Source organism: Candidatus Profftia tarda, from assembly GCF_904848675.1.
In the GTDB taxonomy this organism is placed as follows: Bacteria; Pseudomonadota; Gammaproteobacteria; order Enterobacterales; family Enterobacteriaceae; genus Profftia; species Profftia tarda.
Genome location: NZ_LR890047.1, coordinates 346029 through 403699 on the forward strand (window position 1 = coordinate 346029; position 57671 = coordinate 403699).

Sequence of the window (57671 nt, forward strand, 5' to 3'; positions counted from 1 at the left end):
GCGTATGGACCAGACGTGTGGATTATTTGCTGCCGAGTTGCTGATGAAATCAGAAGAAGAGATTAGTTGGGTACTAAAGACCTTCGGTGAAGAACGATTTGCTAAACGCATTGCTCGCGCTATTATTCAGCAAAACAGACTTGCGCCAATAACACGCACAAATCAACTTGCAACTCTGGTCGCTAATGCTATTCCGTTTCGCGAAAAGCATAAACACCCTGCAACACGTACTTTTCAGGCTATACGCATCTACATTAACAAAGAGTTAGAGGAGCTTCAAAAGGCATTGAATAGCTCATTGGAAATTCTTGCCCCTAAAGGTCGTCTATCTGTTATAAGCTTTCATTCTCTAGAAGATCGCATTGTTAAGAAATTCATTCATAATCATAGCTGTGGTTTTCAACTACCCGCTGGTATTCCTTTAACCGAATTGCAGCTTCGTAGCTATTTTCATCAGAAATTGAAAAGAGTATGCAAAATAAAAGCTAGTAGTGCTGAAGTAGTCAGGAACCCACGAGCACGGAGTGCAATTCTTCGAACTGCTGAAAGAATAGTTTAATGAATACTAATAAGCGCTATACGCTGGTTACCTTAATAAGAAGAGATATCCTCAGTCACTGCAAAATGCCTCTATTTCTTTTTATTATTCTATTAATTTCAGCTATTTGTGTCGTTATGATAACTTATAAAACTCGTGTGCTAACTGCTCAGCGTGAGAAGTTAGCACACGAGCATGATGCTCTGGATACTGAATGGCGCAACTTGATTCTAGAAGATAATGCGTTAGCAGATCATAAACGTCTAGAGCAGATTGCAAAACAGAAGTTAAACATGGATTATGTAGATCCAACCAAAGAGAAGATCTTGGTTCAACAATAGATGATTTAATTGGATTATGTTGTTAAAAGACAATTTTGGACGTTATTAAAGATATAATTAATGAAAGCAGTTACCATCTGCAAGTTCAAACCTCATAAAGCTCAGGCCAGTTTTATTAGCTGGCGTTTTGCATTAATCTCCGTTTGCATATTTCTTGGATTAATAGGTTTATTAGGACGTGTTACTTATCTACAGATTATTAACCCAAAGCTTTTAGTGCGCGAAGGTGATGCACGTTCATTACGAACCCAGCGTATCCTCGCTTCTCGCGGTATGATTAGTGATCGTATGGGGCGCCCACTTGCAGTAAGTGTACCAGTAAACGCCATTTGGGCGGATCCTAAGGTAGTACATGAATGCGGTGGAGTTAATTTAGATACCCGATGGAAAGCTTTAGCCGATGCTCTAGAAATGTCGTTAGATAAAATAGCAGCGCGCATTAATGCTAATCCAAAAGGGCGTTTTGTTTATTTAGCCCGTCAAGTTAACCCTTTAATAGCCGCTTATATACATAAGCTAAAAATATCTGGAATTTTTCAACAGCGAGAATCTCGCCGTTATTACCCTGCAGGTCAGGTTACTGCTCATGTTATCGGAATTACCAATATTGATAGCCAAGGAATTGAAGGAGTAGAAAAAAGTTTTGATAATTGGCTAGCTGGCCACGCGGGTCAACGTACTTTTCGTAAAGATCGTTTCGGACGCGTTATTGAAGATGTTTCATCTACAGAAAGCGAGGCTGCACATAACCTTATACTCAGCATTGACGAGCGATTACAATTATTGGTTTATTGTAAACTAAAACATGCCGTTGCTCTTAATAAAGCCGACTCAGGTAGTGCAGTTTTAGTTGACGTGAATACTGGTGAAGTCTTGGCGATGGCTAATATTCCTTCGTATAATCCAAATAATTTATCAAATACTCCAAAACGTGCCATGCGTAACCGAGCTATTACTGACATGTTTGAGCCGGGATCAACGGTGAAGCCTATGGTGATAATGACTGCTCTACAGCGTAATTTGGTAAAAGAAAATAGTATAATCAATACTCAACCTTATTTTATTAACGGGCATCAGATTAAAGATGTTTCTCGTTACAAAGAACTTTCTATAACGGGTATTTTGCAGAAATCTAGTAACGTTGGTGTATCAAAGCTGGCATTAGCTATGCCTTCTTCTGCGCTAGTGGAGACTTACTCACACTTTGGATTAGGAAAAGCAACCAACTTGGGTCTGGTCGGAGAAAACAGCGGCATTTACCCTACAAAACAGCGTTGGTCTGACATAGAGAGAGCTACTTTTTCTTTTGGGTATGGTCTTATGGTAACACCATTACAGTTAGCACGTGTCTATGCAACTATTGGTAGTTTAGGCATATATCGTCCGTTGTCGATAACTACCGTTAATGAGCCGGTTTTAGGTAAACGTGTATTTCCAGAATCAATAGCGCGTATAGTTGTACATATGATGGAAAGCGTTGCATTGCCTGGCGGTGGAGGTAGCAAAGCTGCAATAAAAAGTTATCGTATTGCTATCAAGACTGGTACAGCTAAGACAGTAGGATCTGATGGTCATTACATTGATAAATATATTGCTTACACTGCTGGCATAGCGCCTGCTAGTAATCCTCGCTTTTCTTTAGTAGTAATAATCAATAATCCGCGGGCGGGTCAGTATTATGGTGGTGCTGTATCTGCTCCGATCTTTGGAGCGATCATGGACGGCGCTTTACGTACTATGAACATTAAACCAGATGCTTTGATATCAGTTAATACAAGGTCATTAATCAATAATAAAAGGGGATAGTTAGGTGCTAAATCGTAATTTACGTGCTCTTTTAGCTCCTTGGGGTGTAGATGTACCGGATCTATTTTTGCGAGAAATGACATCGGATAGTAGACTTGTTTCCGCAGGTGATCTGTTTATGGCAGTTGTTGGACATACGATAGATGCCCGTTTTTATATTCCGCAAGCTATACATCAAGGAGTAGCCGCAGTGATTGCGGAATCATATGAAAAATTAGGCGTTCAGACTATTATTCAAAGGGATGGAATCCCTATAGTTTATCTCCATGAAATAAAGAAGCATCTTTCTAGGATAGCGGGGATATTTTATAATCATCCGGCCGCTCATTTGTATTTAATCGCTGTAACTGGTACTAATGGCAAAACCACCGTCACTCAATTAATAGCGCAGTGGGGGGTATTATTAGGTGAGACTAGTGCAGTTATGGGAACGATAGGAAATGGTGTTTTAGGAAAAGTAATCCCAAGCGCAAACACTACATGTTCAGCTGTTGATGTGCAATTTCTTTTGAATAGCTTTTTGTCTAAAGGTGCAACTCTGACGGCTATGGAAGTTTCCTCACATGCTCTAGCACAAAATCGCGTCGCCGCACTGCCATTTGCTGCGTCTGTATTTACTAATCTTAGTCGTGATCACCTAGATTATCATGGCAATATGCATCAATACGCACAGATCAAATGGTTACTATTCTCAACTCATGACAGTGGTGAAATGATTATTAATGCTGATGATAAACTCGGCTATGATTGGTTGTCTAAATTACCTAATGCGATCGCCGTTACTATGAAAAAACATCTTCAGAAAAACTTCTCTCGGCGTTTGGTTTCATTAACTGCAGTAGAGCATCAAGAAGGATTTGCAAATATATTCTTTAACTCCTCGTGGGGCAAAGGAGTACTCAAAAGCCGCTTGATAGGATCATTTAACGTTAGCAATTTACTCTTGGCTGTAGCAACTATGCTAGCTCTAGGATATCCATTAAATGAGCTATGCAAAACATCAATTCAACTACGGCCAATATTTGGCCGTATGGAGTCTTTTAATGCGCCAGGTAAACCAACCGTTTTTGTAGATTATGCTCATACCCCTGATGCGCTTCATGAAGCACTCCAAGCTGCTCGTTTGCAGTGCAAAGGGCAGCTTTGGTGCATATTTGGTTGTGGGGGCAATCGTGATCAAGGAAAGCGTTCAATCATGGGTAGTGTTGCTGAGCAATATGCAGATCGAGTCGTGATAACTGATGATAATCCTCGCAAAGAAAATCCAAAAGGTATAATGGATGATATCCTAAATGGTATTGTTGATACTAAGCATGTCCAAAAAATTTCAGATCGCAGTGAAGCTGTGACCTATGCAATTAAGCAAGCTAAGCAGGCTGATGTTATTTTAATTGCAGGTAAAGGTCATGAAAATTATCAATTAATTGGTAATTCTGAGCTGTATTGTTCTGATCGCGATACCGTTTCGCTATTGTTAAGGGGAGCAGAATGTTCCCTATTTCCTTAGAAATTATAGCGCAAGTTGTACATGGAAAATTGATTGGAACGGATATTCAGGTTAGAGATGTCGTAATAGATACACGAAAAATTACAAGTAATTGTATGTTTATTGCCTTAAAAGGAAAAAGATTTGATGCTCACGATTTTGCTGTTGATGCTATACAAAAAGGTGCGAATACTTTATTGGTAAGTAAATATTTACCCATTTCTGTGCCGCAAATTCTAGTGGCCGATACTAGAATTGCTTTATGTTTACTTGCGTCATGGTCACGTCAGCAAGTTTCAGCACGTATTATTGCTCTGACAGGATCTTCAGGTAAAACTTTGGTTAAAGAAATTACCGCTTCAATCCTACAATATTGCGGTAATGTGCTGCATACTACAGGTAATTTTAATAATAATATCGGAGTATCTTTAACGCTATTACTGCTTAAGCCAGAACATAAATTTGCTGTGCTGGAACTTGGTGCTAACCATATAGGAGAAATTTCTTATACAAGCAATCTAGTGAAACCTGAAAGTGTGCTGATAAATAATATAGCAGCTGCTCATCTGGAGGGTTTTGGTTCTTTGGCAGGAGTTGCTAAGGCTAAAGGAGAAATATTTGATGGCTTGGCATTAAACGGAACAGCCATTATAAACGCTGATAGTAATGACTGGTCAAACTGGAAAGAAAAAATTGCCGCTCAGCGCGTATGGCGTTTCTCATTAAATGAAGGTAAAGAGGTTGATTTCTTTGCAACTGGAGTTCGAGTAACGCAGGAAGTTACCGAATTTAAACTACATACTCCATTCGGAACAATTTCAGTAGCCCTACTATTACCAGGCTATCATAATATAGCAAACGTTTTAGCTGCTAGTGCTCTAGCTATATCTGTTGGTGCAACTCTAGAAAATATACAGAAGGGACTTAATGAGTTAAAAGCTATTCCCGGTCGTTTGTTCCCGATTAGTTTAAATAAACAACAATTAATACTAGATGATACCTACAATGCTAACGTAGGATCTATGATTGCTGCTGCTCACGTTTTGAGCTCTAAGCCAGGTTATCGAGTTATGGTAGTTGGATATATGGAGGAATTAGGGACTGAGGAAGCAGAATATCACCGTCAGGTGGGCATTGCTTTCCGAGAAGTTGGAGTTAATAAAGTTCTGAGTGTTGGTGGATTAAGCTATATTATTAGTGAGGCTAGTGGTTGTGGTGAACATTTTACAGATAAAAAATCTTTGGTTCAAAGACTAAAAAACATATTATCTGAACATTCAACAATCACTGTGCTAGTGAAGGGTTCAAGAGGTTCTGCTATGGAGCAGGTAGTGCATGCTTTATCTGTGTAGGATATTCAGGAGAATCAATGATGTTATTCTGTCTGTCTAAATACTTAGTCAAGTATTATTCCGTATTTAACATCTTTTCTTTTCTGATGTTTCGTGCAATTTCTTGCTTACTCACTGCTCTATGCTTGGCGTTGTGGATAGGTCCTAGAATTATTGCTCTACTTCAAAACATGTCTTTTAAACAAATTATTCGTCAGGACGGTCCTAGGTCTCATTTTAGGAAACAAGGAACTCCGACAATGGGTGGTATCATTATCCTCATATCTATTATCATTTCAGTATTGATGTGGTCATCTCCATGTAACCCATATATCTGGTGTGCTCTCTTTGTCATGCTTAGTTATGGTATTGTAGGTTTTTTTGATGATTATCGTAAAGTGCTACAAAAAAATTCTCAGGGCCTAATTGCTCGATGGAAATATTTCTGGCAGTCAATAATTGCTCTAGTAATTTCATTGACCATGTATACGATAGGTAAAGATACCCCAGCGACTGTTCTAGTTGTACTATTTTTTAAAGACTTGATGCCTCAGCTGGGCATTTTATATATTCCGTTAAGCTATTTAGTTATTGTCGGTACTAGTAATGCTGTTAATCTAACAGATGGCTTAGATGGATTGGCTGTGATGCCTGCGGTACTTGTAGCGGCTGGCATGGGATTCTTGGCTTGGTCATCTAGTAATCCACATCTTGCTGCATACTTTCATATTCCTTATTTGCTGTATGCAGGTGAGTTAGTTATTTTTTGTTCTGCCATTGTGGGAGCAGGGCTTGGATTCTTGTGGTTTAATACTTATCCCGCTCAAGTATTCATGGGGGATGTTGGCTCTCTAGCTATAGGTGGTGCTTTGGGGACTATTGCAGTCTTATTGCGTCAGGAATGTCTGCTAGTAATTATGGGCGGTATATTCGTTATAGAAGCATTATCAGTTATTTTGCAAGTGAGCAGTTTTAAGCTGCGTAGGAGGAGGATTTTCCTTATGGCGCCAATCCATCATCACTATGAATTGAAGGGTTGGCCAGAACCTCGTATTATCGTGCGCTTTTGGATTATAGCATTTACGCTAGTTCTAATCAGCTTGGCAATATTAAGGTACGGTTAATATGATCGACTATAAGGGCAAGAAAATCGTTATCATTGGTCTAGGACTTACTGGTTTATCATGTATAGATTTCTTTAGGTCTTTAGGAGTGACTCCGCGTATAATTGATACACGTGTCTCTTGGTCAGGATTATGCAAACTGCCAAAAAATATTGAGTGCCATCTGGGAAGTATGAATCAAGATTGGTTGCTAAATGCTGACCTGATAGTTGTTAGCCCTAGCATTGCAGTATCGTCTCCCGAATTGATTGAAGCTGCTAAAAAAGGCGTGGAAATTATTGGTGATATTGAACTGTTTTGTCGTGAATCGCAGACACCAATCGTTGCTATTACTGGGTCATCTGGAAAAAGCACCGTTACAACTATGGTTAGCCGAATGGCGGAATATGCAGGTTGGAACGTTGGTACAGGAGGCAATATCGGAACCCCTGCTTTAACATTGCTGCAGCAAGAGCATGATATTTATGTACTTGAACTTTCTAGCTTTCAACTTGAAACCACAAATAGCCTGCATGCTACAGCAGCTACAATCCTGAACGTCAGCGCAGATCACATGGATAGATATCCGCTAGGATTAGGCCAGTATCGTGCTGCCAAACTGCGCATATATGAAAATGCTAAAGTATGTATCGTAAATTCTGATGATGAATTAACTCGCCCTATATCGAATAACAATTATAGGAACATAAGTTTTGGTAGCAAAGCAGGTGACTATCATTTAAATGTTCAGCGAGATGGAATATGGCTGCATGTGCGCGGTAAAAATATCTTAAATACTAATGACACGGCAATTATTGGAAAACATAATTTCACCAACGCTTTAGCTGCATTAGCTTTATCTGAGACTGTAGGCATTCCTCTTTCTGCAAGTGTACAAGCGTTAATCAATTTTACCAGTCTATCGCATCGATTAGAGCTTGTTTTTGATAATCATGGAGTTCGTTGGATTAACGACTCGAAGGCGACAAATTTAGGTGGCACTATAGCTGCATTAAATAGTTTTCATGTTAATGGTGTGTTGCATCTTCTGCTTGGCGGTGATAGTAAATCTGCTGATTTTAGTTCTTTAACACATTATCTTCAAGGAAAGAACATACATTTATACTGTTTTGGTCGAGATGGTAAACAACTTGCTGCCCTACGCCCAGAAATTTCTGAATATACTATAACTATGGAAAAGGGAATGATAATGATTGCCAGTAGAGTAAAAATGGGCGATATGGTTCTTCTTTCTCCAGGATGTTCTAGTCTTGACCAGTTTAAAAACTTTGAGCATCGCGGTAATGAATTTATCCGATTAGCGAAGGAGCTTGGTTAATGCGATCGATACTATCTAATTTACCTCGTATAAACTTATTATTCCAGTATTTAGATATTCTAAGATATTTACGTGCACCTCTAACGGGTATCTCTGGAAAACATAAGGAGATCATTGTTTTATATGATAGGACATTACTTTGGTTAACTCTTGGATTAGCCGCTATAGGTTTTGTCATGGTAACATCATCCTCAATGCCTATTGGTCAACGCTTGGCCGGGGATCCGTTGCTTTTTGCAAAACGAGATGCAGTATACCTGGTCTTAGCTCTTTCTTTAGCCATGGTTACTTTGCGTATACCCATGAAAATTTGGCAGCGCTATGCTAATTCATTTTTATTGATATCGATCGCCATGCTATTGATAATATTAGTAGCAGGAAGCTCAGTAAATGGTGCATTGCGTTGGATTTCTTTTGGTCCAATAAGTATTCAACCTTCTGAGATATCTAAGTTAGCGTTATTTTGCTATTTATCTAGCTATATCGTGCGTAAAGTTGAGGAAGTACGTTCTAATTTCTGGGGTTTCTGTAAACCAATGGGCGTCATGGTTGTTTTAGCAGTAATGTTATTAGCACAGCCTGACTTAGGTACAGTTGTAATACTGTTCATAACTACACTAGGGTTGCTTTTTGTAGCTGGTGCGAAAATATGGCAGTTCATGGCTATTATTGGTTCTGGTTTTTTTTCCGTAGTCCTTTTGATCATTGCTGAGCCTTATCGCATACGGCGTGTGATATCTTTCTGGAACCCGTGGTCAGATCCATTCGGTAGTGGCTATCAGCTTACCCAATCTCTTATGGCTTTTGGTCGCGGTGAATTCTGGGGACAAGGATTAGGAAACTCAGTCCAAAAATTAGAATATTTGCCTGAAGCTCATACTGATTTTATTTTTTCTATTTTAGGTGAGGAACTTGGGTATTTTGGGGTTGTAATAGTTTTGTTAATGGTATTCTCGGTATCCTTTCGTGCTATGTCTATTGGGCGTCGTGCCCTAGAAGTTGATCAGCGTTTTTCTGGTTTTTTAGCTTGTGCTATCGGTATTTGGTTTAGTATTCAGGCAATGGTAAATATCGGAGTTGCTATAGGCATATTTCCAACAAAGGGTCTAACATTGCCGTTAATTAGTTATGGTGGATCTAGTTTGCTGATTGTATCTACCTCTCTGGTATTACTGTTGCGTATTGATTACGAAACTCGTATGGAAAGAGCTCAGGCAGTTGTCAGAGGTTCCCGGTGAGCAGTAAAATTGATTGCAAAAAAAATAAACGTCTTATGGTTATGGCTGGCGGAACTGGTGGACATGTTTTCCCCGGCCTGGCTGTAGCGCATTGTTTACAGGCTAAAGGATGGCAAGTGCGATGGTTGGGTACTGCTGATCGTATGGAGGCACATTTAGTGCCAAAAAATGGGATAGAAATTGATTTTATCCAAGTATCAGGATTTCGGGGTAAAGGTTTTAAAGCTCATCTAAAGATCCCTATTAAAACCTTAAGGGCGGTGAAACAAGCTAAGTTAATTATACAATCCTATCAGCCAGATGTTGTCTTAGGGATGGGTGGATATGTTTCCGGGCCCGGCGGCATCGCCGCCTGGCTATCTGGAATTCCAATAGTACTTCATGAACAAAATATGGTTCCTGGTTTTACTAATCTTTTGTTAGCAAATCTTGCTAAGCGCGTGTTGCAGGGTTTCCCAAGCACATTTTCTAGTGCTTCTTGTGTTGGTAATCCTCTACGTGACAATTTATTTTATATACGTACCCCGCAGCAACGTTTAGCAGGGCGTGCAGGGCCAATGCGCATTCTGATTTTAGGCGGTAGTCAGGGGGCGGATATTCTAAATCAGATAATGCCGAAAGTAGCTGAAAAGTTAGGTAATAAAATTACATTATGGCATCAGGTAGGATGTGGCGCTTTACCAAAAGTCTTATCATATTATGATAAATCAGGTCAGAGATATCATAAATTAAGCGAGTTTATTGATGATATATCTGCTGCTTATGAATGGGCTGACTTAGTAGTATGTCGATCAGGAGCTCTCACTGTAAGTGAAATTGCCGCTGTTGGTCTACCAGCTCTCTTTGTACCGTTTATGCATCAAGATCGCCAGCAGTATTGGAATGCTTTGCCACTAGAGCGAGTAGGGGCTGCAAAAATCATAGAACAGTCAAAGTTTAACGTAGATTCAGTTATATCCACTCTATCAGGGTGGAATCGTCAAACACTATTAGAAATGGCAGAGAAAGCTCGATCTTTAGCAATTGAAGGTTCTACTGAACGAGTAGCTGCTGTGATTTGCGAAGTTGCTAATACAAGTACTGCTTCGCGGCAGCATATTTAATATTACCTCTAATAAAATAATAGAGTTAAATATAGTGAATAAGAACGTACACATTGAACAAGCATCAAAAATGCGAATCACGCTGCCTAAGATGAATTGTGTCCGGCATATTTACTTTGTTGGCATCGGCGGTGCTGGGATGGGAGGCATTGCAGAAGTTTTATTCAAAGAAGGTTATAAAATTAGCGGTTCTGATTTAGAGCCAAATTCAGTAACTAATCGTCTAACTGCTCTGGGAGTAAAAATTTATTTCCAGCATAATCCAGAAAACGCCAAAGATGCTAGCGTAGTAGTAGTGTCAAGTGCTATTTCTGCAGATAACCCAGAAATTATTGCAGCTCGTGAATTGCGCATTCCTGTTATTTGCCGTGCCAAAATACTTGCCGAACTGATGCGTTTTCGACATGGTATAGCTATTGCAGGGACTCACGGTAAAACTACAACTACAGCTATGATTGCTAGCATTTATTCTGCAGCAGGTTTAGATCCAACTGTTGTTAACGGAGGGATCTTAAAATCAGCTGGTACTAATGCACGTTTAGGTTTTGGTCGTTACCTAATTGTCGAAGCAGATGAAAGTGATGCATCTTTCCTGCATTTGCAACCAATAGTAGCTGTTGTCACGAATATTGAATCTGATCACATAGGTACGTATTATGGTGATTTTAATAATCTGCAGCATAATTTTATTAAGTTCCTACATAACCTACCATTTTATGGTCGTGCAGTGATGTGTATTGATGATCCTGTTGTGCGCAAGTTACTATCGCGCATTGGTCGCAAGATTACTACATACGGTTTTAGTAAAGATGCGGATGTGCGTATTGAATCGTATCAACAAAATGGTACCCAAGGAATTTTATCAATTTGTAGTCACGGTAAGCGTAGTTTGCCAATAACTTTACAAGTACCTGGTCGCCATAATGCTCTCAATGCAGCTGCAGCAGTTTCTGTTGCGATAGAAGAAAACATTGCTGATGAATTTCTAATAAGTGCGTTAGAGAATTTTCAAGGTGTCGTGCGCCGATTTGATCTTCTTGGGGAATACTTTCTGCGTAATGTAAACGGTAATGAAGGGAAAGTTATTCTAATTGATGACTATGGTCATCATCCAACCGAAGTGGATTCCTCTATAAAAACAGTGCGTGCTGGGTGGCCAGATAGTCGCCTTGTCATGGTGTTTCAACCACATCGATTTACACGCACTCACGACCTATATGAAGATTTCATAAATGTCTTGTCTCAGGTAGATCTTTTGTTAATCCTGGATGTTTACTCCGCTGGTGAAAAACCAATTCATGGAGCAGATAGTCGTTCTTTATGTCGTGCTATTCGTCGTCACAGTAATTTGCATACAATATTGGTCTCTAATGCTGCAGTCTTGCCTGAAATTTTATCTCAATTTCTAAAAAATAATGACCTAATTTTGATTCAGGGAGCAGGAAATATTGGGGATATGGCGCGCACTTTAGCAAGGCAGAAATTGCAACCTCTTAATATTACTAAAGAAGAAAAAGTATAGATGAAAAACATTATGGCTGAAAAAGTTGCTGTGTTAATGGGTGGTACCTCATCAGAACGTGATGTATCCTTGGAATCAGGACTTGCCGTGTTAAATGGTTTAATAGAAGCTTCTATTAATGCTCATCCTATTGATATTAAATACTTCCCTGTAATACAGTTAAAAGATGCAGGTTACGAGAAAGTTTTTATAGCACTTCATGGGCGAGGCGGTGAAGATGGTACTCCGCAAAGAGTGCTTGAGCACTTACGATTACCTTATACTGGTAGTGGTGTAGTTGCTTCTGCCTTAGCTATGGATAAATTACGCACCAAACTTCTTTGGCAAGTATTAGGTCTGCCGGTTTATCCTTTTATTGCTATAAGACGATCGCAGTTTAACGGCTCCCTGCAGAAAGAAATATTGCTAGACCTGAATAACCTAGGGTTACCGCTAGTTGTCAAGCCAAGACATGAAGGTTCTAGTTTTGGTATGAGCAAAGTTACCGATTTCAGTAAGTTGAATAATGCGCTAGTTAAAGCTTTTATGTATGACGATGATGTCCTTATTGAAAAGTGGTTAAGCGGATCTGAATACACTGTTGTATTCTTAGGGGATAAAATTTTACCGTCAATTCGTATACAAACTCCGGGATTATTATATGATTACCAGGCTAAGTACTTATCTAATAAGACTAAATACTTTTGCCCAAGCGGTTTGCCTAAAAAACGTGAATATGAGCTTTCTAGTCTAGCTCGTCATGCTTATCAATCACTAGATTGTAGAGGCTGTGGACGAGTTGACGTTATGACGAATGGAGATGGTGAGTTCTACCTTCTAGAAGTTAATACTATTCCGGGTATGACCACCAAGAGTTTGGTACCAATGGCAGCTCTTCAATATGGACTAAACTTCTCCCAATTAGTGACCCATATTTTAAGATTGGCTAATTAATATGCATCAGGCAGCTATTAATAATCGCGAACTTGATTCGAAAAGTGCAGATTTTCATGGTAGCAATAATCTTAGTTTTTTTGGTATATTTTTTTTGCTAACTGTATTGGGTTTAATAGCATTCAGCACTTGGATGCTAATCATTCAAATTCAAGAATCTAGCTGTATGTTACTCTCCACTATAGTGATCACTGGTGAACGTCATTTTACTAATGATGACGATATTAGAGAGAAAATTTTATTATCTGGGCCCTTAAGTAGTTTTATGAAGCAGAATGTCGCTGTCATTCAGCAACAGATTAAGAATTTACCATGGATTAAGAAGGTGAGTGTCCGTAAACAATGGCCTAACATACTTAAAATACACTTAGCTGAGTACACTCCAATTGCTCGCTGGAATGATTTGTGTTTGATTGATTCTGCAGGAAAGATATTTAATTTACCGCTAGAGCGCACAGTATTTCAGAAAATACCTCTACTGTATGGTCCTGAAGGTACTGAGAATCACGTATTGGAAGGATACCATTTTATGAGTCAAGAATTGATAAAAAACAAAATTAAGGTAAAAATGGTATCAATGAATACTCGTCAATCATGGAAGTTATGTCTAGAAGATGATATGTATCTTGAGCTTGGACGCGATGACCTATTTGAGCGCTTAATACGATTTGAGAAGATTTACCCTGTGCTACAAAAGAAGGCACACGAAACAGATCAGCGCATTAGCTATATTGATCTGCGCTATGATAACGGAGGCGCCGTAGGGATGGCGTCTAGTGTTAATTAGCTATCATAGATAGCAAAATTCTAATCGGGAAAATAATGTAGTTACAGGTTAAACAAATCATGATCAAGTCAACGGATAGAAAGCTAGTAGTTGGACTGGAGATCGGCACGGCAAAAGTTGCCGCGATGGTAGGTGAGGTTCTGCCCGATGGGGTAGTTAATATAATAGGTGTTGGCAGCTGTCCATCTCGTGGCATGGATAAGGGCGGTGTTAATGATCTGGAATCCGTTGTAAAATGCGTACAACGTGCTATCGATCAAGCTGAATTAATGGCAGATTGTCAAATCTCTTCAGTCTATTTGGCACTTTCCGGCAAACATATTAGTTGTCAGAACGAAATAGGGATAGTCCCTATTTCTGAAGAAGAGGTAACTCTGGAAGATGTAGAAAATGTGGTGCACACTGCAAAGTCCGTGCGCGTGCGTGATGAGCACCGTGTGTTACACGTGATTCCACAGGAATATGCTATTGACTATCAAGAAGGAATTAAAAATCCAGTGGGATTATCCGGCGTGCGCATGCAGGCCAAAGTTCATTTAATAACCTGCCATAATGATATGGCTAAGAATATTGTTAAAGTGGTTGAGCGCTGTAGTCTTAAAGTAGATCAATTAATTTTTACTGGTTTAGCAGCTAGTTATGCTGTATTGACTGATGACGAGCGTGAACTAGGAGTTTGCGTAGTAGACATAGGTGGTGGCACCATGGATATGGCAGTTTATACCGGAGGAGCACTTCGTCATACAAAAGTTATCCCTTATGCGGGTAACGTTGTTACTAGTGATATCGCTTACGCATTCGGTACTCCCCCAACGGATGCCGAAACAATTAAAGTTCGCTACGGATGTGCTATGGGAACTTTAGTAAATAAGGATGATAGCGTTGAAGTACCAAGCGTGGGTGGTAGACCACCTCGTAGTCTTCAGAGACAAACTTTGGCTGAGGTAATCGAGCCTCGATATACTGAGCTCCTTAATCTGGTCAATGATGAAATTATGAAATTACAGAAACAGCTTGGTCAGCAGGGTGTAAAACATCATTTAGCAGCAGGTATTGTTTTGACTGGGGGGGCTGCACAAATAGACGGATTGGCGCCTTGTGCAGAGCAGGTATTTCAGACTCAGGTCCGTATCGGACATCCCATCAATATTACTGGCCTGACAGATTATGCTCAGGAACCGTATTACTCAACTGCGGTTGGGTTGCTACATTATGGAAAAGAGTCGCACCTTAGTGGTGAAGATGAAGTAGAAAAACGATCTTCACTAGGTAATTTGTTTAAAAAGATCAATATTTGGCTGAGAAGAGAGTTTTAATGTGACAAAAGTATTATCATATTGATAAGTCAATGATCTCCAGGTGATAGGCATAAACGGAGAAAAACTATGTTTGAACCAATAGAATCAACTAATGACGCTGTAATTAAAGTTGTCGGCGTCGGCGGGGGTGGGGGCAATGCTGTGGAGCACATGGTGCGCGAGCGCATTGAAGGTGTAGAATTCTTTGTGGTTAATACTGATGCTCAAGCTTTATCTAAAACTTCAGTTAGTCAAACCATTCAGATTGGTAGTGGAATCACTAAAGGTCTTGGGGCAGGAGCAAACCCAGAAGTTGGCCGTAATTCTGCAGAAGAAGACCGTGAAGTCTTATGTTATACACTTGAAGGTGCCGACATGGTATTTATCGCTGCTGGTATGGGCGGTGGAACTGGTACTGGTGCGGCTCCAGTTGTTGCGGAAATTGCAAAAGATTTAGGCATTCTCACTGTTTCTGTTGTTACTAAGCCTTTCGTTTTTGAAGGTAAGAAACGCATGTCTTTTGCGGATCAAGGTATTGCTCAGTTATCAAAACATGTGGATTCTCTTATCACTATTCCAAATGATAAACTATTAAAAGTTCTGGGTCGTGGAATTTCCTTATTAGATGCATTCGGTGCGGCTAATGACGTACTTAAAGGAGCAGTACAAGGAATTGCAGAGCTTATTACACGACCCGGTCTAATGAATGTCGACTTTGCAGATGTACGTACAGTTATGTCTGAAATGGGTTATGCTATGATGGGAACAGGAATTGCTCGTGGCGAAGATCGTGCGGAAGAAGCAGCTGAAATAGCCATATCATCTCCACTTCTAGAGGATATCGATTTATCTGGTACGCGTGGTGTTCTGGTCAATATCACTGCTGGTTTTGACCTGCGCTTAGATGAATTTGAGACTGTTGGCAATACCATTCGTGCATTTGCTTCTGATGATGCAACTGTAGTGATAGGTACTTCTCTGGATCCAGAGATGCAAGACGAACTGCGTGTTACCGTCGTTGCTACTGGTATTGGTATGGATAAACGTCCCGATATTACTCTCATTACTAGTAAACAAGCAACGCAAACTGTTATAGAACAGCGTTATAAGCAGCACGGTTTATCTCCCTTACCACAAGATATAATCAAACCTGCTGTTGTTAAGGTTATGCACGAACAGTCAGCGCAAGGGAGCAACAAAGAGCCTGATTATTTAGATATTCCTGCCTTCTTGCGCAAGCAAGCTGATTAATTTGTTTATACATTTAGTATCTCTGATCTTTATGCTAGACTGTTCAGCGCCTCTAGCATAGCATAATTATGCTAGAGGTCGTTGGATAAATGAACTCTCCGAGATAAAAAGATGATCAAACAACGGACATTAAAGCGTATTATTCAGGCTACTGGAGTCGGTCTTCATAACGGCAAAAAGGTTACTCTGACTATGCGTCCGGCTGCCGCTAATACCGGTGTAATATATCGCCGTACTGATTTAAATTCTCCTCCAGTTGATTTTTTAACTAATGCAAAATCCGTGCTTGATGCTGTGCTTTGTACGTGCCTAGTAAATGAGGATAATATGCGCATTTCTACAGTTGAGCACTTAAATGCAGCATTAGCTGGTTTAGGCATAGATAACTTAATCATTGAAGTGAACGGTGCAGAGATACCTATTATGGACGGCAGCGCAGGTCCTTTTGTATATCTGCTATTAGAAGCTGGGATTGAAGAGCTTAGCTGTGCTAAAAAATTCTTGCGCCTTAAGAAGGTTGTACGTTTTGAAGATGGTGATAAATGGGCGCAACTATCTCCGCACAACGGGTTTAGCCTAGATTTTACGATTGACTTTAATCATCCAGCTATTGATTCTAGCTCACAGCGCTACCAGATGGATTTTTCTGCTGAATCTTTTGTGCGTCAAATTAGTCGTGCACGTACTTTTGGTTTTATGCGTGATATAGAATATTTGCAGTCTCGTGGTTTATGTTTGGGAGGCAGTCTTGACTGTGCTATAGTAGTAGATGATTACAGAGTTTTGAATGAAGACGGTCTCCGCTTTGAAGATGAATTTGTTCGTCATAAAATGTTAGATGCTATTGGTGATTTGTTTATTTGCGGACATAATATCATTGGTGCTTTTACTGCATATAAATCGGGGCATGCATTAAACAATAAGCTGTTGCAGGCAGTCTTAGCTAAGAAGGACGCTTGGGAATATGTGACGTTTGCAGATAATGCCGAAATGCCAATTGTATTTTGCGCACCAGCAGTATCCGGCTTAACGACCACCGTTGCGGAGCAAGAATGGTAGAATCAATGATCTTTAGATCATTAGAACTATTAAGATTTCATTTAATTGCTTATTTCCTCTCTTTTCCCTGTATTATGCTCATCTATTTATTTTCTAAGCAAAAATATTATTTTATAATATTAAGTATTTTGTAATATATTTGATGTATGAATCGTGATCTTGATTTATCGATAATCAAGCAAAAAATATTAAGTCTATTTTTTAGAAAAACAGTAATATAATACTATAATTAACCTCAATAATATTGTGATAATCTAGTGAATAATATTTAGCTATTACTGTGTAGTTAGTATAATTGTTTTTGCATTTCATATGATTTGACTGGTTAGTTATTTGCATCCAGCACAAAACAAAGATTACTAAATCTACCCGCCATGTAGCTATCATTTGATACAGTATGTTACATGACTCGAGAGTTTTTAACTAATATTGAATATTGTTAAGTGCACTCTATACATAGTTGGTATTAATTATCAGTACTTTAAGATATTACTATGACCGTAAATCTAAAAAATTATCTATCTATCTCTGTTTTAATAATTTTTAATTTGAATACTGTTCTTGTTCGAATTTCGCAATAATTTATCTAGATGGGAACCAGGATATTCATTACTATCACTATCTATAGTTGTACAGATCTTATTTATTTTAATGAATTACCATATCATCACTATAAATTTGGAGTGATGAGCACTGAATACTCCCCAAGAGATACTAGGATTTGTGTTAATGAACTTATTGACTAAACTTTTTGGTAGCCGTAACGAGCGCAAGCTTATTAGGATGCGCAAATCTGTAGCGTTGATTAATCAAATGGAACCATATATTGCAAAACTCTCCGATTCTGCTCTTAAAGCAAAAACTGATGAATTCCGTGAGCTACTGGCCAGAGGGTCAACTTTAGACAGCCTCTTGCCAGAGGCGTTTGCAACTATACGTGAAGCTAGTAAGCGTGTTTTTGGTATGCGTCATTTTGATGTACAGCTGCTGGGCGGTATCGTTCTAAACGATCGTTGTATTGCAGAGATGCGTACGGGTGAAGGAAAGACGCTGACAGCCACTTTGCCAGCTTATCTAAATGCTCTAACTGGGGAAGGAGTGCATATTGTTACTGTGAATGACTACTTAGCACAGCGTGATGCTAATAATAACCGGCCACTTTTTGAATTTCTTGGTCTTTCTGTGGTAATAAACTTACCTGGTATGACTACTATAGAGAAACGTGCTGCATACGCTGCTGATATCACTTATGGTACTAATAACGAATACGGCTTTGATTATCTACGGGACAATATGGCATTTAGCCCTGAAGAAAGAGTGCAGCGGAAACTACACTATGCTTTAATTGATGAAGTAGACTCTATTCTAATAGACGAAGCTCGTACACCGCTAATCATTTCTGGTCCTGCTGAAGATAGCTCAGAGATGTACATGCGTATTAATAATCTTATCCCCCAATTAATTCGTCAGGAAAAAGAAGACTCCGAGAGTTTTCAAGGTCACGGGCACTTCTCTGTTGATGAAAAAACCCGTCAGGTTAACCTAACCGAGCGTGGTTTGATCTTGATCGAGGAAATGTTAGTTGAAGTTGGGATTATACAAGAGGGGGAATCACTGTATTCCCCTGCTAATATTATTCTTATGCATCATGTTACAGCCGGGTTGCGTGCGCATGTGCTATTTATTAGAGATGTTGATTATATTATTAAAGACGGTGAAATTATCATCGTGGATGAGCATACAGGTCGTACTATGTATGGACGTCGCTGGTCCGATGGTTTGCATCAAGCAATAGAAGCGAAAGAAGGTGTTGAGATTAAAAATGAAAATCAGACTCTCGCATCAATTACTTTCCAAAACTATTTCCGTCTTTATCAAAAATTAGCTGGTATGACCGGTACTGCAGATACCGAAGCTTTTGAGTTTAGCTCTATCTATAAGTTAGATACTATAGTTGTTCCAACTAACCGTCCAATGATCCGTAAAGACATGCCTGATCTAGTCTACATGACTGAAATTGAAAAAATGGACGCAATTATTAAGGATATCCATGAATATAATAAACGCGGGCAGCCAGTACTTGTTGGGACTATCTCTATTGAAAAATCGGAAGTTCTTTCAGCAGCATTAACTAAATCAGGTATCAAACACAACGTTTTAAACGCTAAGTTTCATGAAAAAGAAGCTTATATTATTGCAAATGCTGGCCTCCCAGGTGCAGTAACTATCGCAACTAATATGGCTGGTCGTGGCACTGATATTGTATTGGGAGGTAGCTGGCAGACTGCAGTGTCTGATTCAGTAACAAGAAGAGATAAGCATATTCAAAATATTAGACCGGCATGGAAAATCCGTCATAATACAGTAGTTGCTACAGGTGGTTTGCATATTATTGGTACTGAGCGTCATGAATCGCGTCGTATTGATAATCAGCTGCGTGGACGTGCTGGTCGTCAAGGTGATCCTGGATCTTCTCGTTTCTACCTATCTATGGAAGATGCTTTAATGCGTATATTTACTTCTGATCGTGTTATGAGTATGATGAAAAAATTTGGTATGAAACCGGGTGAGGCTATTGAGCATCCTTGGGTGACTAAAGCTGTGGCTAATGCGCAACGTAAAGTGGAAAGCCGTAACTTCGATATTCGTAAACAGCTGTTGGAATATGATGATGTGGCAAATGATCAGCGTCTTGTAATTTACAACCAACGTAACGAATTGCTAGATATACAAGATGTGAAAGAAACTATTATCAGCATTCGTAAGGATGTTTTTCAAAATATTATAAATACTTATATTCCGCCACAATCACTTGAGGAAATGTGGGATATTGCAGGTCTGCAAGAAAAATTAAAGAACGATTTTAATCTAACTATTTCAATTAGAGATTGGCTCTTAAAAGATATTGAGCTACACCAAGACACTGTGTATGAACTTATTCTTCATCAGGCGGTTGAATCTTATCAAATACAAGAAGAATTTTTCGGTTTAAAAGCAATGCGAAATATTGAGAAAGGCGTGATGCTGCAAACTCTTGATTCATTATGGAAAGAGCATTTGTCCGCTATGGACTACCTACGTCAGGGTATTCACCTCCGTGGGTATGCACAGAAAGATCCTAAGCAAGAATATAAACGTGAATCTTTTATAATGTTTAGTGCCATGCTTGAATCACTAAAATATGAAGTGGTCAGCGTCTTGAGCAAAGTACAGTTTAGTACTTCAGCAGAACACTTAAAAGTATTAAGTAATCAATTCTTGAGACAAGAAGAGTCGTTAGATCAAAAAGATCAATTAAATAATATTGTTCAACAAAATTTATTGAATCCACCCTTGTCATTAAAAACTGATGGATGCACTATAGGTCGTAACGCGTCATGTCCGTGCGGTTCTAATAAAAAATATAAACAGTGTCACGGCCGTATATAAGTTAATATTTTAACTCTATTCTATTTTAAAATGAAAGCAACTTCCTAAATAAGTTATTAATATTATTACAATTTCATTCTACCTGTACAATATAGAAATTCTCCATTCTTTCAAGTGCAGAAATATATTATTTATAGTATTATAATTATAGTTTTATAGTAGATCATTATCTAAACTCAGATTAGAGAGGAATACAGTATAAACTTAGGTTAGAGTATAAATATTGTTATCAACAAGTCATTAATTTTAATTAGGTAATTACTCTATTTTCCGTATCTCTTTGATCTTATAAAGATCATTTCTGCTAAGTTATTGCGCTCAAAGTATTTATAATAAGAGATGATTATTGAGTTCTATTGATAAATATAAACATAATTTCTTTCTGTATTAATCAATTATGCCATAGACCTACTATAAGTATTTAATAAAATATTATTTTCATTATGCAGAATTATGTTATGTAATCAGTCTTAGATATTTATGGTGTCACAAGTATTATTGTTTGAGTTTAGAAAACAGAGTATAGAGTATTTCTTAATTATTTTTGGGTATTATATAAATATATATCAAGTAATTATTTTTTATTTTTGTTAGTTCTATAACTTTAATTTTTACGTCTTTCCTACACAAGGATTAGAAGATCGTGATATTAACACCTAATTAATTATCTTTACTTATTTTATTATGTAATCTGCATTTTTTATTATAAATATCCAATAAGTAGACAGCATGGATATAACAATATTATTTATTTATAAAATAAAACTTATATTTTAGTTAGAGATTTTAGTACTGTCTTCATTCTCAAGTTGTATGGCATATACGATTAATATATAAGGAGATCATGCTGAATGAAATGATTATAATAATGTAATCCAGATATATTTATATCTATAACCTCCATATTTTAATTATAAAATTAAAGTTTTATCTTTTATAAACACTACAAATTATTTGATGATTAAAATTTTTCAGCTATAAACAGATATTAAGAAAACTAGCGATCTCTTAGGTTTTTAATTATAGCAAACTTCTTCTAATAAAGTTAGCAACTAATTTAATTTTAAAACGCGCAGAAGATATAAATTTTATAGATTTTTATACTATAAAATATATCCTCCATAAGGAATAGAAAGATATTTTCATCACTAGTAGATAGTAATTACTAACATATAACTACTTTTATAGTAAATTCTTCTGGTCAAAAAATTGTTGTCAGCAAGAGTTCATCTTAGTGCTGATACTAAATTAGTTATACTGCACAAGTATAATATAAGTGCTAGGTTATTCATTATTTTACCAAGTATTTAAAATTTTTAGGATTAAATCAAATAATACTTAATTTTTTATCTAGTTAAGAAATAATATAAATTTATCTTGACAGGAAGGGAAAGCAGATCATTTACGCGTATTATTATAGAGTAAATAAGAAAACTATCTTTAAATAAATATCATGATATGATCATATCTAGTTCGTATTTTTAAATAAATATCACTGTATTATTATCTTAGTGATATATTAAAAATATATGTTATTACTTTTTGATTTAATGCTTGTGATCTAACTAAAAATAGATGAAAAATACTATTTAATGATTATTTTTTCTGTAATTTATTCTTCTTTCCTCAAGTGTGCTCTTATGCATTTTATATCGGTAATCTATTGTATTGCTCTATAATTAAGCTGTTTTAATTTTTAGAGTAATTTTCTATGTTATATTAACTGAGTTAGATATTTGAGAAATACTAGATGAGTATCTGTATGATATGTAGTAACAAATATATGTATATTTATAAAACTATTATTTACAATATCTTATAATGATTGATTATATCTAACATTAGATGAAATCTTAATAATCAAGATTAAATAGACATCAACCATCTTCTTATAAGAAGATGGTTGATGTCATGAAATATATATTTCAGATAATTTAATAATATATCATCTTAATTTTATGACCTAAAAAGATCTGTATATTGCCTCTATAAATCATAGTTTAACGTCTCTGCTTATAAAAGTTTGTATGATCTTATCAAAAGATTTTTCATCTTAATTAAGTATCTACTAATATCTAACATATTACTAAAGTTTTGAAAATTTAAAGGATCTTATCTGTAGTGTTTTGATCTGATTTTAAAATTTGATTACGTAGATTCTATATTATTTTTATTTGAGTTAATAGAATACTTCTTTATTATCAATAAACTATTACTATCATGCAAATTATGGTAGCAGTTTATATTATATTTCAAAATATTATTAATTAGTATTAATATTTTTTCTAATCTACAGTATTGATTTTGTAATTAAAGGATTTAACTTGTTTATTTCTATAATATTTATACTAAGAATAAAATATATTATTTAGTAGTTACGACCTCTAAATCATACCATGAATAAGAAATATCATACTAATATCTTTTTATATTATGTATTATTCCGCTAGTAGCTGCACGTTTTAAATAATAACTATGTAATTTAAATACTCTTGAAGATATTATTGTATGTTCGCTACTATTATCAATAATATCATCAGCACAAGATAAGCGCTGTATTCTAGTTGCCTGTGATAATAATATTTTTTTGGCTTCGTTGTAAGAAATGCCATCCCTACGCATGGTACGCTGCAGTTGTAACGCGGGATCAACATCAATTACTAATATTCTTTGTACTTGAGTTAATAATCGATTCTCAATTAAGAGGGGCACAATCCATAAGGCATAGGGGGCAATAACCTTTGCTAATTGGTGTTGACTTTCTTTATAAATCAGAGGATGCATCAAATCATCTAGCCAGATTTTTGCTTTCGGTTGATTAAAAATAATATTTCTTAGAGATATTCGGTTAATACTCCTATCATTTTGCAGAATCTTAGAGCCAAATTTATCTGAAATTTTTTGAAGTGTTGGTGTTCTAATCGCTATCATCTTTCTAGCAATTATATCTGCATCGATTATAGGTACTCCTAATAGCCTGAATTTCTCCGCAACACTGCTCTTTCCGCTGCCTATTCCTCCAGTTAATGCCACTATATAAGTCATGAATTTACCTTAATATAGTTCTTTATCTAAAATATATGGGTTGAGTTTATTTTGTGATCTACCAAAAATGATTTTTCAAATGCTAAATATTAGAGTAAATTTGATAGAGATTGAATTTATTAGCAATAAATAATACACGAGATTTATTCTGAATTATTAGATTATCAGATTTTACCTAACTTAATATAGAACCATTACTCTAATTGATTTCATAATCTTGAACACTGCATAAAGTATTGTTCTCATAATGACATAAAATAAGCGTATTTGTTTGTATAAACATATTTTAAAAGGATATTATAATCTTTTCATAAGAGCAACAAAATTATTATTTAATAAGGCATGCTAAAATATTTTTTAAAATATATAATGTGATTCAATAAATGGTAATTATCCAAGCGTGACAGCCTGATTTACAGTTATTTTTTCAGTTGAGGTATCAATGGAAAATATTAATCAGTTAACTTTCCAAGATGTTGTAGAGTTTGTTCGTATGTTTCGTCGCAAAAATAAGTTGCAGCGTGAAATATTAGATAATGAAAAAAAGATTCGTGACAACCAGAAGCGCATTCTCTTGCTAGACAATATGAGTGCTTACATTAAACCAGGTATGAGTATTGAATCTATTCAAGCGATTCTTGCTGATATGCGCGGTAACTATGAAGATCGTGTTGATGAATATATTATTAAGAATGCAGATTTATCGAGAGAGAGACGTGAGCTCTCTAAAAAGATTAAAATTTTAGGGGAAGGTGAATCTAGATCTAAAGAAAATTTTCTATAAGACGCAGTCTGTTTCGCAGATTTTGCTTTTACATTAATCTTTGTGTTAGAACAATTATAATATAACCTTGATAGATCTCAGTTGGATAAATGAAATAGTTGCGTCTTAACAAGATCTCATGCAATACTAGAAATATTCTGTAGTATATATGCTGATCTTAAAATATTCTCTTAAAGAGATCTAATTAAATCAGTGATTTATATTAAATTATTCTTTATTATTAAATATAGGATAAAATTGATAGAAACATTACATAATATATTTTAATACGCAAATTATATCTTTAATTCTATAAAGACTTTAATCTAATATTTAGATGAGTGATGTATTCGGATTGTCTAGCAGACATATTGGTTGTGAAGATATAATTTTAAAAAAATTTTTTTAACTATTATCCGGTATAATTATTTTTGTAATAAATTGGCTCCTCCGACTGGATTCGAACCAGTGACATACGGATTAACAGTCCGCCGTTCTACCGACTGAACTACAGAGGAATAACTATATAAACTATAGCTCTCTTGCTGTAGCTTGTCAAGACCAGATCTAAGATCTAAATATTTTTTATTTTAAAATATTATATCTCTGATTCAGATCTTCTGTAATACATAAAAAATAGAACATGATAAAATGAAATTACATCATTCTGATGATATCTCCTCAATTTATTGATTAAGATGTTCTAAAAGAAGTCAAATCTATCATATTTTATTTTTCAGGATTTATTTATGTATAATACCTAATTATTTAATGCATAGTTTAACCATTAATATAGTCTTTTGACTATATTTAAGATTAATACGATATATTTAGTAATTAAAATCATAGTCACTCGCAAGGAACATGCTTTAATTTGTATATTTATTAAATATATTTATACTTTTGTATATACCATGAATATATACTTTATGAGTATAAGGCTCAGTTATATTGTATGTATTTTTATAAAAATTATAATTTAATGTTGGGAGTCATAGTTTAACCATGTAGACTGATTGTTACAATGTGTTGATCGTCATTCTACTGAGTAATAATCCTCGGTATTAAAGATACCTGATGCATTGGTTAATTAAATTCACAAATATTTTTATAGTAAAACAATGATCTCTATTAATTTTCTATAAAATAGAATCAATGATAATAGATAAAAGTATCTTCATATGAGATGAGAAAGATGCGTTTAATAATTAAACTATATAATTAGTTATAAAATCTCAATAGCAAATTAATTAAGAATTAAAATAAATATAATTGATAGCATGATAATTTTCCTCAAAAAATTCTTTACTCTTCTGTTGCTAAAGTTATATAGGATGATAGAACATAGAACTGTAGCGCTCGATAGGATGTTGATTTAACGGAATAATATAAACTGACTAATAATTTATGTCCAAACAATATCAATTCATATTGCCTGATCGTTATGACCTGCCAACAAGAGCTGGCGATATACTTTTTTTAGGCCAGTTAACGGGTTCGGCTGATGCGCTGGAATGCGCACATATCTCTGAAAAACATTCTGGGCCAGTAATCCTAATTACTTCTGATATACAATCAGCATTGCGGTTGAGCAATGAAATCCAGCAGTTTACTATGCAAATAGTTACAACACTTTCCGACTGGGAAACGTTACCGTATGATAGTTTTTCACCGCATAAAGATATTATTTCAGCTCGCCTTTTAAGTTTGTATCAACTACCTACTATGAAGCGTGGTGTTTTTATCATGCCAGTAAAAAGTTTAATGCAGCGTGTGTGCCCTCATGAATTCCTGCATAGGCATTCATTAATAATGCAAAAAGGTCAGAAATTATCTGGGGATAGACTGCGTATAAAGCTTCAAAAAGCCGGTTATCGCAGCGTGGATCAGGTTGTTGAACACGGTGAGTTTGCTACACGAGGATCATTGCTAGATCTATACCCAATGGGCAGTGATAATCCTTATCGTATCAATTTCCTCAATGGAAAAATTGATAGCTTACGCATATTCGATATTGACTCGCAACGCACCCTTAATGAAGTTGAGTATTTTAGCCTGTTACCTGCACATGAATTCCCGATTACTGAAACTGCAATTGAGTTGTTTCGTAGTCAATGGCGTGAGAATCTTGAAGTGCGACGTGATCCAGAGCATATATATCAGCAGGTTAGTAAAGGAATATGGCCAGCAGGTATTGAATATTGGCAGCCGCTATTCTTTCGAAATTCACTTCCGCCACTTTTTAGTTATTTTCCATCCAGTACGTTACTAATTAATACTGCTGATCTTAAATCTGCAGCAGATCGTTTCTGGTTAGATCTGAACCAGCGTTATAAAAATAGATGCGTCGATCCTATGCGCCCGCTCTTAAGACCAAATAAATTGTGGCTATGCGTTGATGAGCTGTTTTTTTTAATAAAAAAATGGCCTTGTATTCAGTTAAAAAGTGAAAAACTAAAGCAAAAAAATTATCATATCAATCTAAAATATCACTCCCTACCTGAATTGAAGGTTCAAAAACAAAATAAAAATATGCTGCATGCCCTGCATGTATTTACTGAAATTAGTAAAGATACTATTATTTTTTCAGTAGAAAGTGAAGGGCGTCGCGAAACTTTAATAGAATTGTTAGCTATTATTAAGATCAAACCTGACTTTATTACGCATCTGCAAGACGCCGAAGAGGGTAAAATTTATATTATGCAGGGCGCATGTGAGCGTGGATTTATAAATCCAGTGCTTAAACTAGTTCTAATCTGTGAAAATGATTTAATTGGTGAGCGCTTTAGCCGTAGTCAAGAAAATAAAAGTAATACTAACACTAGTATTAGTAATTTCTCCGACCTTATTATTGATTATCCTGTGGTGCATGTAGAACATGGAGTCGGCCGATATTCTGGAATGGTTACTCTAACAATAGGTGGAATAAAAGGAGAATATTTGATTTTGAAATACGCAGATGATGCAAAATTATATGTGCCGATTTCTTCTCTTTTCCTACTAACTCGTTATTCAGGAGTTGCTATTGAAAATGCTCCACTGCACAAACTTGGTAGCGATTCTTGGGCAAGAGCTCGCAAAAAAGCCTCCGAGAAAGTTCGAGACGTAGCTGCTGAACTGTTAGATATTCATGCTATACGTGCCACTAAAACAGGTTTCGCCTTTAAGAAAGATTGCAAATCTTACCAGATGTTTTGTGAAGGTTTTCGGTTTGAACCCACAACAGACCAGAAGATGGCAATTAACTCTGTACTCCACGATATGTGTCAACCATTAGCCATGGATCGTCTAATATGCGGGGATGTTGGTTTTGGTAAAACCGAGGTGGCTATGCGTGCTGCATTCCTCGCTGTAGACAACAATAAACAGGTAGCGGTTTTAGTTCCTACTACTTTATTAGCTCAACAACATTACGATAACTTTCGTGACCGTTTTGCTAACTGGCCAGTACGTATTGAGATGATTTCTCGTTTTCGTAGTGTTAAAGAGCAGAAGCAGATAATAAGGGATACAATTGATGGTAAAGTAGATATTCTGATTGGTACACATAAACTTTTGCAGGCCGATATGCAGTGGAGTAATTTAGCGCTATTAATAGTTGATGAAGAGCATCGCTTTGGAGTTCGTCAGAAGGAGCGTATTAAAGCCATTTGTGCTTCGGTAGATATTTTGACTCTAACTGCTACACCAATACCAAGAACACTAAATATGGCAATGATCGGGATGCGTGAGTTATCTATTATTTCCACTCCACCTGCACGTCGTCTTGCGGTAAAAACTTTTGTACGAGAATATGATACTCTTCTTGTGCGTGAAGCCATTCTTCGTGAAATTACTCGTGGTGGCCAAGTTTATTATTTATATAACAATGTTGAAAATATAGAAAAAGCAGCTCATCGCTTATCTGAACTTGTTCCTGAAGCTTTTCTCAAAATAGGCCATGGACAAATGCGAGAGCGTGATTTAGAGCGTGTAATAAATGATTTTTATCATCAGCGTTTTAATCTTTTAGTTTGCACGACAATTATAGATACTGGGATTGATCTTCCAAATGCGAATACTATCATTATTGAACGCGCAGATCATTTTGGTTTAGCACAGCTGTATCAGTTACGTGGTCGCGTTGGTCGTTCATTTCATCAGGCCTATGCTTATTTACTAATGCCTGAACCACAATCTATCTCTGCCGATGCGAGAAAGCGTCTAGAGGCCATATCTTCTTTAGATCGTTTAGGATCAGGATTCATGTTAGCTACCCAAGACCTAGAGATTCGAGGTGCTGGGGAGCTATTAGGTGATGATCAAAGCGGCCAGATTAGCACTATTGGCTTTTCTCTGTACATGGAATTACTAGAAAGTGCAATTGATGCTTTAAAAGAAGGACGAGAGCCTTCATTAGAAGATCTGGTAAGCAAGCAGACGCTTATTAAAATTCGTCTTCCTAGCTTGCTTCCTGATTCTTATATTGCGGATGTAGGCACTCGCTTATCTTTCTACAAACGCATAGCTAGCCTTAGCAATATAGATGAGTTAGAAGATTTAAAAGTTGAACTGATTGATCGTTTTGGTCTGCTACCGGATACAGCTCGTAATTTAATAAAAAGCACTAAGTTTCGTCTAGATGCTATGGCATTGGGTATTTGCCGTATCGAATGTCATGAACAAGGCGGTTTTTTTGAGTTTAAAGAGAAAAATCAGGTTAATCTAATATTCCTCGTTGAATTATTGAATAAAGAACCTCATCTATTTCGCTTAGATGGACCTAATAAACTAAATTTTATTGTAGATCTTAGCGATAGCGAGGTGCGTCTAGAATTTATTGCCTATTTATTAGCTCTTTTAACAAAAAATAAGGTTACATGAGTAATACTAAAAAATATTCTAATATTTTACTATATTTCTTGAATACTAGTCACAAGATAGAAAAGTAACTAAAATTATTACTCGGACTTCCTATAAAATTTAGCATCATTATCAGATAATAATTTTATTGCTCTTATTAAGATATTTTGGGATCTTCATGTAATAATAAAAATTATTTTAGTATCTCATATAAACGAGATATCAAGATAATTTTTTATTGTCCTTATTGTCCTTATTGTCCTTATTGTCTTTGTTTTTAAAATCAATCTAATTCAATTAATATTATCAGCAGAATAATGTTATCTCGCTAAAATTTTATGCTTCGTATCAAAATCATCTCCTGGCTCATTTTTCATAAAAATCTTAAAAGTTTAAATTATTTTAACGTTACAGATAATTTCTTCGTTACCATCTAGAAGAGTCTATTAATAGTGCTTCAGTTATTTTTTAATAGTTAAGTATGATGTGATATTACAAGTAATATATTTCTCTTGTAACCGAAAAGAATTGATTTATTAATTTCAAAGAAAGTTTATTGGTCATATATACTATATCTCTATTATAGAAATACCGATAAAAAGATGATATCTTAGTATATTCTTTTGAATTTTACTATAATAATTTATGCTATGTACTATAGTTAGTAAGTTTACTGATTGTAATATGTTACTGTAAATAAATAAAATCTTAGGGTAGTTTTTATTTTCATATGTATCTTCTGCACCAGAATAGTTCTATTTGATACTACCGTACTAATTATTTTTAATTAGCATTCTAACATAATTAAATATTAAGCGCTATAAACGATTAACCTTTATCACATCTTATTTTATTAAAACTAGTAAGCATATAAATTTAGATAGTAATATACTATTATAGTTATATTAGAAGTATAGAATTAAGAAATTTTATAGTTTCAATGAAATACTATTTATAATATTATTTTTAAATTAAAAATATAAATAATATATGTAAATTTATAGCTTATAAGTCTATGGTTTTATATAAAAAATTTATCTCTTAAAAGATATAAAGGTTGACAAGAAAATTATCTAAAAACTTAATACATGTAATTAAATTGAAATTAAATATATTAAATAGCAGAAAAAATAAATATATTTTACTTTTAGTAAAGTGTGTTCGTTGTTTCTATAAAATATTTTTTGAATATATAATAATGTAGTTAAGTTTAAATTCTTAAGACTAAGAAGTAAAATAAATTACTAACACATTAATCTTCTCTTTGTAATTAATTATACAGAAAAGACTTTTGGTTGCAGCTGTATATGAAACGTATTTATTTTTTATAAAATGGTACCCGGAGCGGGACTTGAACCCGCACAGCGTGAAGGCTAAGGGATTTTAAGTCCCTTGTGTCTACCAATTTCACCACCCGGGCCGAGGAAATTTGGAGGCGCGTTCCGGAGTCGAACCGGACTGGACGGATTTGCAATCCGCTGCATAACCGCTTTGTTAACGCGCCTAAATACTTCATTTGAATTGCAGCTTCTTATTGAAGAATAATTATAGCATGGAGCGGGAAACGAGACTCGAACTCGCGACCCCGACCTTGGCAAGGTCGTGCTCTACCAACTGAGCTATTCCCGCTAAGTACGTAAATTATTCAACATCATTTTGCTTGTTTTTGTATCTTCTAATTTTATTAATTGCTTTGATATAATAAAACATATTCTACCTATCTCACAAAATTCGTCAACATCATTTTTTATTGCATTCCTACTGTAGGATAATTTAAACATTATTTCTGTCAAGATCTTAATAAATCTTTTCGTGCAGCATTTAAATATTGAAACATCGAGCAAAATGTTAATATCGCAGAAATATAAAATGTAATTACTCCGGCTATAATAACATACTCATCAGGACGCCATATTAGCGCAACTAGGGATAACATCTGAGTTGAAGTTTTTACCTTGCCAATCCGCGATACAGCCACATTGCTGCGCTTTCCAAGCTCTGCCATCCATTCACGCAGTGCTGAAATAATTATTTCACGGGCTATCATAGTAGCTGCTGGCAATGTAATCCACCAAGTATGGTAATGCTCAGATACCAATAAGAGAGCCGTAGAAACAATCACTTTGTCAGCAACAGGATCTAAGAAGGCTCCAAAGCGAGTAGTTTGTTTCCATCTGCGCGCTAAAAAACCATCAAACCAGTCTGTTACGGCAGCAAATACAAAGATAATTGCGCAGACAAGAGGTGTCCAGTTGAACGGAAGGTAGAACGCCAAAACAAATAATGGGGTTAAGATCATACGAAAAAGAGTCAGTAAAGTCGGTATATTTAATCGCATAATTTGAGTTAATAGCTCTTCTAGCTGTAGATATTATCTGTCTGTTGCGATAATGCCCTATTTTTAAATGAATTGTAGACCTTTTCTGCTAAATTTTTAGAAAAACTAGTTGCATTTGCAATTTATTTCACGTTATCATTCATTAAATGTTACAATTCTCCAACATACTATAAAATTTTTTGCCGGATTTTTAGTCTTATGCCCTCTATATTCTTAAGTGAAGCACTATAACGGATCGTGGTAAGTTTCTGGCGATATCTACTGAGCGTGTGCTTGTAAGATGCATTACTAATATTCTCTATAAGTTGCAATGCAGTAGAGTCTGATGACAGAGAAAACCCTGCTTCTGATGCTTGCAAGAAAATTCTCTCTAGTCCTGCTTTATGTGTTCTTCTTGTTGCAATACCACGTATTAGTGGTCTGTTTGTTCTACCGTGCGTCTAGTTTAGCAAATACTTCATTTGCCTGTCTTAATTGTCTGTTGTCTCCGTTAATAAAAATGATATCCGGAATCTTATATGATTCCAGATCTTTTCATATCAGCGACGTAGAATATGGTTTATTTCTGCATAATCATCACAAAGTTGAAAATATTTAATATTATATCGCCTATTTTTTTCGCGAATAGATCCATAGATATCAAAAATAAAGCAAAAGCCGACTAGATCTTCACCCATCATACCGCTAATATTCAAATATTCCATACGGCAGATATTTGATTGCTGTAATATTTTTTCTAGCGCTATGAATTGCTGATAAATCGTATATGTTTATACAGTTTTGATAACATCATTTTTGTATATTTTTTGAGCTTATTGCAGATGACATAATTCATTTTTATGTAGTACAATATATATTCTGATTCTGCTGCTATCTAATTTAGAGACCTATTGAGCTATAATATGTTTTTTTGATAACATAAAATCTAGTATTATTTTATTGTGTTATTTCGCTCGGATTTGCTTGTGAATAGAATTACCTTAGAAGACTATAAACTACTTCTATGAATTCAGCATTTGCAGGAACTTTAGGAAAGTAATTATTACTTTCTAGGATTGTGTCTTACCAGATAAAGAATTGATATAAGCAATGTCTGTATTAAATTCAGTACTAATAATATCTAGATCTTCACTATTCCTAGAAATCAATTGTTTTTTAATGAATCTATGTACTGTTTGAATCTGACTTCTAATATGTGCAGCTTATTCAAAATTTCGTCTTTTACTAGCTTCTGCCGTACGTAAAAATTAGTAAACCTAATACTTGACTATTTTTAGTAATAAGAAATAGGCGAATAAAGTTTACTTGCTGCTAATATTCTTCCAGAGTAACCTATATTTTTATATAGGAAGACAAAATAGTGCATAATCTGATATTGCATACAAGAACTCGAGCGATTTCTATAAAAGCTATTCTAACATTGTCTCATAGGAAAAATTCTTTGTAAAAGAACTAGTTTTTTCTAATATATTGAGCACTGGTAAAAGGACTAAAATATTACCCTTGCGCATGCTTATTATCACGATGTAACTACAGACAAGGATAAATCTCTCTACTTATAAATATAGGCGTTTAAGATTTATCATCGCGTAATAAGATATTATAATGAGTGTTATACATCTTGATGTATTTAGTTTTAAGCCTTATAGCCCTTAGTTTTCGTATGGTAACGGTTATATCTATACGAGTAATATTTTTAATAATTATTTCTGTCTTATAGCGTCCAAGATTTTGATAAAATAGGTAACTAGACGTTTCTTAAGGTCTTTGGCTTTACCAGTTATACATAATTTTGTATCAGTATCATCATGCATTAGATACACTCCATATTCATGAGTTACTGTTTTTAAAAAATTTAAAGCTTTAAAACTTTTAAATTATTGTGATATGTTCTCTTGTGTTAAGGAGTGTGTTTATTTTCATTAAGGATTGAGTTTATTAAGTATTATCACTAATATTTAGCTTAGAAAAATATAGTTATGCTGACTCTTGTTATGATATGCATTTTAGTTATATATGAGGTTTAATAATCTTATGCTTTTCTTTGTTATGCTATAAAATAAATTGAATTTTTATCTTCAGTCAAATCGGGAAAGATAATTTGTTTGCGTAATAATTAATCAAGTTATTTTCTGCTGAAATAATGGGTACATCATCTATTTATTACTCTGGTAATTTTATGCTTTTATATTTAATATAAATACACTTTATTACTAATGTGTATTATTTATTTTTTCTATATATATTAAATATATCTTTATATATTGTATCATGATTAGTATGTGATTTAAATTACAGTATAGTATGCTCTTGTCTTAGTGGATGCATTTAATAGATTTGATATATCCATGAAGTGATCTATGTAGTGTGAATGATTGTACTATTTGATCACTATGATATTAACGATGCTTTATCAATAGATAATATTGATATAATAATTTAAATAATATATTTTATTGCTATGAGTATTACGTAATATTATAAGTAATAATAATATTACATAAAATTAATATAGTATGAGTAATATAATACTATGTTTATATTTTATTGAACAAATAAAATATCCTCTTCATGTAAATTTAAAAACTTGATGATTACATGTACTAAGAATTTTATAAGTAATCTTGTCATGTAATATTGCTTAACAATAATTTTTTTAGTAGATATTTATATATTACTGTAGTCTTTATACTATATTTACTGAGTAAATTATTAAGCAGACATATATTTTTTGTATAATTATCATATTTATCAATTTAATAACCAATAACTCATATCGATATTTCAAGTCAGCAAAAGAACATAAATTTAACGATAGATTTAATATCTATATCTATTCTTACGCAGAAAGTTAATACATATTATATTATCAGTAAGAATGATATAAATATTATCAACAGAGTCTCTCTGGCTAATATGGAGTATAGTTTTTAGATAGATTCATACTAAAATAATGGGATATAATAGATGATGTAACTTTGTAAGTGATATTATTCAGTATGCTGTTATTATGATAACAGGAGTAATATTAATTTATTTTTAATTTTATATATGACAGCAAACCATATTTTATGATATCTCCATGCCTGATCAGCTAGCTACTTAAATATATATTTATTTAAAAATATCCTGACTTAACATTACTGGGTTATAAAAGATAAATTTGCAAGAGAAATCCAGGAAATCCCGGATTTCTGAGTTTATTTGTATAGACGCATAAAAATTATTAGCACTCCCACTGGGTATGAAAGACGCCTTCTCTGTCAGTACGCTTATAAGTATGTGCTCCAAAATAATCACGCTGCGCTTGAATAAGATTAGCAGGGAGTACTGCTGAACGATAGCTATCGTAGTAAGAAATAGCTGCAGATAAAGTTGGCGTTGGAATACCGTTCTGTACTGCATAAGATATTACTTCTCGTAGTGCCATATGGTATTGATTTGCAATTTGCTGGAAATACGGAGCTAATAATAAGTTTGTTATAGAGGAATTATTTGTATATGCATCTCTAATTTTTTGTAGGAAACGAGCGCGTATAATACAGCCAGCACGAAAAATCTTTGCAATATCAGCGTAGTTTAGATTCCATTTATATTCTTCCGAGGCGGCGCGCAACTGGGAGAAGCCCTGAGCATAAGAAATTATTTTACCTAGATAAAGTGCTCTTCGTACTTTTTCTATGAATTCATCTTTATTACCTTTGAATGTTTGACATTCTGGTCCAGATAGAAAATGAGCAGATAAAATACGTTGATCTTTCATAGAAGATATATAACGAGCGAAGACAGATGCAGTTATCAGAGATAGGGGTTCTCCTAAATCTAAGGAGCTTTGGCTTGTCCATTTACCAGTCCCCTTGTTACCTGCTTCATCTAGTATTACATCAATTAAATATTTACCTTCTGCATCTTTTTGGATAAAAATATTTTTTGTTATTTCTATCAGATAGCTATTTAGTTCACCTTTATTCCATTCGTTAAAGATATTAGATAGATCTTCGTTAGATAAATTTAGAGCTTGTTTTAGTAAGGAGTAGGCTTCAGCAATAAGCTGCATATCACCATATTCAATTCCATTATGCACCATTTTCACATAGTGACCAGCACCATCAGAACCAATATAGCTTACACAAGATTCTCCGTCTTCAGCTACAGCAGCAATTTTTTTCAGAATTGGAGCTACTAATAAATATGCATCTTTCTGTCCTCCCGGCATTATAGACGGTCCTTGCAACGCTCCTTTTTCACCACCAGATACGCCCGCGCCGATAAATTTAAAACCTTCAGACGATAATTCATTGTAACGTCTTATAGTATCTTTAAAAAAAGTATTGCCCCCATCTATTATAATATCTCCTTTCTGTAAATAAGGCTTTAGGGAGTCTATAGTTTTATCGGTTGCTTCACCGGCTTTTACCATTAATAATATGCGACGAGGTTTCTCAAGGGATTTAATGAATTCCTGAATATTGTAAAAAGGTACTATTTTTTTACCCGGATTCTCAGCAACTACTCTCTCAGTTTTTTGATGAGAGCGGTTAAAAATGGATACGATATAACCATGGCTTTCAATGTTAAGCGCTAAGTTGCGCCCCATAACAGCCATACCTATAACACCTATTTGTTGTCTGGACATAAGAAGTTCCTATCTAAGTAATTAGTCTGTGAGTAGTACCACAGTAGATATTTTAGCTATGCTGACTCAGCTTATTCTTACAATAATAGTTGTGGTACAGTCATAATGTAAAGTATTAACAGGTTTGTATGTGTTATTTATAATTATGCTTAGAAAATATCATTTTATAATAAATAGTATAAATAATATGCATAAAATCAGATATAGCACAATCTGCTGATCATTATAAGCATTACTATCAACAAATCAGTATGTATGCATTTTATTTAAAAATATTACTGCTTTTTAAAGATTGGCCAAGCTAATTGATTTACAAGGATTGATGTTTTTTAAGAAATCATGTCAAGTTATGCTTGACTTATTAAGGTTATATCATAGATATGATTGAGTTCATTCCAATTATTTTATATTGTTAAGTATTTTAAGTAGAGATACTCTTTTAATTTAGAGATAAGAATATTAATTTTAATCTTATTACATTACCTAATGCACGCTTCTAATATGCTGATTTTCAGACGACCTAGATTAGCGAACGTTCATATGTCTATGTTGATACTCTAATGTTATCATATCTGCTTTATAGTAATTGATTAACTAATATTATTAAAAAAATAAGAAATTAAAACTGATAGATAGTAGATTTAATTAAATCTAGTGAGCTTAAATTTAGTATTTAAAAATGACCATTTGCTTTTATGCGGCTCATCTACAGTGCTGCACTATTAACTAATTATACTAACTAATTTCTTATATAGTATATAAAAATTATGGGATTGGCATTAGCAATAAAGAGTTAGATTCTTGGTCACATGATCATGTGTCAGATGATAGTAATAGTATGAATTCCAACTTAATAAATCTCAGTAGTATACAGCATGCAAGTTAAAAATATCTAGTAATCTAAAATCCTCTTTTGTTAGTTGTCTAGAACACTGATGCACTCTACAGAAGTCAAAAATATCATTTTATTAACTAAAATAAATTTATATAACCCTTTTATATATAAGGGCTGCGCTAGTAGTTCTTAGGAAACTGGTAAGATTATGACACAATTGCATATTTGCAGCTTAATAATATTAAGCATTATATTAATTATATTAATTCTATGTTTCTTAATAAATATTTTACGAATGTGAACATATAAATTACTGTAGCGTATAGTATATTTTGTATATATTTAGTTAAGTTAAAGAAAGATAACTAGCTAAGCAGAAAATAATTAATATCTTAATAGATGCTGTACCATATTTTCTATAGAAAATATTTGAATCAATTAATTCAATATAATATTTAATATATATTTATGGTTTCTTATATTATTTCTGGTATGTATTAAATAAAATTTATTCTAGTATTTTGACAATCAATATTGTAATACACATAAAATATTTTATCCTAGTAATAGGCTATACTAAACATATCTCACCTCGCCTGATTATAGCATCAGGTCTTCTTGGTTATATATCTTCACATTAAATTATCATGTAATTAATAAGTCATGATCACATCTAAATTAAATATTTCTTAAAAATACATTTTTAGCTTAAAAGACCAATTATACACATCATCATAACATTGAATAATATAAAGTTTGTGCTTATATAACTTATATTTTGTTATTATAGGTAACTCTTGTATAAAACTGATTCGGTTTTTCTAGCCAATATATTAAAAATTATTATTTATAAAGTGATAGAATAAAATGGATAAATATTAGTATGAATATTATTCACTGCCATCAAAAATATCTATCCTTACCCGTTATAGGTATCTTATAAATTTTTTTATAGGTAATATCAATGATAATTACTAGGATAGTAATAAAAATACATAGAATGAAGGAATCTTCATATCGTACTATACTTATAGTTCTTCACGAAATAATTTGCTTCTATGTGTCATCAAATAATGCTATTAAAAATATTTAATAAATTTAAGATATTCAATAGCCGATAAGATAAATGTCTTTGCTCCGGAATAATCTATATGTATTTATTGCTATATTTTTATTATTTCATTAGAATATCTGATGAACTACTTGATATTTAAGATATTAAAATCGTTGACATAGGAATAGAACGTCTATGATGCCATATTCTGGCAAAGTCATATATTAGTAGAGTTTTAAATCTTTTGATTAATCGGTCTTATATTTATCTTGTCTTATCAAAGATATTGCTGTGCTTTCTGAAGGCTGATAAGAATCCACTGTTGGGTTGATGGATCTTATCGTGCAGGATGATATAATAATTATTAAAAAATTCATCAATAAATGGCTATTTATCTAAATGATATCCTTATTACATCACATGTATTAACCTAATTAAAAGAATTAACTAAACCTAACTGTATTGATATTGATAAGATATCTTATTTTCTAGCATTAGATAGCATAAGATGCTTATCTTGCCTATTTGCTATAAATAATCCTTGGTTTTGTGTGACCTTCAATAACTTTTTCTTCAATTATGACTTTATCAATTTTTGCCATTGAAGGTAGGTCGTACATTATATCCAGAAGAACTGCTTCAACAATAGAGCGAAGGCCACGAGCACCTGTTTTCCTCATCATTGCTTTTTTTGCAATTGCAACAAGAGCTTTATCACAGAATTCTAGACTGACACCTTCCATATTAAATAGCGCTTGATATTGTTTCGTCAATGCATTTTTAGGTTCTTTCAAGATTTTGATCAACCCATCTTCATCTAGTTCATGCAGTGTAGCAAGAACTGGTAAACGACCTATAAATTCAGGAATTAAACCAAATTTTAGCAAATCTTCTGGTGCTGTCTGAGATAGAAGTTCGCTCTCACTCTCTTGAGAAGAAAGTGTTTGTACATTCGCTGCAAATCCGATACTTGTTCCGGTATTTATGCGTGCGTTAATCACTTTATCTAAACCAGCAAATGCTCCCCCACAGATAAAAAGAATTCTAGAAGTATCAACTTGCAAGAATTCCTGCTGAGGATGCTTACGTCCTCCTTGAGGTGGAACCGCAGCAATGGTACCTTCAATTAGTTTTAGCAAAGCCTGCTGTACACCTTCTCCTGATACGTCCCGTGTAATTGAGGGATTATCAGACTTACGAGAAATCTTATCAATTTCATCTATATAGACGATGCCGCGCTGTGCTTTTTGCACTTCATACTCACATTTCTGCAATAGTTTTTGAATGATATTTTCTACGTCTTCTCCAACATAACCAGCTTCTGTCAAAGTGGTCGCATCTGCAATAGTAAATGGTACATCGAGAAAGCGAGCTAGTGTCTCAGCCAATAGAGTTTTACCGCTACCGGTCGGACCAATCATTAAAATGTTACTTTTACCCAATTCTATATGGTTATCAGTCTCGCTATTGCGCAGACGCTTGTAATGATTATAGACAGCCACAGCCAATATTTTTTTTGCTTGTTCTTGACCAATAACATAATCATCTAGATGTTTGCGAATTTGGTGCGGTGTTGGAAGAAAGTCGGTCTCATGTTCCAGATTAACTTTTTTAATTTCTTCGCAAACTATTTCATTACACAGATCGACACACTCATTACATATATAGACTGACGGCCCGGCGATCAGTTTACGAACTTCATGTTGTCTTTTACCGCAAAAAGAACAGTGCAGAAGTGTATCTAAACCGTCTGTGTGTTTATCTGTCATCATAAAACCTCTTTATTAAGTATTATCCCTTAGAATATGTCGCCTATATATAAAACTATCAATGGCAGTAGGATCAATTTGTGCAAAACGACACATTCTATTTAATACATGAAATTACTATTATCCAAATAATTATATCATGCTATATATTAAAGTATTAGATCTACAATGAATTTTATGTTCATATTTATTCTATAAATTATCGATAAATCAATAATTTATATATTTATATCAAGTTCTGATACACTGATTACTCATGCAATAATAGCTTCTTACGCGGCTAGGTACGGGAAGTCATTACCGAATCTATCAAACCATATTCTACAGCTTCATCAGCTGATAAAAATCGATCACGCTCAGTATCACGCTCAATATCTTTTATTGGTTTCCCTGAATGTTTTGCCATCAGCGTATTTATAAGAGTTTTAACTTTAACAATTTCTTTAGCGTGAATTTCAATATCTGTTGCCTGTCCTTGAAAACCACCCAGGGGTTGGTGAATCATGACGCGTGAATGTGGAAGACAGAAGCGTTTTCCTTTAGCCCCTGCGGTAAGCAGAAATGCTGCCATTGAGCATGCCTGTCCTATGCAGATAGTGCTCACATCAACTGTAATAAACTGCATTGTGTCATAGATGGACATGCCCGCAGTGATAACACCACCTGGTGAATTAATATAAATATGAATATCTTTCTCAGGGTTTTCTGCTTCCAGAAATAGCATTTGAGCTACAATCAGTTTTGCCATGTGATCTTCAACTGGACCGTTTAAGAAAATGATTCTTTCTTTTAAGAGACGAGAAAAAATATCATATGAGCGTTCACCACGAGGAGTCTGTTCAATAACTATCGGCACTAAAGCCATATGCTGCAATAAATCAAGTTCGTTACTATATGACATTAACGTCTCCTATAAAATAAATCCGGCATTATTCTTTTAAATTCTACTGTAGATAAATTATATTAACCATGTGCAACTGTCTGTATTTTTAGAGTAGTTAAACTACTTAAACAATATTTAGTATTATGAAAAAGAAAGATATGAATAGACATAATTTTTATTATGCAAGACAATCTTTTCATTTTATGTATTACTAAAGATTATTATATCTAATTAATTAATGTAATTGTATCCGGATTGTTCATATGATTTATTAAACTAGGCATCTTTGTAAATTATAGAGTTATTTTCAATGTCTGATTTATCAATTTTATAAATTAATTACTTTCATTGAGTAAATGAGGTTATAGCCTAATACTGGATTTATTTTATATAATATCTTACCATAAACTATTTCGCCCAGGATTACTAACAAGATGCTTATAAATTTCTTGGAAGTTATGTTGAATATAACTATTCTAATAAATCCAAAAAATAAGACAAATCCATGCCGTATCTAACCAGCCTTGTTTTAAGAAGGGGGACGTTATTAACTATCGTCATACCTATATCACGCAATAACTTTTTAGCAATATTTTTACCTTCAAAGAGTTCTTGTAATCCCTGCATTGTTGTCAGCATCAAGGCAGCGTTATTCTTACATGAACGCTCGTAGCTACGCAGATACGTATAACGGCCGATATCTTTTCCCTGATGATGTAAGTGCTTAATTAAAAAACTTAATTTCGCAATATCCATAAATCCTAAATTCAACCCTTGTCCTGCTAAAGGATGTATCGTATGCGCTGCATCCCCCGCTAGGGCTAAGCGGTGTGCAGCAAAACTACGAGCATATTGTCCGATAAGTCGGTATGACTGACGCGAGCTTACTATCTTGCATAGTCCTAAACGCATATCAAAAGTAACTGCTAGTTCACGGTTAAAATCACTTTCAGGTAATGATAGTAGATATTTTATTTTTTCAGGATTAGTAGACCACACAATTGAGCATAGTTGTTTGTCTTTTAACGGTAGAAAAGCCAGGATACCATTAGAACTGAAAACCTGACGCGCGCAGTTATTATGCGGTTGTTCAGTTTGAATGGTCGCAACCAGTGCATGATGCCTGTAATCCCAAAATGTTATAGGAATATCGGTATGGGCTCGCAGCCACGAATGCGCTCCATCTATACCAATTACTAAACGCGTCGTTAGGATCTGTCTATTATTTAAAATGATAAAAGCTTCTTTTTCACCCCACGTAATCTCCTGGAAAACTGCAGGAGCAATAATAGTTACTCCTGACTGGCAAGAGACTTTATCCCATAAGGTCTGCTGAATCACGCTGTTTTCAATAATATACCCTAGATGGGTATAGCCATATTCTTGAGCATGAAATGAAATATTTCCAAAACTATCTTTATCCCAGATTTCCATGCTCTGATAGGAGCTAGCGCGTAGGTCTAGAATGTCTTGCCAAATTCCTAGATATTTTAACATATGTTCAGTAGCAGTATTTATGGCAGAAACACGCAGTGCTGATTTTGGGGTGAGTTTTTCAAGATTAGGAATTTTGTGTTCAATTAACGCAATACGCAGTCCTGACTCCCGAAGAGCTGCTACTATTGCTAATCCTAGCATACCACCACCAGAAATAATAATATCAAAAGATTGCATTGTGATTCTCGTTTTCTGTTCATAAATAATCTTAATTATATTAATAAAATAGCTAAATTAATTATAATTACTGCAATAATGAAGATTACCTTTGCACCCAACCCAATGTGCGCCTCGCAAGATTTTCTCGTAGCGTTGGAAGAAGATCAATAGCCATCATTGCCACATTACGTCCGATAACTAATGGTGTCAGACTATTAGCGAATAAGTTAATCAGTCCATCTGTCATTCTAATAGTTAGTTGTTGATCTGGTGCACGTCGTTTTTTATAACAGCTTAGCACTTTGTAGCTGCCTATATCATGACCCTGGAGTTCTGCTTGAACAATAGTCTCGGCCAAGGAAATAACATCACGCAGGGCAAGATTAAATCCTTGCCCTGCGATCGGATGTAAATTTTGTGCTGCGTTACCGACTAGAGCGATCCTATGGGTGATATGTTGATCTGCCCATCTTAAATTTAGAGGATAGTAATGACGCTTACCGGTCTTGATTATTTTCCCTAATCTCCAACCAAACATCTTCTGAAGATGCTGAAGAAATTCAATGTCGTTCCAACCTCTGATTTCATTCTGATTATTTACGGAATGACACCAGACTAACGCACATCCTGCTTTACTCATCGGTAACATTGCCAGAGGTCCATCAGGGGTAAAACGCTCAAATGCTTTACCTTGATGTGCATTAGAAGTTATAACATTAGCAATAACAGCTATCTGATCATAGTTTTTATTACGATAGTTTATTTTACAATGCTTAGCTAGTAATGAGGGAGAGCCATCGGCTGCTACTAAAAGTTTGCCCGTGAGGATAGTACCGTTATCTAAATTAATAGTAGCATTATCTTGCTCTTGTATTACACCTACTACTGTTCCTGGCCCAAAGATCCTCACTCCTGGGGCTTTCTCTAATAATCTTAGTAGAATTGCCGCGGCCTGATGCAGTTGAATAACTTGGCCTAAATAAGGTATTTTATAATCCAGGGATCTAAATACAACGGAACCATAACCACCCTGATCACTGACATAGATACTCTCTATAGGGGTTGCAAAAGAATTTAGTTCTTTCCATGCGCCGATCCTTTCTAATTGCTGGCATGTGCCGTAAGCAAGAGCAATAGCATAGTTATCAGTCGAATACTTCTGCCTGTTATTTTCAGAAACAGTATCTATAATCTCGACTTGAACTCGCCCAGCACTCAGTGCAGCCACTGCAAGTGCCAGGGTTCTTCCTGTTATCCCTCCACCCAGAATTATCATTTTCATATTTTGTCTTTATATATTATTAATTTGATTAGCTAAGATGTTAGTCTTTCAATAATATCAGTCTGTTAGCAATTTACGAACAAACAAATTATATTTATTTTCAATTTTCATTCTTCCGATCTGCAATAGGTATTATATAGTTAGTTAAGATATTATGGCAGAACTTGACTAGTGAATCAGATATATGAATATGTTTTTGCAAAAGCGCATTATTACTCTGGTTTTTGTTTACATTGTTCTACCCTGATATACACTATTATTGAATAAATAATATATATTTAAATTGTATTTAATATTGCCCGAGTAAGAGCTAAAACAGATCAATATTACTTTTTTACACCTAGTAAATTCCCGTATATTCTTACTACTAATTTTCACTATCACTTCTAATATCATGTTTAGCTTATAATCGTTATTATTGCGGATAATACAACTAAAGTAAGGTATTGAGAATATCTTAAGATTATAATTTCTTATTATATCTGCATGGTTATCTAGATAAAGATTAATATTTATGGTATATATAAAATATATCTAATATTACAGATTAGTTTTTAATAATCTTGAATATCAGAAGATTTTTAAAACAATATAATCATAATTATTATTTTAATTTATTTAAAGTTCTTGGTATCTTCAAAAATAGTATTTGGTAATACCCTATTTATCTAGATTTTTCTGACTAATCCATAATTTGTTTAAATAATATTAAAGATTCTTATTATTAATTTGGATTCAGCAGATTTTATTTATTAAATATCTTATCATCTTATACTGAATCAGTTATAATCTCTTTGCATTTCATTCTTGTCATATATTTTTAAAATATTACATAATATCGATGCATTCTATTGGTTAACCACTAGTTTGATGATTGATGTTCTATTTGCTTGTATTAAAAAAATTTCTTTTAAATACTAACTTACAGTTGAGTCTACAGATAAATATTTTTTAACTTTATTAGAATAATTAAGATAGGATAATATCCTTCTAAACACCTTATATAGCTAACTTAAAGTTACTAATAGTAGAAAGATACTAGTTGATTTAATTTATTAAGAATAATTTTTTTTATTACTTTCTTTTATATAGTTTAGTTACTCACAAGTAAAAAATTGAATATTTTAGATCACTCAGTTTATTAAATTAAGTCACGGTTATTTTAAAAAATTTTGCTAAAATTTTATATAATATGCTAGATAAAGATTGTTAGTAAATAAATTAGAAAAGAAAATTTAATATAAATACAAGTATAATTTCTAGTAATTAATGCGCGATGAACTCAATATATTAAAGTGGTACAAAAATATTTTATTTATTAAATATGCGTATATCGTGTTTACTTGTATTACTTAAGTTATATTTATAATTATAAATGATTCACATATATATTGTATATCTTTTAAAGTTGCTTTCAGCAAAGATGAAATATAGTTGATTATTACTTTAAGTAATTATTATTTTAAATTTATTGACATTGTGAGTCATACTTTTAAATTTGTTATATAATACACTAAGAATACTTCTAAGTAATTGCGCAATAGCAGGAATCATTTTTTTTAGTTGATTATTTATCGATGCAATACCTGCTTTTTTAAAAAAGCAACAGGAAGTTTTTTAGAAAGATCATATTTATTAAGCTAAAAAGGTAAGATAAAATAAAAATCTAAAAAATAAACCGTTCTATTAGTTATATTAAAAATGTTTATAAATCATATTTTTCTCGATATCAGAATATAACACTCTCCTGATAGGATAATTTAATTATCTATTCATAGCTGCTCTGGATGGTTTTTAACTATGATACTTAGATAGCTATATAAGAGCAGTATGAGACCTTTGATCTCAAGATGTATTGATGATGTATATCTTTTATTGTGATCAGTAGGATAGTTGATTTGCGTTAATAGATACTGATACTAACGCCTATTATAGATCCTTGATAGCGTGACTATTTCATTGTATTTATATTTATATCATGAGCCTCTATATAGGTATGAGAGTATAACTATCACAAACTTTTGTAACTATTAAAATTACTTGCTTGTGAAAATTTATGATGCATTTCTTAGCTAAAAAATTACCTAGTATTATTCGCATTTTATTTATTCCTAAATGAGTTGTTGATTTTATGCATCTCTAAGTAGACAAAGCATGATCGCTCATGCTTTGTCTACTTAGAGCAAAAGGTTGATTAAAATCAACTGAAACGAGTTATAACTGCTTCTTTTATAACAAATTGGGTTAAAATGTTTTTAATTGACATAGATTTATTTTAAAAATATTAATGTTATTAGATACATGGTTACTTATAGCAAAATTATAGTTTAAAATATTTTTGTTGCAGCATCTTTCGGGGACCTTACGTAAATATCTGACTATATTTTACGTATGATATATAGCACCGATGTAATATTAATACTTTGTTAGAGATCAATATAAAAACTATATGTTCTAGTTTATATATCATCTTTAAGCCATGACAAATAGATGTTCAGTAAACGTCTCGTTAATATTTAAGGCAGATAAATTAAAAGACGCCCTAAGTAAGGCGATATGCATAAAATCATTATGTATTTATACTTTGATATGCTGGGATAGAAATCATGCTTTATAAGAATATCTGTAGTTCTATAAACAATACAAGATATGGGTGAGTTTCTTCAATCTAATAACAACCAATTCAGGTAGATAGTAGTGCCTCAGGGGATCCTGAATTTATAATACTACTATGTATTAGTATTGCATGTTATTTTAGATTAATTAGATGATATGATGCTTGACGTGTCATTTGCAATTCCTTGAGTATTATGATACATAGTATAATTTTATACAATAACAGCATAGCAATTTTACACCTATTGTAAGTTATTTCTTACACTGTATGTTCTACATAACAAAGTTCAGCATAGCAGGTGCCATTTAATTAAAAATTTTTTTAAAAAATTCTTCTTACTTTTATAGTAAATCACTTTGTAAGACAAATTAACTTGCAGTGCTTAAATCACAAACATCATCATTATTAAATTTATAGTATGGATACTACATTAAGTAGTGTATTTAACATTAATTAGCAGAAACCTAGTTGCTTTGTTTTTGTTCAGAATACAAGTATAGCGTTGCTGTGATCATTATATTAAATAATAGATATATATGAGTTGTTATATAAAGTATATGCTTTTGAAATTGTTAACTAAATATAATCTTTCATTATAGTTATGATTTATTAAAATAGCTCTTCAATTATTATCCATAGATAATTTACTTCGTCTTACGAATATATCCTATGGCAGCAATCTTTTATTAGTAGCTAATAGTTGTTAGCTATATTAGAATGGACTATGATTTCAATCATGTTAAATACTTAGCGATGCACATATAGTTAGCACAAGATTTAACTTACTATTGGGGTTTTAAAAATAGCATAAAATCTAGGCAGGAAAGTGGTATGTCTGCACAACCGGTAGATCTTCATATTTTTGGTCGTTCATTAAAAGTCAATTGTCCAGCAGAGCAAGAGGAAGCGTTATATGAGGCTGCAGAGGATTTGAATAAGCGTTTGCACAACCTGAAATCTCGCACTAGAGTGACAAACACAGAACAACTGGTCTTTATCTCGGCATTAAACTTATCTCGCGAATTGGCAGAAGAACGAGATAGAACAATCGATTATACTCTGAATATGGAGCAAAGAATTCGTATTCTTCAGAAGACAATTGAAGAGGCTCTTTTAGAGCCAGAGAGTTAGATTTATTTTTTAGTAGAGCTAATACTTTATTAGCTGCCGGCATCATTTAAATTATTTTGTTGGTGAACATGTAGATATTAATGAATCTTGATAACATTAAGATATCATATTTGCTTAGTTTATTATGTTTATCATTTTTATAGTATAAATTTTTTATTAAACGCAAATTAAGGGTATTGCGGGTATTTGCTATGATTTGTTATATGTTTCAGTAATATCATTTATTTAGTAAAATAATGAATCATTATGCAATTAAAGAGTCTTTTCATTTAGAAGAATTAAATTTTTTGAAAGTGCAAAGATAGAATGCATCTATGTGTCAATTTTATACAGATGCCTATCTTGACTATCATGCTATTTCTTTTTTCTTCTATATATACAATTTTATTGTGCAAATCCTATAAATCAATGCTATCCTTTTAAAGGAATTGCAGTAATGATTAAAAAATCATATTTGTAGTTTGATTTTTGTGTTGCTTTATATTAGTACTTCAAGATGAAGCAAGCACTTTTATTTATAAAAATAAAGAAAAGACAAAATGCTACATTAGATAGAATAAATTATTCTAAAGTTCGGTTGTATTCAATTTAAATTGCAGTAGTGTAATCACTTAAGCATGAATAATAATATTTATCTCTTATTACATCTGTGCCAAAATATTTAATCTTTCATCCTCATAATTCTTTATCAAATAAGTCAAATAAATAGCTTTATTATTATGCTAATTTTAAAAAATAACCTATTAATAAGATATTCTATAGACAATCGGTCTATATATTTTCCGTTATTTTAGTTAAACTTTTATTTGTATTGAACAGTCTGATTAGACTTCAAAACAAAAGTTTTTAAAGCTATCTTATACTAAAAATCCTTGAATACATAAAATATAATGCGCCTTATCTAAATATTTTGTAGTATGATATGCTTAATGCATAACACATCACTTATACTTATCTTGTAGTAAGTAGTCAAAGATTTAATTAAAATATTAATACTATATAGTAAATAAAAAATTTAAATATCTCACTTTCTCTTCTATAAAGAATACTTCGGCTGTAATTTCTCTTAAAAGTTATTGTCTGATATTCCTATTATACCTGATATATAGAATTTTAACCTAAATGATAGGTTTATTCTAATTAGGATATCAATATTATCATTAATATTTATTAATTAAAGAGAGTCTTATCTCTGATTTTAGAATATTAGATTAGGTAGTATATTTTTACAATTATGATACTAAATTAATAATGTTTTCCATCAGCTAATAGCAAATCTGGAATCCAGATTCCCTTTTAAATAAAATCAGTTATACCTCTTTGTAGATTACGGTGGAGATAATTAATTTATAGATCATGATAGTTTGAGGAAATAGGTTTGATTGAAAAGCTCTTGGAGAGGTTATTACTATTTTTAAATGATAATCTGTACTTTTTGCCATGGTTGTTATACTAGATAAAACGCATAGATACTGATCTAAACAATTAGATCAAGATAGTGTGCAAAAAGATGCTAGTATCATAACCTTATGAAGCATACTCTATTGATAGTTATTCAAATTTAATCTAAAATATTTTGATCATGGAGATATCAGCTTTAATAAAATTTTTTATTTGAATGATCTTGAACTTTAAATTGATACTGCAATGCTATCATTACTTAAATAGTAAGTAATACTCTTAAATATAATTTCGCATTATCGAATATCATCTAGTGCGGTTGTTAAGAAAGAATGGTAAAATATTACTGAGTATAATGTTTTTAAACATAAAAAGCTGATAATATTTATTTGTTAGAAATATTTCTGTGAAATAAGTAGACAGAAAATGTTTATCCATCTACTGAATATAATAATAAAATGGTAATAATTTAAGAATATGCATAATAATATAGTGTTTTAGAAAAAAAATAAGACTATATTTATACTCATCAATATTCAGTAATAATAGGAATATATCTATAAAACAAAAAAATTATTTGATAATAATGTATATGTTATAGATCAATGATTGATTATTTACTATGCTATAAGAGGTATGAATCTTGGTAAAACAAATGTTCAACATCTGTGATAAACTTCTTATCTATAAGAAATAAGATAACGTGATCTCCATGTTCAATTTTAAATTTTCTATTAGCTATTATAACATCATTGCTTCTAACAATAGCACCAATAGTTGTACCTGGCGGTAATTTGATCTCTTCTACTCTGCGACCAACAACTTTTGAGGTGTTTTCGTCTCCATATGCAATTGCTTCAATAGCCTCAGCAACACCGTGTCGCAAGGATGATACGCTGACTATATATGCTTTTCGCACATACCCAAGCATAGCAGAGATTGTTGCTTGCTGGGGTGAGATAGCAATGTCAATAACACTACCTTGCACTAGATCTACATATGCTCTTCTCTGAATTAGCACCATCACTTTCTTAGCTCCTAAACGTTTTGCTAGCATAGCGGACATGATATTAGCCTCGTCATCATCCGTTAGAGCAATAAATACGTCTATTTGATCAACGTGCTCTTCAGTTAGTAGTTCGTGGTCAGATGCATCACCATAAAAAACAGTAGTGTTTTGTAGCATTTCAGCCAGCTCGACGGAACGTTGCTGATTGTGTTCTATCAGTTTTACTGTATAGCTTTTTTCTAATCTATGAGCCAATCCCGCACCTATATGTCCTCCGCCAACAATCATAATGCGTTTGTAAGATTTTTCTAAACGTTGTAGTTCGCTCATGACAGCCCTAATATGGGGCGACGCTACTACGAAAAATACTTCATCCCCGGCTTCAATAATCGTAGATCCTTGTGGGCGTATTGGACGATCTTTTCGGAAAATAGCTGCAATGCGTGTATTAATATGTGGCATATGTGCTTTTAAAGAAGATAACGAATTACCAACTAACGGGCCACCATAGTATGCAGTGATTACTACAAGGCTTACTTTCCCTTCTGCGAAATTCACCACTTGTAATGTACCAGGATACTCTATTAGGCGATATACACAGTCTGTTACTAACTGCTCAGGAGAGATAAGATGGTCTATGGGGATATCAGCTCTATTAAATAGACGTTGATTTTCACGGATATATTCCGTTGAACGTATGCGAGCGATTCTTTTGGGTGTGTTAAATAAGGAATAGGAGATCTGACATGCTACCATATTAATTTCATCTGAACTTGTAACTGCTATCAGCATATCAGCATCTTTAGCACCAGCCTCACGTAATACTCGTGGATAAGAGCTATAACCCTGAATAACCCTTAAATCAAACTTATCTTGTAGTTGGCGAAGTCGATCGCCATTAGTATCGACAATTGTTATATCGTTTTTTTCGCCAACTAGGTTTTCTGCCAGTGTACCACCTACTTGACCAGCGCCAAGAATAATGATTTTCATAATATTGTCTGGTTTTTGCTCTTGATTATAATTTTTATTAACTTATTTAATAAATAAGCAAAGAAATACTTATTTGAGAACTTTCTCTATTTAGAGTGCCTAATCTTTCTTGATATCTTGGGTTCTTTTATTTATTAAAGTCTTTCATAGATATCCTTGTTATTTCACCCCTAGAGCATAGACATACCAGATATCTGTCTCATAGGTGGTTTCCTGAACATTTTGATTATACTATTATGGTATTTATGAGGGGTATTCATACTTTTGCATCTTGCACTTATACTTGAGTTTGGAAGAAGATCTACTAAATACTGACACGCAACTAATAAATAACTGTCTTATTCTGGATCAGTCTATTGCATGATTCAGATACATGAATATCTACATCTTATTGTATATGGTATGATGAGAAAGTATTATATACTATACTCTGATATCTGAAGAAGTGCCTTGATTTTATCTTATTACTCTATTTTATATTTCTTTATTTTTTAATGTGCTATATATTAATTTACATACTGATTTAGGAGGATTCATTTCTTTAGATAAAAGGTTATAAAAAAACAAAAATCAATATTCGTTAATTTACTCGTAGGGTTAATAGCCTGCTAATAGTAGTCATACATGAATTAATGAAAGATTAGCGCTAAAAATTAGCATGTCAGATATTTTGATAGGATTTCATAGTATATCACAAGTTATTCTATGAATGGCTAAATAACCCATCAAGAATATACTGACATAATTAGATATCAGTGCTCGTCTTAGACGATGCTTGATTATATCCTATTTTATTGTCTAATAATCATTAGAACTAAAGTTCTCCAAATATTTCTGGATGATACGAGTCATAATATATCCTTAGTCCAAAAACATATTATCAAGGATGTTTAATGTTACCATAAATGCATCTCTCTTTATCTTAGATGAAGATATTCTTCGCATATAGTCTTTGGTTCAAGACAAGATATCTTATTCAAACATTTGTTATTCTGATAATGAATATTATAGCGGCCGTGTTGAATCATCGGCTAGTTTTATAAGACAAGACATTATAATAATTCTTGATCAAAATGCGATATTAACAATATATAAAATGCATTTTTGGAGTAATGTTACCTGCTTAACTGAATCAGTATTGATGCTCTGTATTTGAATACATTAAGCTTGTATTAGTTGTATCTTCTGTGATATTTAGATGCAATTATGCACTCCTTAGATAAAAATATGAATTTATATTTAATTTCTTTAAAATTAAAGTGCAAAGTTAGTAATGAATATATTTTACTTGTAATGGCATCTAATTTAATTAAAACACAAGAACGTAAATTAGTTGGTAAATCATGTAATATCATCTCCTTTTAATTAGTTAACATCTGAGATAAGATGTCTTTTATTTATTCTGTCTCAGATGAACATACTTAATTTTATTTAGTTATATGAATATTATAATATTAGCGTCGCGCTCTTGTAGAGGTCCATAAACATGTTTATTATTTTGAGCCGGAATTATTATTTCAAATATATGATAAGTTAATTAATAATTTTTAGAATTACAAATCATTCTCTCATCTGGGCCAAAAGTAAGAATTGATCATGTTTTTAGAATTTAATGGTATTTTTCTTGATGATATTACAGAATATTGATAATTGTATAGTCTCTAGTAATTGCTTGTTTTGTGCTTTCTAATATTTTCAATATATATTTTATATAATCTATTACCTGATATATTATTTTCATAATTCTAGTTACGGATAAAAATATGTATCTAAAAAGAATGGTCTCCTGTAACCATAGTAAGAGAAGATTATGAATTAGTAAAATATGATCTCTAAATAAAGACTAGCAAAGATCGTCTAAATCACTGTTATGAAGTTCAGGGTATACAGCAGATTGCCGCACATCAAACAATTAGTGTCTATAGCTTTTTATTCTTATTACTCTTTCTCTAGCTGCTAGAGACTTATTGTATCTAATATTCGGGTAGCTCATTGTTGTTAGTTAAAATAGGTATCCATTGGTTTATGCTCTCTAAGCTGAACAGAAATATCAGAATGCACTTGCATAAATATTTTCATTTTTTCTGTTTTAATGCTAATGAATTGGACTATAAAGTTAGTCATTTCTTAATTATATTATTTTAGATATTTCTCTTTTCTTAGTTCAGTATGCACTTAAAATTTTATTTTGTATTATTATAAGGGTCTCGCCATCCTACATCAACAGATTTTAGTCGAAATGATATCCGTAAATTTATTTGCTTATATTTTGTAGAAATCCCTTCTCTATCTAGATTATTGCATACATATTTGGTACTTTTATTTAGTCTTTTCTTAATAAATACTGCAGTCTTAAAATCCTGTTTGGGTATGGAGGTATTATAATACTTGTAATAAGCGGCTATTTCATTATTATCTAAGTTATCTTTACCCGTATCATTTCATCATTTATTATTATCTATGTTATTTTTCTGTTGTAGGTTTGATGAATATCTTCGTCTTTTATCTTAAAATTTTTAAGCTCTACATCAGTTACTATGTCATTTTTATAATTCATTTATATTAATTTTTCTAGATGCATGTTATCCTTATTACATAAGGATTAAAGCCATATATTAAATTTCTATCGGTAGGATCATTCTGTTTCTGTATAAGATTTATTATTTTTTGCTCTTTTGAATTTCTCTAGAACCAACTTTGCGTATTAATCTACAGAGAATCCTGTATTTTAATAATATTTAGATATTCGTCATGATGAAATACTTTATTTATCTAAAATAGACGATATTAAATATGGCTGCTATGAATTTTTATCGCTAATTATCGGACCAAATTTTGGTCTGTGCTGGTTAAGTAGTCTATTATCAACCAATAATTTAAGAGTTTTATTTTGTATATCATTTATATAGTCTTGTTCTCTTAAATTTTAAAAACTGATCGCATAATTGCTATTTTAAAGTATTAAGCTTCTTTTAAGAGCTTTTTTGCGCTCAAAATAGCTAATTTCTTAAATATTTATCTTGTTATCATATTCAATATAACCGATCTAGAAATGACCGCCCATACTTCTCGGAATAAATGAAACCATGATTAGTAAAAAAATTATTTGGGGCTACATAATCGAGAAACTTTCATAAATTATCTATCATAATGTGGAAGCACCCCGTTATAATTTTTGCTAAAATAATATGTCTTTTCTTTTAGTTTACAACATGCATATCCGATTGATATATAAACTTAATATTATTTTATCGTCTATTATAAATCAGATTTTTTAATTTAGTTATGCTACTTTCTATAGAAAGTAGCTACTTTAACGAATACTCACTAGAAATATTGAATACCATGGGTTATCAAATAGTCTCTTTTTATGTATGCTTGTATACATCAAGTCTTTTTTATATATCAAAAGATTTTCTAAGCTATATCTATTTTTTACGTTGATTACCTCATAAATACCCCCATGTAATTAAATATGAATAAAGTAAAAAAAGATATAGAAAGGCTGTAATATTCCCATAACTTGACGGAAGCGAAATTAAGAGAGAGCTCTATGAATCCTGAGCGTTCCGAATATATAGAAATTCCTGTATTACCCCTGCGTGATGTTGTTGTTTATCCGCAAATGGTGATCCCACTATTTGTAGGACGGGAAAAGTCTGTCAAGTGCTTAGAATCAGCAATGGAGGATGACAAGAAGATTTTACTAGTTGCACAGAAAGAAGCTTCAGCAGATAAAATTGGGGTAAATGATCTTTTCTCTGTAGGCACTGTGGCTTCTATTTTACAGATGCTGAAATTGCCTGACGGTACTGTAAAAGTACTTGTTGAAGGTCTACAACGCGCCAAAATTACTACCCTATCAGATAAGGGAGAACATTTTGCCGCACAGGCTGAGTATGTAGAAATCAAAGAAATGGATGAGCGGGAACAAGAAATTCTAATTCGAGCAGTGATTAATCAGTTTGAAGGCTATATTAAACTTAATAAAAAGATTCCACCTGAAGTCTTGACGTCTCTCAATAGTATTCCTGATGCTTCCAGACTGGCAGATACTATTGCAGCTCATATGCCGTTAAAATTACTTGATAAGCAAGCCGTACTTGAAATATTAGATATTTCTAAACGATTGGACTATCTCATGAAGCTTATGGAGTCTGAAATAGACTTGCTACAAGTTGAGAAACGGATTCGTAATCGCGTCAAAAAGCAGATGGAAAAAAGCCAGCGTGAGTATTATCTGAATGAGCAAATGAAAGCTATTCAGAAAGAGCTGGACGAAATGGATGATACTATAGATGAATTTGAATCTCTAAAACGTAAAATAAAATCTATTAAAATGCCTAAAGAGGCTCGTGAAAAAACTGAAGCTGAATTAAAGAAGCTGAAAATGATGTCTCCCATGTCTGCTGAAGCAACTGTAGTACGCAGCTATATTGAATGGATGATTCAAGTTCCTTGGGACATTCGTAATAAGGTAAAAAAAGATCTTAATAAAGCTCAGGAGATTTTGGATACAGACCATTATGGCTTAGAGCGTGTTAAAGAGCGCATTTTAGAATATTTAGCAGTTCAAAGCCGTGTTAGCAAAATTAAAGGACCAATATTGTGTCTAGTTGGGCCTCCAGGTGTAGGTAAAACTTCTCTTGGTCAATCAATTGCTCGTGCAACAGGTCGTCAATACGTGCGGATGGCTCTTGGTGGTGTACGTGATGAGGCAGAAATACGTGGTCACCGTCGTACTTATATTGGCTCGATGCCGGGTAAACTGATCCAAAAAATGGCAAAAGTAGGAGTGAAAAACCCCTTATTTCTTCTTGATGAGATAGAAAAGATCTCGTCTGATATGCGTGGAGATCCAGCTGCAGCTCTTCTGGAAGTTTTAGATCCCGAGCAAAATATTGCATTTAACGACCACTATCTGGAAGTTGATTACGATTTATCTGATGTAATGTTTGTCGCTACTTCTAACTCTATGAATATCCCAGCGCCGTTGCTTAATCGGATGGAAGTAATTCGTCTATCCGGCTATACTGAAGACGAGAAACTAAACATTGCCAAAAAGCACTTATTACCTAAACAGTTAGAACGTAACGCACTAAAAAAAGGTGAGTTAACGGTTGATGATAGTGCAATTAACGGTATTATCAGGTATTACACTCGTGAAGCAGGAGTGCGTAGTCTGGAACGTGAAATATCTAAGCTTTGTCGTAAAGCAGTAAAAAAAATATTAATGGATAAATCAATTAAGAAAATAGAGATTAATGGCAATAATCTTAAAAATCTTCTAGGAGTACAGCGTTACGATTACGGACATGCCGATAACGAAAACCGGGTTGGCCAAGTGACTGGTCTTGCATGGACTGAGGTAGGCGGTGATCTCCTTACTGTGGAAACTGCTTGCGTGCCCGGTAAAGGAAAATTGACTTACACTGGTTCCTTGGGAGAGGTTATGCAGGAGTCTATTCAGGCTGCTCTTACTGTGGTGCGTGCTCGTGCAGAGAAGCTAGGGATTAACACTGATTTTTACGAAAAAAGTGATATTCACGTCCATGTACCTGAAGGTGCTACTCCAAAAGATGGTCCAAGTGCAGGTATTGCCATGTGTACTGCACTGGTTTCTTGCTTGACCGGAAATCCGGTTCGCGCTGATGTTGCGATGACAGGAGAAATTACGCTGCGTGGCTTGGTGTTGCCAATAGGTGGTTTAAAAGAAAAATTATTGGCTGCACATCGTGGTGGCATCAAAATAGTAATTATTCCAGATGAAAATAAACGTGATTTGGAAGAGATACAAGATAACGTGTTAGCTGATCTAGAAATTCATCCTGTAAAAAGAATTGATGAAGTATTATCACTTGCACTTTATAATTCAGCATTCTGAAATAAAATAGTAACCAAAAATAATATATCACACAATTTGATACAATTTATTATGTAATTAGCAAATTTTAATATTGTTTAGCATTTTACGCGACTTGCCTAGTCGTATTAAACGTAAATTTTGGATATGGCTTATCTTTTAATAAATTTCTAGCAATTGATATTGCTATATGCAGTCGTATCCTAAGAGGAATATTATTGTACATCATAAAATTTAAAGGGGATTAAAGAGTGAATAAATCACAACTGATAGACAAGATTGCCGAACGTGCAGATATCTCTAAAGCTTCTGCTTGTCGTATAATAGATGCAATGATTTCATCTATTATTGATGCTTTAAAGAAAGGTGATTCTGTATCTCTAGTAGGTTTTGGTACTTTTGATGTGCGTAATCGCTCTGCGCGTACTGGTCGTAACCCCAAGACTGGTAAACAAATAAATATTCCTGCCTATAAATGCCCTTGTTTTCGTGCTGGTAAGTCGCTGAGAGATGAAATGAATTAATTTTTCTTCAAATTATAAATGTTTCTCTTTTATATGTATGCGTTATCATTTCTTTTATAGATGATCATTAAATCATTATATTATAAATATTTAAATTCAATAAAATAATATACATGCAAATAATTTGAGTCTAGCTATCTTGTTTAAGTTAATATCTTTTAAGAGAATATACCAAAAGGTACTACGATTATCGTTTGGCATATTCTCTTATATAGACTCGGGAGTATCTAAAATTCATAATACTTTAGATATATATATTCTCTAACGTTATTTATAACGCACAATATTATGTCATTAATTAATGACTTTCTAGTTTGTTCTCCATATTGTTTTAATTTTGATAATCTCAGAATTTATGAATTTTTATTAAATTTTAATATATAATTTTTTAAGAGCTGTATAGAAATTATTATGCTTCAAGGAAATAGCATAGATGTCACCCTATCTGCTCTAAAATTCTATTGAA

General features: G+C 33.5%; 31 protein-coding genes and 4 tRNA genes (1 of these 35 only partly in view). 21 read left to right on the plus strand and 14 right to left on the minus strand.

All coding sequences use genetic code 11. From position 1 onward, the window contains the following. From rsmH to secA, 16 genes are all read left to right on the plus strand, one after another. A protein-coding gene (rsmH, locus tag KTT71_RS00850) for a 16S rRNA (cytosine(1402)-N(4))-methyltransferase RsmH (RefSeq protein ID WP_216782599.1) crosses the window boundary here: on the plus strand, positions 1-559 show its 3' portion. It extends 380 nt beyond the left edge of the window; only the last 559 of its 939 coding nucleotides appear in the window; its start codon lies beyond the left edge, outside the window; the stop codon is at positions 557-559. After that, complete coding sequence (gene ftsL / locus KTT71_RS00855) at positions 559-879, plus strand: cell division protein FtsL (RefSeq protein ID WP_216782600.1); 321 nt, start codon at positions 559-561, stop codon at positions 877-879. Before rsmH ends, ftsL begins: the two co-directional genes overlap by 1 nt. A gap of 60 nt (positions 880-939) precedes the next feature. Then, positions 940-2685 carry a peptidoglycan glycosyltransferase FtsI gene (gene ftsI / locus KTT71_RS00860; protein ID WP_216782601.1) on the plus strand — a complete coding sequence of 582 codons (1746 nt, stop codon included), beginning with the start codon at positions 940-942 and terminating at the stop codon, positions 2683-2685. Between the two features lie 4 nt (positions 2686-2689). Continuing rightward, entirely contained in the window at positions 2690-4192 is a 1503-nt protein-coding gene (murE, locus tag KTT71_RS00865) for a UDP-N-acetylmuramoyl-L-alanyl-D-glutamate--2,6-diaminopimelate ligase (RefSeq protein ID WP_216782602.1), read from the plus strand. After that, positions 4174-5523, plus strand: coding sequence for a UDP-N-acetylmuramoyl-tripeptide--D-alanyl-D-alanine ligase (murF, locus tag KTT71_RS00870; RefSeq protein ID WP_216782603.1), 1350 nt, complete (start codon positions 4174-4176; stop codon positions 5521-5523). Before murE ends, murF begins: the two co-directional genes overlap by 19 nt. A gap of 20 nt (positions 5524-5543) precedes the next feature. After that, complete coding sequence (gene mraY / locus KTT71_RS00875; protein WP_216782728.1) at positions 5544-6626, plus strand: phospho-N-acetylmuramoyl-pentapeptide-transferase; 1083 nt, start codon at positions 5544-5546, stop codon at positions 6624-6626. Position 6627: 1 nt separating this feature from the next. Continuing rightward, positions 6628-7944: a UDP-N-acetylmuramoyl-L-alanine--D-glutamate ligase gene (murD, locus tag KTT71_RS00880; RefSeq protein WP_216782604.1), complete on the plus strand. Its 1317-nt coding sequence runs from the start codon at positions 6628-6630 to the stop codon at positions 7942-7944. Between the two features lie 8 nt (positions 7945-7952). Next, positions 7953-9182, plus strand: a complete 1230-nt coding sequence (ftsW, locus tag KTT71_RS00885) for a cell division protein FtsW (protein WP_246543845.1) — start codon at positions 7953-7955, stop codon at positions 9180-9182. Positions 9183-9217: 35 nt separating this feature from the next. Next, a complete protein-coding gene (murG, locus tag KTT71_RS00890) occupies positions 9218-10285 on the plus strand; it encodes an undecaprenyldiphospho-muramoylpentapeptide beta-N-acetylglucosaminyltransferase (protein ID WP_246543846.1) in 1068 nt (355 codons plus the stop codon). Between the two features lie 70 nt (positions 10286-10355). After that, positions 10356-11807, plus strand: a complete 1452-nt coding sequence (gene murC / locus KTT71_RS00895) for a UDP-N-acetylmuramate--L-alanine ligase (RefSeq protein WP_216782729.1) — start codon at positions 10356-10358, stop codon at positions 11805-11807. A 12-nt stretch (positions 11808-11819) separates the two neighbouring features. Further along, complete coding sequence (locus KTT71_RS00900) at positions 11820-12740, plus strand: D-alanine--D-alanine ligase (protein ID WP_216782607.1); 921 nt, start codon at positions 11820-11822, stop codon at positions 12738-12740. Between the two features lies 1 nt (position 12741). Further along, on the plus strand, positions 12742-13527 hold the full coding sequence (locus tag KTT71_RS00905; protein WP_246543833.1) for a cell division protein FtsQ/DivIB: 786 nt from the start codon (positions 12742-12744) through the stop codon (positions 13525-13527). A 59-nt stretch (positions 13528-13586) separates the two neighbouring features. After that, positions 13587-14843 carry a cell division protein FtsA gene (ftsA, locus tag KTT71_RS00910; RefSeq protein WP_216782608.1) on the plus strand — a complete coding sequence of 419 codons (1257 nt, stop codon included), beginning with the start codon at positions 13587-13589 and terminating at the stop codon, positions 14841-14843. A gap of 69 nt (positions 14844-14912) precedes the next feature. Continuing rightward, positions 14913-16076: a cell division protein FtsZ gene (gene ftsZ / locus KTT71_RS00915; RefSeq protein WP_216782609.1), complete on the plus strand. Its 1164-nt coding sequence runs from the start codon at positions 14913-14915 to the stop codon at positions 16074-16076. 111 nt (positions 16077-16187) lie between these two features. Beyond that, a complete protein-coding gene (lpxC, locus tag KTT71_RS00920) occupies positions 16188-17135 on the plus strand; it encodes a UDP-3-O-acyl-N-acetylglucosamine deacetylase (protein ID WP_216782610.1) in 948 nt (315 codons plus the stop codon). Between the two features lie 723 nt (positions 17136-17858). Then, on the plus strand, positions 17859-20564 hold the full coding sequence (secA, locus tag KTT71_RS00925; RefSeq protein WP_216782611.1) for a preprotein translocase subunit SecA: 2706 nt from the start codon (positions 17859-17861) through the stop codon (positions 20562-20564). 2415 nt (positions 20565-22979) lie between these two features. Here the strand turns inward: secA and coaE are convergent. Further along, positions 22980-23609 (minus strand): dephospho-CoA kinase, encoded by a 630-nt coding sequence (gene coaE, locus KTT71_RS00930; protein WP_216782612.1) that lies wholly within the window; start codon positions 23607-23609, stop codon positions 22980-22982. Positions 23610-24051: 442 nt separating this feature from the next. Here coaE and tmaR point away from each other — a divergent pair, with 442 nt between their 5' ends. Next, positions 24052-24393 carry a PTS system regulator TmaR gene (tmaR, locus tag KTT71_RS00935; RefSeq protein ID WP_216782613.1) on the plus strand — a complete coding sequence of 114 codons (342 nt, stop codon included), beginning with the start codon at positions 24052-24054 and terminating at the stop codon, positions 24391-24393. Positions 24394-24814: 421 nt separating this feature from the next. Here the strand turns inward: tmaR and KTT71_RS00940 are convergent. Then, a tRNA-Asn gene (locus KTT71_RS00940) sits at positions 24815-24890 on the minus strand. A gap of 889 nt (positions 24891-25779) precedes the next feature. Here KTT71_RS00940 and mfd point away from each other — a divergent pair. Continuing rightward, positions 25780-29235, plus strand: coding sequence for a transcription-repair coupling factor (mfd, locus tag KTT71_RS00945; protein ID WP_216782614.1), 3456 nt, complete (start codon positions 25780-25782; stop codon positions 29233-29235). A gap of 1312 nt (positions 29236-30547) precedes the next feature. Here mfd and KTT71_RS00950 read toward each other — a convergent pair. From KTT71_RS00950 to ubiH, 11 genes are all read right to left on the minus strand, one after another. Next, a tRNA-Leu gene (locus tag KTT71_RS00950) sits at positions 30548-30634 on the minus strand. Positions 30635-30644: 10 nt separating this feature from the next. Next, positions 30645-30718: transfer RNA gene (locus KTT71_RS00955), tRNA-Cys, on the minus strand. Positions 30719-30767: 49 nt separating this feature from the next. Then, positions 30768-30843: transfer RNA gene (locus KTT71_RS00960), tRNA-Gly, on the minus strand. Positions 30844-31003: 160 nt separating this feature from the next. Further along, positions 31004-31552, minus strand: a complete 549-nt coding sequence (pgsA, locus tag KTT71_RS00965; RefSeq protein WP_216782615.1) for a CDP-diacylglycerol--glycerol-3-phosphate 3-phosphatidyltransferase — start codon at positions 31550-31552, stop codon at positions 31004-31006. Positions 31553-31719: 167 nt separating this feature from the next. Next, on the minus strand, positions 31720-31911 hold the full coding sequence (locus KTT71_RS00970) for a hypothetical protein (RefSeq protein ID WP_216782616.1): 192 nt from the start codon (positions 31909-31911) through the stop codon (positions 31720-31722). A gap of 180 nt (positions 31912-32091) precedes the next feature. Further along, the gene (locus KTT71_RS00975) at positions 32092-32256 is read right to left on the minus strand and encodes a hypothetical protein (RefSeq protein ID WP_216782617.1); all 165 of its coding nucleotides are present in this window, start codon (positions 32254-32256) and stop codon (positions 32092-32094) included. Positions 32257-34778: 2522 nt separating this feature from the next. Further along, positions 34779-36188 carry an NADP-dependent phosphogluconate dehydrogenase gene (gndA, locus tag KTT71_RS00980; RefSeq protein ID WP_216782618.1) on the minus strand — a complete coding sequence of 470 codons (1410 nt, stop codon included), beginning with the start codon at positions 36186-36188 and terminating at the stop codon, positions 34779-34781. Between the two features lie 2410 nt (positions 36189-38598). Continuing rightward, complete coding sequence (gene clpX, locus KTT71_RS00985) at positions 38599-39846, minus strand: ATP-dependent protease ATP-binding subunit ClpX (RefSeq protein WP_216782730.1); 1248 nt, start codon at positions 39844-39846, stop codon at positions 38599-38601. Positions 39847-40126: 280 nt separating this feature from the next. Next, complete coding sequence (gene clpP / locus KTT71_RS00990; protein ID WP_216782619.1) at positions 40127-40747, minus strand: ATP-dependent Clp endopeptidase proteolytic subunit ClpP; 621 nt, start codon at positions 40745-40747, stop codon at positions 40127-40129. Positions 40748-41200: 453 nt separating this feature from the next. Further along, the gene (locus tag KTT71_RS00995; protein WP_216782620.1) at positions 41201-42403 is read right to left on the minus strand and encodes an FAD-dependent monooxygenase; all 1203 of its coding nucleotides are present in this window, start codon (positions 42401-42403) and stop codon (positions 41201-41203) included. A gap of 85 nt (positions 42404-42488) precedes the next feature. After that, entirely contained in the window at positions 42489-43667 is a 1179-nt protein-coding gene (gene ubiH, locus KTT71_RS01000; RefSeq protein ID WP_216782621.1) for a 2-octaprenyl-6-methoxyphenyl hydroxylase, read from the minus strand. A 3448-nt stretch (positions 43668-47115) separates the two neighbouring features. Here ubiH and zapA point away from each other — a divergent pair. Beyond that, on the plus strand, positions 47116-47415 hold the full coding sequence (gene zapA, locus KTT71_RS01005) for a cell division protein ZapA (RefSeq protein ID WP_216782622.1): 300 nt from the start codon (positions 47116-47118) through the stop codon (positions 47413-47415). A 2026-nt stretch (positions 47416-49441) separates the two neighbouring features. On the opposite strand, the gene trkA is transcribed toward zapA, so the two are convergent. After that, positions 49442-50818, minus strand: coding sequence for a Trk system potassium transporter TrkA (trkA, locus tag KTT71_RS01010; protein ID WP_216782623.1), 1377 nt, complete (start codon positions 50816-50818; stop codon positions 49442-49444). Positions 50819-54371: 3553 nt separating this feature from the next. Between trkA and lon the strand changes: the two genes are divergently transcribed. Then, complete coding sequence (gene lon / locus KTT71_RS01015; RefSeq protein WP_216782731.1) at positions 54372-56702, plus strand: endopeptidase La; 2331 nt, start codon at positions 54372-54374, stop codon at positions 56700-56702. Positions 56703-56932: 230 nt separating this feature from the next. After that, positions 56933-57205: an HU family DNA-binding protein gene (locus tag KTT71_RS01020; protein WP_216782624.1), complete on the plus strand. Its 273-nt coding sequence runs from the start codon at positions 56933-56935 to the stop codon at positions 57203-57205. The last annotated feature ends 466 nt before the right edge of the window (positions 57206-57671 follow it).

Excerpts from the sequence above, each read along its gene's own strand:
- ftsL (WP_216782600.1), top strand. The coding sequence starts at position 559 with ATGAATACTAATAAGCGCTATACGCTGGTTACCTTAATAAGAAGAGAT.
- ftsI (WP_216782601.1), top strand. The coding sequence starts at position 940 with ATGAAAGCAGTTACCATCTGCAAGTTCAAACCTCATAAAGCTCAGGCC.
- murF (WP_216782603.1), top strand. The coding sequence starts at position 4,174 with ATGTTCCCTATTTCCTTAGAAATTATAGCGCAAGTTGTACATGGAAAA.
- mraY (WP_216782728.1), top strand. The coding sequence starts at position 5,544 with ATGTTATTCTGTCTGTCTAAATACTTAGTCAAGTATTATTCCGTATTT.
- murD (WP_216782604.1), top strand. The coding sequence starts at position 6,628 with ATGATCGACTATAAGGGCAAGAAAATCGTTATCATTGGTCTAGGACTT.
- murG (WP_246543846.1), top strand. The coding sequence starts at position 9,218 with ATGGTTATGGCTGGCGGAACTGGTGGACATGTTTTCCCCGGCCTGGCT.
- murC (WP_216782729.1), top strand. The coding sequence starts at position 10,356 with ATGCGAATCACGCTGCCTAAGATGAATTGTGTCCGGCATATTTACTTT.
- KTT71_RS00900 (WP_216782607.1), top strand. The coding sequence starts at position 11,820 with ATGGCTGAAAAAGTTGCTGTGTTAATGGGTGGTACCTCATCAGAACGT.
- KTT71_RS00905 (WP_246543833.1), top strand. The coding sequence starts at position 12,742 with ATGCATCAGGCAGCTATTAATAATCGCGAACTTGATTCGAAAAGTGCA.
- ftsA (WP_216782608.1), top strand. The coding sequence starts at position 13,587 with ATGATCAAGTCAACGGATAGAAAGCTAGTAGTTGGACTGGAGATCGGC.
- ftsZ (WP_216782609.1), top strand. The coding sequence starts at position 14,913 with ATGTTTGAACCAATAGAATCAACTAATGACGCTGTAATTAAAGTTGTC.
- lpxC (WP_216782610.1), top strand. The coding sequence starts at position 16,188 with ATGATCAAACAACGGACATTAAAGCGTATTATTCAGGCTACTGGAGTC.
- coaE (WP_216782612.1), bottom strand. The coding sequence starts at position 23,609 with ATGACTTATATAGTGGCATTAACTGGAGGAATAGGCAGCGGAAAGAGC.
- tmaR (WP_216782613.1), top strand. The coding sequence starts at position 24,052 with ATGGAAAATATTAATCAGTTAACTTTCCAAGATGTTGTAGAGTTTGTT.
- mfd (WP_216782614.1), top strand. The coding sequence starts at position 25,780 with ATGTCCAAACAATATCAATTCATATTGCCTGATCGTTATGACCTGCCA.
- pgsA (WP_216782615.1), bottom strand. The coding sequence starts at position 31,552 with ATGCGATTAAATATACCGACTTTACTGACTCTTTTTCGTATGATCTTA.
- KTT71_RS00975 (WP_216782617.1), bottom strand. The coding sequence starts at position 32,256 with ATGGAATATTTGAATATTAGCGGTATGATGGGTGAAGATCTAGTCGGC.
- gndA (WP_216782618.1), bottom strand. The coding sequence starts at position 36,188 with ATGTCCAGACAACAAATAGGTGTTATAGGTATGGCTGTTATGGGGCGC.
- clpX (WP_216782730.1), bottom strand. The coding sequence starts at position 39,846 with ATGACAGATAAACACACAGACGGTTTAGATACACTTCTGCACTGTTCT.
- clpP (WP_216782619.1), bottom strand. The coding sequence starts at position 40,747 with ATGTCATATAGTAACGAACTTGATTTATTGCAGCATATGGCTTTAGTG.
- KTT71_RS00995 (WP_216782620.1), bottom strand. The coding sequence starts at position 42,403 with ATGCAATCTTTTGATATTATTATTTCTGGTGGTGGTATGCTAGGATTA.
- ubiH (WP_216782621.1), bottom strand. The coding sequence starts at position 43,667 with ATGAAAATGATAATTCTGGGTGGAGGGATAACAGGAAGAACCCTGGCA.
- zapA (WP_216782622.1), top strand. The coding sequence starts at position 47,116 with ATGTCTGCACAACCGGTAGATCTTCATATTTTTGGTCGTTCATTAAAA.
- trkA (WP_216782623.1), bottom strand. The coding sequence starts at position 50,818 with ATGAAAATCATTATTCTTGGCGCTGGTCAAGTAGGTGGTACACTGGCA.
- lon (WP_216782731.1), top strand. The coding sequence starts at position 54,372 with ATGAATCCTGAGCGTTCCGAATATATAGAAATTCCTGTATTACCCCTG.